This window comes from Noviherbaspirillum suwonense (assembly GCF_900182955.1).
Taxonomy (GTDB): domain Bacteria; phylum Pseudomonadota; class Gammaproteobacteria; order Burkholderiales; family Burkholderiaceae_D; genus Noviherbaspirillum_A; species Noviherbaspirillum_A suwonense.
Window position 1 is genome coordinate 230,687 of record NZ_FXUL01000002.1, and the last position, 55,120, is coordinate 285,806.

Consider the following 55,120-nt stretch of genomic DNA (forward strand, 5'->3'; position numbering starts at 1 on the left):
TCGGGCGCTACCGAAAAGGTGGCGGCCGCGGCCGGCCAGGAAAATGCGCCGCGCGGCAAGCTCGGGGTCGCGGTGCGGCCGCTGTCGCCCGAGGAGAGCCGCCAGGCAAACCTGAACGGCGGCCTGCTGGTCGAGGGCGCGGGCGGCGCGGCGGCCCGGTCGGGCATCGAGCCCGGCGACATCATCGTCGCGGTGAACGGCACCCGGATCACGTCGGCCGCCGACCTGCAGAAGCTGGTTGGCGAAGCGGGCAAGCAGCTTGCCGTGCTGGTCCAGCGCGGCGACGAGAAGATCTTCCTGCCGGTCAAGCTGGGCTGATCCGCCCTGCCCCGATGCGCCGTCGTCCCGCTTCCGGGGCGTCGAGCGCATCGACCTCGCGCATGGTGTCCCGCGAACGCTGCGCCAGCGCGATGTATTCCTCGGTCTCGCGGGTTTTCTGCGCGACCTCCTCGTCGGTCAGTTCCCGCAGCACGCGGGCCGGCATGCCGACCACCATGCTGCGCGGCGGCACCTGCATGCCGGATCGCACGAAGCTCATGGCCGCCACCAGCGACTCCGCGCCGATCAGCGCGCCATCCATGACGACCGCATTCATCCCGACCAGCGCATTGCGGCCGATGCGGCAGCCGTGCAGGATCGCGCCGTGCCCGATATGGCCGTAGCGCTCGATGACCGCGTCGCTGTCTGCATAGCTGTGCATCACGCAGGCATCCTGCACATTCGCGCCCTCCTCCAGCTCGATGCGCCCGAAGTCGCCGCGCAGGCAGGCGGCCGGGCCGACATAGCAGTGCGGGCCGACGATCACGTCGCCGATCAGCACGGCGCTGGGATGCACGAAGGCGGTGGGATGGACGACGGGCGTGATGCCGTCGATTTCGTAGACCTTGACCATGGGATTTCCGCGGGAAAAATTTGCGGATATGGTAGCGGATCTGTCGCCGGATAGGAAAAGCGGTGCGTTGAACCCGGCCGGCCGGCCAGTTCCAACGCACCGCTTATCGATGCCCCGCTTCAGCCTGGCGCCGGCCTGAGTCCCGGCCGATCCGACGCTGAACAGGGGTTGGCGCGCGACCGGAGCACGACTGAAGCGCGCCTGACTACAGCGTGATCTACTACAGCGTGATCTTCTTGTGCTCGCCCAGATCGCGCGGCGCCTTGCCGGTCAGCGCGGACTTCGCCAGCGCGTAGAGCTGGGTCATCTTGCTGGAATGGGTGTCCCAGTATTCGGCGCTGCTGACATCCACCTTGATCAGCGCGAGGTGCGGATCGTCCTTGCCGCCGTCGAACCATGCCGACACCAGCGGGCTCCACAGCTCGTCGATCTTGGCGCGGTCGCGCGTCAGTTCGGCGTGGCCGGCGACCGACACGTACAGGCTGTCGTCAGGATCGGAGAACGCGACGTTCACATTGGGATGCTCGTTCAGGTGGCGCACAAAATCGGTGACGTCCGACGTGAAGAACCACAGGTTGCCGTCATCGTCCAGCTGCTGGCTGGTCATCGGCCGCGACGACAGCTTGCCGTCCGGGTCCAGCGTCGTGAACATGCCGAACTTGACGTCCTTGATCTTTTCCTTCAGGTCTTTCAACTGGGTGCTGGCTTCCTGGCTCATGATGGCTCCTTATTGTTTAGCAAGCCATTACCTTAGTGGCAACAGGCCCGCGGCGTCGGTGCGCCAAGACACACTTCGGCCGGAAGCAGCCGCAATTGATAGCGGCTACAATGACCCGCGCCGGCCGCAGGCCACGACCTCAAGCACACCAATCCCAATCCCATACCCATACTCATATCAGGAGCAAGCATGAATTCACGCTGGATCGACATCGACACGAACAATGGCAACGCCTTTCGCGGCTACCTGTCCCTGCCGCCCAAGGGCACCGGCCCGGGCATCGTGCTGATACAGGAAATCTGGGGCGTCAACGGCCACATCCGCGCGGTCGCCGACCAGTACGCGCTTGACGGCTACGTGGTGCTGGCGCCGGACGTGTTCTGGCGGCAGAAGCCGGGCGTCGACCTGCAGTATGACGAGGCCGGCTCGACCCAGGCCTTCGCCTACCTGAAAAATCTCGACCTGCCGCTGGCGGTCCAGGACCTGACCCAGGCGGTCAACATGCTGCGCGGCATGCCGGAAGTCAGCGGCGGCGTCGCCTCGCTCGGATTCTGCATGGGCGGCCTGCTGTCCTACCTGTGCGCGGCCAATGCCGGCGTCGACGCCGCGGTCTGCTATTACGGCGGCGGCATCGACGGCCACCTGAACCAGGCGGACAAGGTGACCTGCCCCATCCTGTTCCATTTTGCCGAGAAGGACCACTTCATCAGCAAGTCCGCGATCGACGCGGTGCAGGCCGCATTCGGCAAGGCGCGCAATGCGGTGATCGAGACCTATCCGGATGTCGACCACGGCTTCAATTGCTGGGAGCGTCCGTCGTATAACCAGAAGGCCTCCGCGGTCGCGCACGGGATGTCGCTGTCCTTCCTGGGCAAAGTGCTCTAATCCAGGCTCCCAAAAGCAGAACGGGCTGTATCACGGTGTTGCCGTGATACAGCCCGTTCGCAATACCGGATCGGAAACAGCACTATCGCGTCGCGATCAGGCTTTCCGGCTCCAGCCGCCCGGCGTCGAAACACCAGGCGGGAGTACTACAGCGGCGCAGCGGCGTCAGTCTCGCCGGCGACATTGTCGCGCGGGCTGCCTTCCATTTTCTGCTGCGTCTGCAGCGCAATCATCTGCGCGCCGAGTTCGTTGAGGCGGGACGCGTCGAGCGCGGCCTTTACCTTGGGGAAGAGATGCTCCTCTTCTTCCTTGTGATGATGCTCCGCCTGCTCCTTGAGCACCTTGAATTTCGGCTCGAAGGTCTGCTCATCAGGATTCAGCGCCAGCAGGTCTGCCATCAGCCGCTTCAGCGACAAATGTTCCTCGAGCGACTCCAGAAGGATGTCCTCGGTCCGGGCTGCCCGGACTGCCGGGTAGAAAACCACTTCCTCGGCGCTGATGTGCATGGTCAGCTGGTCGGCGACCTCCGCATACAGGCGTTGGCGCGCTTCGGGGCCGGCATCCATCACGCCGGCCAGCATGGTCTCCATGGAGCGGTGCTGGCTGACCAGAAAATCGATTGCATTCATCCAGAACCATCCTTATCTTGTTTCAACTGGGAAACAACTCATCGTCCAGGCCAAGCTGGCGGCGATCGCGTGCTTCTTCCAGCGCGTGACGGCCCCCGATACGCTTGCGCATGATTTCCGCGTGCTGCTGCGAGGTCATGGGCGGCAATTTCATCAGGTCTTCCAGACGTGCCGCGTTCTCTTCGTTGTTTCTCATTATTGTGTCCCTTGGAACTGCCGGGACCGGCAGCGAGCGCTGCCGCCCGGCGAGAAAATACTTACTTCTTGGTAATCATCGGTGTCAGCAGCGCACCGATCAGCAGCGCGACGCCTGCCGAGATGGCGATCGTCTTCCATGGGTTTTCATGGACGAAGTCATCGGCGGTGCTCGCCAGTTCCTTGCCGGTCTTCACGGCGCTGTCCTGCAGGTCGCGCGCGGACGACAGCGCGTTTTCGAGTACGCGCATGCCCTCGGAGCGCAGCGCAGCGGCTTTGTCGGACGAGGCCGAAGCCGCGGCATTGAACAAGTCCTGCGCATCCGATACCAGCGATTTAATTTCGCTGCTTGCTTTGTCGGCGTTGTAATCGACCATCTTCTAGCTCCTGTTTGTTGTGGTAAGGATGCCGCCCGTGACGAGGCAGCATATTTGCCTTTTATACACCAGACTCCCTGCAATCAACAGTACGCTGGCGAACATACAGCCGCTCCCACTATCTGCTCGCCCACCCACGCTTCTGTCCGAATGGTAACTTTTCCGTGCGCAACCATGCCAGAGTAGCCGGTGTGGCGCGGCGCGTCCAGCCGCTTTTCCCGGCCGTGCCGCCTGGCGCCTGCGCCAGGCATCCCCTGCCGCTCCCCTGCCTCAGGCATGCGCGATCACGTGCCGCGCTTCCATCAGCGCCGGCAGTCCGGCCGCGCCGTCGTCCAGGCAGGCCTGCGCCGCGCAAGCGACGCGGCGCTTGAGCAGCAGGTAGGCGTCGATGCGGTCCAGCCCGGGGTCCATCTTCTGCGACAGCAGGTACAGGGCCTCGTCCGACACCGCGCAGCGGTAGACCTGCCCGTGGAGCCGCAGCGTGAATACGGTCGGCATGCATTCCGGTTGCAACGCGTGATCTGCGGTTTTCATCCATCCTCCGTTCAAAGGCTGTCCGTGCTGTAGATGAGTTCTCGTACGATCGGATAGGTCTGCTGGGCCCAGCGTCGGCCGCTGAAAACGCCGTAATGGCCGACGCCCGCCTGCATGTGATGCGACTTCAGGAAGGCCGGGATGCCGGTGCAGAGGTCCTGCGCGGCCATGGTCTGGCCGAGCGCGCAGATGTCGTCGCGCTCGCCCTCGACCGTCAGCAGCGCGGTGCGCCGTATCGCGGCGGGCCGCACCGTCCTGCCTTCGAAGCTCAGCGTGCCGCAGGCCAGCGCCGGATGCTGGAACACGTCGCGTATGGTTTCCAGGTAAAACTCGGCCGGCAGGTCCAGCACCGCGAAGTATTCGGCGTAGAACGCGCGGGTGACCGCCGCCTTGTCGGACTCGCCGGTGGCCAGGTCGCGGTAAAGTCCGCGAAACGCGTCCATGTGCCGCTCCAGGTTCATGCTCATGAATGCGGTCAGCTGCAGGAACCCCGGGTAGACCCGCCGGCCGCCGCCAGGATGGCGGCGCGGCACCGCGCTGATCAGGTTGTTCTCGAACCAGGAAAACGGCTTGGACGTGGCGAGCCGGTTGACCGCGGTCGGGCTGATGCGCACGTCGACCGGCCCGGCCATCAGCGTCAGGCTGCGCGGCGCCGCCGGATGCCGGTCCTCGGCCATGATGGAAGCCGCGGCGAGCGCCGGCACGCAGGGCTGGCACACCGCCAGCATGTGCGCGCCCTCGCCGATCAGGGCCAGGAAATCGATCAGGTAGCGTGTGTAGTGCTCCAGCCCGAACGGGCCGGCGGACAGCGGCACGTCGCGGGCGTTGTGCCAGTCGGTGATATAGACGTCATGATCCGGGAGCATCGTGCGCACGGTGTCGCGCAGCAGCGTGGCGAAATGGCCCGACATCGGCGCGACCAGCAGCACGCGCGGCTGCGCCAGCTGGGCGGCGCCTTCTTTCCTGAAACGCAGCAGCGTGCAGAACGGCGCCACGTGCACCTGCTCTTCCTGCACCAAAACTTCCCGCGCCAACGCACCTTCGCCGAGCATGACGCTGGAAATCCCGAAATCGGGGCGGCGATGCGTGACCTCGGCGCTGGCGAATACCATGCAGGCGGCGCTGAGCCGGCGGGCGGCGGGCAGCTCGGCCAGCCACGGCTGCCGCATGGTATTCAGCGTCGCCTCGGTGTACAGGCGCATGTGAGCCATGAGGTCAGCGTGCGCCTGGTAGGCTTCATACTTCATTCGGGCTCCGATGGTGATGCAATCCGTACAGTCTTTCTAGCAAGGACTGCGCCATCGGGCGACGGCCTCGGTATCAATCTTGCATGCGCGCTGCTGATCGATGACCGATCGCCATGCCGGATCGGCATGGCCAACCGCCCGAGGACGACCGCATGCAACTGACCACGCTTACCATCAGCAGCAAGAATTACTCGTCCTGGTCGATGCGCGGATGGCTGCTTGCGCGCCTGGCCGGGCTGCCGTTCGACGAGATCGTGATCTCGCCGGACGACCCGGCGATGCGCGCCGAGATCCTGCTGCTCGCGCCGTCGATCCTGGTGCCCTGCCTGCGGCATGAGGGCATCGAGGTCTGGGACACGCTGGCCATCGCCGAGTACCTGCACGAGATCCGTCCGGACGCCGGCCTGCTGCCGGCGGACCGCAAGGCGCGCGCCCACTGCCGCGCCATCAGCGGCGAGATGCACTCGGGCTTCTCGGCCCTGCGCTCGGCGCTGCCGATGAACCTGAAGGCCAGGTATGAAAACTTTCGCGTCTGGGCGCGGGCGCAGGCCGACATCGACCGCATCACGGTGATCTGGCGGGTCTGCATCAACACCTATGGCGGCCCCTTCCTGTTCGGCAGCCAGCCCTGCATGGCCGACGCGATGTTCGCGCCGGTCGTCACCCGTTTCATCACCTACGGCGTCGAAGTCGACCCGGTGTGCGCCGGCTACTGCGACGCCATCATGTCGCTGGAGCCGGTGCAGGAATGGGTCGCCGAGGCCTTGCTGGAGCCGGACGGCATCGACGAGCTGGAAGCCGAGTTCTGACGGCGCTCAGACGTATTCGGGCTGGAGGCGGGTGTCGCCGGCCGGCACCGTGCTGGTGCTGGAAGTCGAGGACGATGACGTCGTCGACGTCGACGTAGACAGCGCGCTTCCCAGGTTCATGGACGCCGGCGCAACCGTCGTCGGGGATGGGGAAGCAAAGGTGGTCGGGCTCGATCCGGACCCCGGCGCTGCCGCAAGCACCGACGAGGCCTGGATGCCAGGCGCCTGCATCCCCGTTGCCTCGAAGGCATTCTGCAGCCGCTCGAGGTCGGTACCCAGCCGTTCCTGCTCGTACCTGCGGACGTTTTTCCGGGCGTCGACGAATACGCGCCTGTAATTGTCCACGAACACTTTCTGGACGACAGTCTCGTCCAGTACGTCCCTCAGCGCTTCATATTTTTCATAGGTGGCGTTCCAGACCCCGGCGCTGGCCGGCGCCAGCGTGTCGGAGCCGAACAGGAAGCGGTCCGGGAAGTCCTGGATCAGGCTTTTCCACTCGTTCAACCCAACGGTGTCGCCGACCACCTTGTCAGCCACCACCGTCCATGAAATGTCGACATGCAGCCTGGGATTTGCCGTCAGCAGCGCACGCAGGCTCCGCACATGGCCGTCCGGGGCATTGACGAAGCGGCCGAGGCCGCCCGCGTGCGCCCAGACGATCGTGGTCTTGCTGACATGCTCGTGCGAGAACAGTTTGCTCAAGCCGTCGAGATATTTCGCGGCCTTGCCTGGCGTGGGCGCATAGTGGTCGATATCGCAATGGACGACTGCCGGCATCCCGATCTCGCCGCAGGTATACAGCAGCTGGATCAGCGGATTGATGTTCTTCTTCAAGTGCGCCCAGCCCTCGCCCATCAGCGCATCGACCACTTCCTTGTGGATGGTGATTTCCCCCACGCCGGTGAAGACGCCCCTGTTGCGCTCCAGCTTGTGCAGCAGCCTGTTGCTGCAGTCGTCGGCGCCTATGTGCAGCCCGGTAATCATTGGGTCGAACCTGCTCTTTTGCGACTCGGTGAGCTGCTTGTAGCGTTCGGCGAGCATGTCGTCGACCTCGGTGTCCGCGTAGAGAGTCTGCAGCTTGCAGACCTTGCTGACGTCATCCCTTGTGATGTAATTCTTTTCAAGCAGATCGCGCGGCAGGTAGTAGGAAGGCGCACAGCCGCAAATGCCGACCCCGTCGACCAGCTTGGGTTCGGTGCGGCCCTTCAGGCTCGTGGGAATCGACATCAGCGTGGTGTAACCGATGCCGAGCTCGTCCATGTGCTGCATGTACCGGTCCAGTTTGTAGCCGTCCTGCCGGTAATTGCCCGGATGCATATGGGCGTCGTTGAAGTTGACCGGCTTGTTCTTGTGCAGCGCCAGGAAGCTGCCGGTATCCCTCGTTTTCGCCGCGGCGGCGCCGAAGTGGACCGAATAGAGCGTCGGCGACGGTGATCGTGATTTCTGGCCGGAACGGTCGCGGTCGGCGATGGGGCGCGGCTGCGTGGGAAGATGAGCCTGGCCCTGTGGAACAGGCGTTCGTAACGCAGTCGCTTCGCTCTTCAAATCAAACGCCATGGTTCTTCCTTTAAAGGATAAATGAAGCCGGCAATCGCGCGCTGCCAGATCGCACGACCCAAAAAAAGCGCGAAATGAGTACCGGCGACCCAGCATCGGTTGCAGATCAGGTTTGATATGGATTGAATGTCGTGACAGGACGGCCGGCAGCGGCAGCCCATCGATGCGGCAGGGGGAAATCTGGAACGATGTGCGGGATAGGTAAGGCGGGACGCGCTTAAGGCCGGCCGAGGCAGGCGGCCAGCCCGGTTTCTCAGGCCGGTTTCTCGGGCCCGTTGTTTAGTCCGGTTGTTTAGTCCGGTTGCTGCAGCGTCGCAACGAACGCAGCCATGTCGTCGCGCGCAGCCTGGAGCTGCTGCTGCAGTTGCGCAAGCTGTTCCGCGGTGCAAGGCCGGCGCTGCTCAAGGCCGGCGGTTTCGATGTCGCGCAGCAGCTGCACCAGCCCGGTGGCGCCGACGGCGCCGACCGTGCCCTTGAGCGAATGCGCCTCGTAGCCCATGTCGGCAAACGCGCCGGCCGCCGACGCCCGTACGATGTCATCGAAACGCGCGATGGTTTCCTGGTGAAAGACCTGCGCCAGGTCGAGGAAGATGACGGCGTCGCGATCGACTGCATCGAACAGAAGTCCGGGCTGGCAGCAGCGATAGACGGGCGGCGGCGTCATCGGCGATCAGGCGTAGGCGTCGAGCCCGGCGCCCGCGAGCAGGAAGGACAGGCCGACCACCAGCACCAGCTCGCCCTCGGCGGACCTGGCCGTGCCGGTGATGCCCGGCACCGACAGCGCGGTCAGCGGCTTGATGACCAGGTCGGCAGTCCCGTCCACCGCGCTTACGGCCAGCACATACGGGCTGGGCGCGGCGACCACGATGCCGACTCTTTCCTCTCCCGGCTCGTAACCCAGCGACGCCGCCAGCGAACGCACCGGCAGCGTCAGTCCCTGGTCGCGCAGCACCGGCGCGCCGCCGACATGCATGAAGGTCTCGGGCAACTCGACCACGCGTTCGACCAGCGCCAGCGGCATGCCCAGCGCAGCGCCGGCGGCGGTGACCAGCATCGTCGGCACGATGGACAGCTCGATCGGCAGCCGGATCGAAAACCGGGTGCCCGTGCCCAGCGTGGAGTCGATGCTGATCGCGCCGCGATGCTTCTCGACGGCAGTCTTGACGACGTCCATGCCGACGCCGCGGCCAGACACGCTGGAAGCGACTTCCTTGGTCGAGAATCCCGGCAGGAAGACCAGCTGGTAAGCCTCGGTCGGCGTCAGGTTGGCGGATTCGGCGATCAGGCCGTTGGTCACCGCCTTGGAGCGCAGCCGCTGCGGGTCCATGCCGCGGCCGTCGTCGGAAATCACGATCATCACGCTGTTGGCTTCCTGCCAGGCCTTGAGCAGGATCCGGGCGCGCGCCGGCTTGCCGGCTGCCAGCCGCTCGTCGCTGTTCTCGATGCCATGGTCGAGCGAATTGCGCAGCATGTGCACCAGCGGGTCGTACAGGCTGTCGACCACGACGCGGTCGACCTCGGTCTCCGCGCCTTCGATCACCAGCTCGACTTCCTTGCCGAGATCCCGGGCAAGTTCGCGCACCAGGCGCGGGAATTTCTGGAACAGCCGGCCCACCGGCTGCATCCGCGTGGCCAGGGTCGCCCGCTGCAGTTCGGTGGCATAGCGCGATGCGCGTCCCAGCGTTTCCGACAGCGTCGCCATCAGCGTCGCGGCGCCGCCGTCGAACTTGAACTGCTGCAGCTTCTCCAGCAGCACGGCGGCCTGGTTGGCCGCCTGCACCGATTCGCCCGCCACTTCCAGCAGCGCGTCGAGCTTCACTGCGTCGACCCGGATGCTTTCCTCCGGCGCACGCGCCTCGGTCGACGAGCCGCGGCGTTCCGCGCCGTCCCACGCCTGGGCCGGCTGGGCCGAAACGGGCGATATGGCCTGCGGCCCGGTCTGGGACGCGGCCGGCGGCGCCGGTTCGGCCGTGGCGGCAGCCGGGGCTGGCGCGGCCTGCATGCCGGCCGGGACGACCGCATTGTAGAAGGCGATCCAGTCCACTTCAGCGTCATCGACGCCGGCCTGCGGCGCAGCGCCGGCATCAGCGGCAGCGACCGCGGCAGGCGCAGCCGGCGCAATCGGCGCGGCCAGGGTCTGGCGGCCTTCGATCGCATCCGTCAGGATACGGTCCAGTTCGGGCGGCATCGGCGCCAGGCTTTCGGGCGAGGCGCCGTTATGCAGCTGGTTGAGCAGGTCGGCGACAAAGCCGCTGGCCTGCAGCGCCGCCTCGATCGCCAGCGGCGTCACGGCGGTCTTGCCGGTGCGCAGCGCGTCGAACAGGTTCTCGGTCAGGTGGCAGGCCGACACCATGCCGGGCAGGTTCATGAAGCCGGCGCCGCCCTTGATCGTATGGAAGGACCGGAACACCGCGTTGAGCGCGTCCGGGTCGTCCGGGTGCCGCTCCAGCTGCAGCAGCCTTTCCTCGACGTCGACCGCCAGTTCCAGCGCCTCGACCACGAAGTCCTTGAGCATGTCGTCCATCAGAATCCCAGATCGGCCAGTAAGTCGTCAACGTCGGTCTGCGCCATCGCGGAGGCCGGCACGGCCGGGCCGGCCAGCAGGTCCACGACCTTGTCCTTTTCCCGCAGCTTGTGCTGCTGCGGCGCGGTGTCCACCAGAAGCTGCGCGAGTTCGCGCTCCAGCTTCTGCGTGATATTGACCACTTTCTTGATGATCTGTCCCGTGATGTCCTGGAAATCCTGGGCCATCATGATCTGCATCAGCCGCGCCTTCTCGGCTTCGCCGGTTTCGACCACCGTAGCGGCGAAGTCGCGCGAGTCGTGCGCCAGCGCCTTGAACTGCTCGACATCCAGCTTGCCGTCGAACAGCGCATTCCAGCGGCTGTCGACATCCCTGGCCCTGGCGATCAGCTTGTCCTGCACCGGCATCGCCTCGTCGATCGAATTGAGCACCTTGTTGGCGGCCTGTTCGGTCAGCGTCGCAATGTATTCCAGCCGGTCGGTCGCATCGGTGACTTCGGTGGCGATGTCCGACAGGCTGCGGTCGTAGCCGAGTTCGCGCAGCGAGTCGTGCAGCTGGCGAACGATATGACCGAGACGGTCGAACAGCTGGGATTGGGGTTCCTGGCCATCCTGCCCGGCGTCCGCGGCGGCGGGAGCAGCCGCAGTGGCGGCGGGCGCGGCGGCGACAGGCGCCGCCGGCGCGGCTACGGCCGCATGCTGCGCTGCGACTTCATCAAACAGCGCGTCCAGGTCTTCGGTCAGATCGTTCATTTGCGTGGTTTTCCTTGGCTATCCATCGGTGCATCCCGTCGAGGCGGCTGCGCTGCGCGCCCGGTTGCCTGTTTCAGCATCGACGGGCGCGACCGGCGCAGGTCCGACCCATGGGGCCGGTTCTCTACGGTTTACGGCATGATGGCAAAAATATTGAGGCGATGCCTGCAAGAAATAATTATAAGCATTATTTCCTGCAGTAAATGTCTCAAATGCGCCGCAAAGGAAGGTTTATTGCAATCCCGGACGCCGCGGGCGCCGGTTCAGGCGGCCCGCAGCGACCGCGACGACCGCGCATTGAACAGCACGGCGACGACGATGACGGCGATCACGGCCAGCTGCGCAAGCATGGTCTGCATCGACGGATGGATACCCAGCAGGTCCAGGCTCGGGCCGGCGATCGGCGTGATGCCCAGCACGCCGGCTTCCTGCAGCGCCGCCACGCCCTTGCCGACCATGACTACCGCCAGCACCGCCACCAGCGCCGAGCTGATCGCGAAGAAGCGCCCGACCGGCAGCCTGGTCGACGTGCGCAGCATGATCCAGCCGACCGCCGCCAGCAGCACCACGCCCAGGCCGAGGCCGGCCAGCAGGTAGGCGCCGGTGCCCTCGGTCCAGAGCGCCGCATAGAACAGCACGGTCTCGAAGACCTCGCGATAGACCGTGACGAAGGCCAGCACGAACAGCATGATGGCCGATTGCCGGCCAAGGGCCGCGGACAGCTTGTCGCGGATATACGCCTGCCAGCGGCCGGCCATGCTCTTCTGGTGCATCCAGATGCCGACGCTCAGCAGGATGGCCGCCGCGAACAGCGACGAATAGCCCTCCGTCAGCTCCCGGCTGGCGCCGCTGATCTCGACCATGTAGGTGGCGGCGAACCAGGTCAGGCCGCCGGCGGCCAGCGCGGAAATCCAGCCTGCATGCACCACCGGCAGCACGTCCTGCCGGCCGGCCTTTTTCAGGAACGCAACCATCGCGATCACCACCAGCAGCGCTTCGGCGCCTTCCCGCAGCAGGATGGTCAGCGCCCCGACGAATACGCCCATCGGGTCGTTGCCGGCCTGGCTGAGCGCATCCTGCGCGCGCACCAGCGACGCCTGCAGCGACTGTTCGACGGCCCGCGCCTGCGCGACGTCGCCGGCGGCGACGGCGGCCCGGTACAGTCCCATGTCCTTCTCGACCGCCTTGAACAGCGCGCCGTCGCGCACCGCCAGCGCCGGTTCGACCGGCTCGAAGCCGTCCAGGTAGGCCGACAGCGCCAGCCGCGACGCATTCGCGCGGTCGCCCTTGTCGAGCGCCGCCAGGCTTTCGCGCAGCCGCGCCGACGACAGCGCGAGGCCGCCGCCGTTCGACTGGGCCAGCGACGCCGGGTTGCTGCGCAGGTAGGCCAGCACCTCGGCTGCCTGCTGCGGCGGGATCGATGCGGAAAGCGTGGCTTCGGACGCCTGCGTCATCGCCGCCAGCGATGGCAGCGCGGCGCGCACCGCCGCGTCGGATTTCCATAGCGCGGCGCCGGCCTGGCGTTCCTGCTCCCCGAACGCCAGCGTCGATACGAAGAATGCCAGCGCCCAGCGGTCGTCCTCGCTCAGCGCGGGGAATGCCGGCATCGACGTGCCGGACACGCCGCGGGTGATGGTCTGGTGCAGGGAGAACAGGCTGCGTTCGCGCGCCCGCTCGCGGTTCGAGAAAGCCACCGGCGGCGGCGTTAGCTGGGACGCCAGCGGACCGTCGCCCCGGCCCTCGGCGCCATGGCATGACGCGCATTGCGCCTGGTAGAGCGCAAGGCCGCGCTCCAGGCTGGGCGCGCCGGACGGCGCAACCGGCACCGGATAGGCCGCCAGCAAGGCCGCGGCCAGGCGCCGCGCCTGGCCACCGACGTCGGCAGCCGCGGCCTTCGCGGCGATCGCGGCCTGCAGGCTGGCCGCCTGCGCCAGCAACGCGGTCCGTTCCGGCTTGTCCGGCAGGCCCGCCAGCTGCGTGGCGGCCGTCTGCGCAAACTCCTGCATTTCGGCGTATTCGCCGGCGGCGACGACCTTGCCATTGTCCACCGCGCCTGCATAGTCGACGGCCAGGTAGTCGAGCAGTTGCCAGATTTGCCTGGCGCTGTCTTCGGTGGTGGAGCCGGCCGCCTGCGCGACGCTGCCGCATAACGCGGCCGCGAGGAACAAGGCGGCAATAAGGAACCGGCGCAATGATGTCATGGAATGGTCCAGGTAGGGCCGGCCTGCGCGACGAATCCGGTACGGAGAAGAATGCGCTGCAGTTCCGGCGGCTCGCATCCGGGCATGGCCTTAATGCGAATGAGAATAGTTATCATTGTAGGCGATAGCCTTTCGCCGGGCAATACAAAAACTGTTCGGATGCCGAATGACGCCGGCGTGGTTTCTGACCTTCCTCAAGGCAGGCGGCGCACGGGCGCTATTTCATCAAGCAGCGACGAACCCGTCACGATCCCGTTCATGGAGGCTGCATGCACCGTTCCACTTCCCGCGCCGCGCTGCTCTCGAGTGCGCTGGCTGCGCTGCTCAGCTGTTGTCCCGTCATCGCATCCGCCGCCGAGCAGGCAGCAAGGCCCGTTCCCGCCGCCGGCGGAAAGGCGATCGAGCGCGGACGCTACCTGGTCCGCATTGCCGGCTGCAACGACTGCCATACGCCGGCTTACGCGGAACGCGGCGGCGCCGTTCCCGAGAAGGAATGGCTGACCGGCAGCCCGGTCGGTTTCCGCGGTCCGTGGGGCACGACCTATGCGGCCAACCTGCGGCTGACGATGGCGGCGTTGAGCGAGGACGACTGGGTCAGGGCCGCGCACGGCAAGCAGTACCGGCCGCCCATGCCCTGGTTCGCGCTGCGCGACATGCAGGCCGCCGACCTGCGGGCCATTTACCGCTTCATCCGCCACCTCGGCCCGGCGGGCGAACCGGCGCCGGCATTCGTCGGGCCGGGCGGGACGCCGGGCGGACCGGTGGTGCAGTTTCCCGGCTGACGCTGGCAGCGGCCGGCAGGCTTGTCAAGCGGCCGCGGCGGCGACATTTGCCTGTCTACCGCCCAGGCGCGCAAGCCTGTTTATTACCGTTAATTTAATAGCGTCAGTTTTTACCTTTTTAGTTTTAATTTCGAGTTGTCGATTAATTAATTATGCAATAAGATTTATCCAATTTGCCTTACCTTCCCTGGAAATGCCGCGACTGCCCGTCCTGTCTGAGTTTTTCGCTCGGCCGTCTGTTTGAACAACCGGCAGGAAAAACAAAAACAGCCAGGTTTTTGTTACAAAGCAGCGCGTCTGCCAAGCCAGGCAGGCATTACCGGAAAGACCATGGGCCCACCGATGACTGCAGCACCCGAGGAGCCGTACCGCAAGGCGATGGCAGAGAACCTCGCGTTCGCGCTTCTGAACGGGAGCGACGAAGTGCAGTTCGTTTCCCCCCGGGCGCTGCCGTACTTCAACCGGCGGGACATCGCGACGCGGCCGTTTGCGCTGGCGTCGGTCGCGCTGGCCCCGCAGGCCGAACTCCTGGCGACGCTGATCCGCGCCCGGCGCACCGGGCTGATCGCCCATTCCCAGGCGCTGCAGCTGCGGCGCGGCGACATCGCCGACGAGATCCGGGTAAGCGCCCAGGCGATCAGCGACGCCGACCTCGATCCGGGCGCGGTGATCCTTATTTTCGAACCGCTGGAAGCCGGCGACGTTGGCGGATGCGTCGCCGCCGACCCGCTGTCCAGCCAGAGCATCATTTCCGACCTGTATGCCGAACTGATGCTGTCGCGGGACGAGTTCCACAGGCTGACGATCGAGCACGAGGAAACCGTCAGCAATATGGCGACGCTGAACGAGGAGCTTTATTCGATCAACGAGGAGCTGCGCAGTGCGTCGACCGAACTGGAGGCGAACCGGGACACGCTGGAAGCCGGCAATGCGGCGCTGACCGAAATGGTCAACCGGGTCACGAAGTCGAACAACGACCTGGAGAATTTCGTCGGCGCGACCGAGCTGGCGCTGATCTTCGTCGACGCGAACCTGCGCATCAGCCGCTACACCAGCCCGGCCACGACGGTCTTCAAGTTGTTGCCGAAGGACGTTGGCCGGCCGCTGCTCGACATTGCGCACAAGCTGGAATACCGCAGCCTCGGCCCGGACCTGGAAGCCGCGCTGCAGCAGCACAAGGTCGACCGCGAAGTCCGCAGCAATTCCGGCAAATGGTACAGCCTGCGCATCGTCCCCTACCTGTCGCCCGACAACCAGGCGACCGGCGCCGTGATCACGCTGATCGACATCTCGATGCGCAAGGAAGCCGAGGAAAACCTGCGCACCGGCGAACAGCGCTGGCGGATGGCGCTGGAAGCGGCCGGCGACGGCATCTGGGACTGGAACGTCGTGTCGAACAAGTCGCTGCTGTCGCCGGCCTGGCGCCGCATCCTGGGTTACGACAGCGATGAACTCAGCAGCGGCACGCCGGGCGAATGGGAGGCGCTGATCCACCCGGAAGACCAGCCGGGCGTGCTGGAAAACATCCGCGCCTGCGCCAAGGGCGAGCCGGGCTGGTTCTCCCATGAATACCGGATCAGGTGCAAGGACGGCCACTGGAAATGGGTGCTGAGCCGCGGCGCGGTGGTCGAGCGCGACCATCGCGGCCAGGCGACGCGGGTCATCGGCACGCTGAGCGACATCTCGCAGAAAAAGGTGGCGGAACACGAGATCTGGTACCGGGCGAATTACGACCACCTGACCGCGCTGCCCAACCGCAGCTTCTTCCTCGACCGGCTCGAATACGAGGTCGTGCAGGCCAGGCGCGCGGGTACGCCGTTTGCGCTGATGTTCATCGACCTCGACCGTTTCAAGGAAGTCAACGACCTGCACGGCCATAGCGCCGGCGACCTGCTGCTGCGCATCGTCGCCGACGAGCTGCGGGGATCGGTGCGCGAGTCCGACACGGTGGCGCGGCTGGGAGGCGACGAATTCACCGTCATCCTGCCGGCGCTCGCCAACCCGCTGCAGCTCGAACTGATCGCCGCGCAGATCCTGCGCAAGCTGTCGGACCCGATCCAGCTCGCGGGCAACGTCGTGCATATCTCGGCCAGCATCGGCGTCACCTGCTTCCCGCGCGACGCCGACAACAGCGGCGACCTGGTCCGCAATGCCGACCAGGCGATGTACGTGGCGAAGAACGCCGGGCGCAACTGCTGCCGCTTCTTTTCGCAGGACATGCAGGACAAGGCGATCGCGCGGATCAGCATCACCAACGACCTGCATGACGCGATCGACGGCCAGCTGAAGCTGTATTTCCAGCCCATCATCGACATGGTTACCGGCGAGATCGTCAAGGCCGAGGCGCTGCTGCGCTGGAGCCATCCGACGCGCGGGCTGATACAGCCGGACAAGTTCATCCACCTGGCCGAGGAAGCCGGCCTGATCGGCCGCATCGGCGACTGGGTGTTCACCCAGGCCGCCGCAGCCGCGCTGCGCCTGGGCAATGTGCTGGGCATGCCATTCCAGGTCAGCATCAACAAGTCGCCGCTGGAACTGTCGTCGCCGGACAGCCTGCCCGAACTGGACTGGCTGGCCTTCCTCGAACGCCTGGGGCTGGACACCAGCAGCATCGTCATCGAGATCACCGAGGGACTGCTGCTGCAGGCCACGCCGACGGTCAACGAGCGCATCTCCCTGCTCCGGCGCGCCGGCATCCAGTTCGCGCTGGACGATTTCGGCACCGGCTATTCGTCGATGTCCTACCTGACCAACTACAACGTCGACTTCCTGAAGATCGACCAGTCCTTCGTCAACTGCGGCCGGGACAACACGGCCGGCAAGGCGATCGCCGAAACCATGATCATCCTGGCCCACAAGCTGGGACTGAAGGTCGTCGCCGAGGGCGTCGAACTGGCCGAGCAGCATGACTGGCTGCGCGCGGCCGGCTGCGACTTCAGCCAGGGCTTCCTGTACGCGTATCCGCTCGAGCTGGATGCGTTCGAGGACCTGCTGCGGCAACGCAGGCTGCGCACCCTGGCAGCCGTCGTGCAGCCGAAATCGATCGGGCGCCATGCCTAAGTCCCTAACGCCGTCTTGAGCGGCGGCGCCGGCCGTGGCGCTTCGCCCCGCCTTCATCCGCCCCATCCCGCCGATCGTCCACGCCCTGGACCAATCCCGTTTCACAAGCGCCACCCAAATCCGTGGGCGTAAAAAGCGCAGCGCATTACACCACCGGCCAATCAACCACCATCGCCTGTTCGCGACGAATGGCGTAATGCGCTTGCGCTTGTTGCACCCTACAAGTTGCGGTGACGAATCGGAAGCATCGATCTCGCCCGGTTCACCGCGAACTGGAAATGGCATTACTCCTTCCGGCTGCCCCTGATGGCAATACAAGCCCACGTGCCGAATTGCCGCCCTTGATCTCTCCCGCACGATCGTTGTGCGTACCATCCTAAAAACCGCCTGATTGATCGCAATCGTCCCCGGCTACCGCATTTCTTTACGCCGCTGCAAGTCTGTTGCTAGGATCGACCTGGCGATCAGACCTAAAACAAGATTTCGCAGAGCGAAACATACGTTCCATCACCGTGAACTCAGGAGACATCAATGCAGCGTCAACCCCGATCGAATTATTCCCGCCTGCCAGGGCTGTTTGCGCTGGCAGGACTTGCCGTCCTGTCCGCCTGCGGCGGCGGCAACGGCAACGATGACAATGGCGGCGGCCAGGCAGCGCCGGCCGTCGCCGCCACGACCGCCGGCCAGGTGCAGGCCGTGGACCGGCTCGGCATGCGCAGCTACTTCGGCATCCCGTTCGCCGCGCCGCCGGTCGGCAATATGCGCTGGCTGCCGCCGGCGGCGGCGCAGCCGTGGACCGCGCCGCTGGCGAAAACCCAGTCGAATGCGCCCTGCCTGCAGACCAGCAGCAGCGCCTTCCGCCTGCCCAACGGCCAGGAAGACTGCCTCTACCTCGACGTCCATGCGCCGGCAAGCGGCGCAGGCCCCTTCCCCGTCATGGTCTGGATCCACGGCGGCGCCTTCAACACAGGCGGCACGGTGACCTATGCCGATCCGTCGCCGCTGGTCGGCAAGGGCGTCATTGTCGTCAATATCGCTTACCGGATGGGCGCAATGGGCTTCCTGGGCCATCCGTCGCTGCGCGCCGCCGACGGCAGCGTCGGCAACTACGGCATCATGGACCAGCAGGCGGCGCTGCGCTGGGTGCAGGACAATATCGCGTCCTTCGGCGGCAACCGGGCCAATGTCACCATCTTCGGCGAATCCGCCGGCGGCTTCAGCGTGATGACGCACCTGGCGTCGCCGCTGTCGAAAGGACTGTTCAGCAAGGCCATCGTCGAGAGCGGCGGCTATGGCTTCGACCGGCAGCTGACGCAGGCGCAGCTCGAGACGCAGAGCACCGCGGTCGTCAACAGCGCGCTGGCCGCGGCAGGCGTGGCCTGCGCCACGGTGGACGCGGCCTGCCTGCGCGGGCTGCCGGCGGACGTGGTCAACAACCAGCTGGCTGCCGCCTTCACGGCCGCGAATTCGAGCCCGGTGCCATCGGTCGACGGCAAGGTGCTGCCGAAGACGATCAAGAACACCTTCATTGCCGGCGAGAACAACAAGGTGCCGCTGGTGAACGGCTCGAACCGCGACGAATGGTCGCTGTTCGTCGCCTCCCGCGAACTGCTGGCCGGGCCGCTGACCGCGGCGCAGTACCCGTCCTACCTGCAGACCTCGCTTGGCCTGCCGCCGACGCTTGCCGCGTTCTACCCGCTGGCAGACTACGGCACGAACCCGGCGCAGCAGCCCAGCCTCGGCGCAACCGCGGCCGGCACCGACCTGCTGTTCTCCTGCCCGGGCCTCAATGCATCGAAGCGGGTGCTGGCGCAGGGTTCGCCGATCTACATGTACGAGTTCCGCGACCGCACCGCGATCCCGTCCATCGGGCGCAACACGGTCAGCTTCAACCAGGGCGCGGGCCACTCGTACGAACTGCAGTACCTGTTCAACCTGCGTGACCTGGAAACGGCCGAGCACCGCGACCTGCAGACCGCGATGTCCCGCTACTGGACCAACTTCGCGCGCACCGGCAACCCGAACGAGGGCGATCAGGTTGCCGTCAGCTGGCCGGCATTCAGCGGTCCGTCGAAGGTCCTGGGCCTGGATGTCGGCTCCGCCGGCGGCATCAGGGAGCTGAACACCTTCGAGGCCGACCACAAGTGCAACACGGCCTGGGCGGCGCTGACGTTCTGATCCCCTGACCGGGGTCGCCACGATGCGGGATGGCATGCGCGAACGGCATGCCATCCCGCAGCCGTATCCGGCCCATCCCCGGGAATTCCGGCGTCTTTCCGGTAAGGAGCCGAATCCCGTCAATGCGCCGCGGCCGATGTTGGCCGACACTAGAACATATTCGCCCTGACTCGCTTGCCGACGCCGGCCCCGGCCGAAGTCCGCATGCCTGCAGTCGACCAACTCTCCAAGGAAAACAATATGGACACGAACGAATCCACGCCCGGCCCCAGCCAGTTCAACTACCCGGAGTCGATGAAGGTGTATGGCATGATCATCGACGACCGCATTTCCAGCCCTCTGGTGCGGGTCGGCCTGCGCGCGTTGCACGAGGTGGACGCCGACCTGCTGGTCTTCCTGTGCCTGGCGACCGACGACATCCGCGACCGCACCGACTGGGACGAACTGGTGCCGGAGATCCGCTTCCGCAATGGCCGCAGCGACTACGAGGTCAGGCTGGTCAGCAAGCACGAGGAACTGATGGACGCGTCGCTGAACATGCGCATCATCAGGCTGCCCGAGTACACCGTCATCTGAGCCCGCCCGGCGCCGGCCGGCATCAGCCGGCGAACGGGTTGGCGAAGGCGAACAGCATGGCGACGCCGACCCCGATCAGGAAGTTGGCGTCGATCAGGCCCGCCAGCAGGAACATCTTCACCTGCAGCGTATTGATCAGCTCGGGCTGGCGCGCGGACGCTTCCAGGTAGCGGCCTCCCATCAGCGCGATGCCGATGCAGGCGCCGACTGCCCCGAGGCCGATGATGATGCCGCAGGCTAGCGCGACATAGGCAACGTTGGTCATGGCGTTTTCCCCTTTCCTTTCCGCATTCAGGCCCGGAGCGCGGCGCGTGGCCGCATGCCCGACGACGCGCGCAGTCCGGCATATTCGAGGCCGGCGAATGCCAGCACGGCCAGCGCCTGCATGCCCAGGAACGCGGCCGCCAGCGGCGCCGCCGCGCCTTGCGCCAGCACCCCTTCCACGATCAGCAGCAGGCAGCCCGCGGCCCAGGCCGCGTTGCCGGCGATGATGACGCGCAGCAGGCTGACCCAGATGCGGTCCGTGTATGCCAGCACCAGCAGAAGGTTCGCATAGCCGAGCAGGAACATGCCGGTATAGAGCAGCAGCCGGCTGTCGAGGCCCAGGCGCTCGGACAGCATGCGGTTGAGCAGCAGGTGCAGCAGCGCGACCGCGCCGCTGGCGACGGCGTCGGCGAGCAGCGCGTTCCTGAGCAGGCGGGATGGGTGGACGGTTTTCATGGCGATCCTCCGGTTGGGTGACGATGCGCCCATGGTCGCGGATGGATCCCGGCGCGTCGATTACGCCGCAGGTAATAGGCGGACCTCTGTCGAGCAGGCAGACGCCGCGCCTTGCTAGTGCGCCGTCTTTTCGCCGTCGTTCTTGCCGGTCGGCGCCAGGTGTTCGGCGGCGGCATTGAGCTCGGCGCCGAACAGCAGGATGAACGTCGAGATGAACACATAGAGCAGCAGCGCGACGGCGGTGCCCACGTTGCCGTAGAGCCGGTCGTATTCGGCGATATTGCGGACATAGAAGTCGAACGAAAAGGACGCGGCGGCCCAGGCGAGCACGGCCACGCAGGCGCCCGGCGTCACGAACCGGAAGCGCTGCTCCACGTCCGGCGCGGCCCAGTAGATCACGACCACGGTCAGGGTCAGCAGCAGGAAGATGGCCGGCCAGCGCAGCCACCATGACCAGAGGATCGCGAAAACGGGCCGCAGGCCCATGTACTGCGCCAGCACCTGCATCGCCTGCGGCCGCACCAGCAGCAGCGTCACCGCCGCCGACATGCAGAGGCCCACGACGAGCGTCGCGAGGATGGAGCCGGCATAGCGTTTCCAGAGCGGCCGCCGTTCCTGCACACCGTACACCACGTTCAGCGCCTTCATCAGCGAGCGCATCGCCGAAGACGACGCCCAGATCGAGAACGCGACGCCGAACGACAGCATGCCTTCGCGCCGCTGCTGCAGCTGGTCCATGATCAGGTTGACCTGCTGCGCGGTCTGCGCCAGGAAGAAGACCTCGGTGCGCCGGCGCAGCCAGTCGAAGAGGTCGGACAGGTCGAGGAACCCGAGCAGGGCCATCAGGAAAATGATGAAGGGGAAAAAGGAGAACAAGACCTGGTAGGTCACTGCCCTCACGTGCGTCAGCAGGTCATGCCGGACGAACTGGGACACTGCGCATTTCAGGACCTTGCCAGGCGTTGTCGTATGGAGGCCGGGTAAATGCATGGGAATGGTCGGGCTTTGTCTGCGGGTCGGCTGCGGCACAGGGGCTGCAGTGAAGGATGCGGTGCTGACTACTATAGTGCAGCGACACGCCCGAAAAACGCCGTTGCGCCGGCAACCGTGTCGGCGCGCATCGGCCGCGTCAACAAACCATTCGTTTCCCGGCGTCTTCAGCCCATCGCACGGAACTTCCGCCGTTTGCTGCATCAGTACAGTATTCAGCGGAATACAGAAGAGGAATCAGCATGGATGAGAATAATCCGAACCGCTCCAGGCGCATGGTGCTTGGCGGCATGGCCGGCGGCCTGCTTGCCGGCGCAGTCGCGCCCGCGGTCGCGCAGTCCCCGGGCAATGGCATGGCTACGGCCGCCGCGGCGCCATTGACCAACCCGGTCAATGCCTACCCGCGTCCGCCATTCCCGTCCCAGCAGCAGCCGTGGCCGGGCCTGGCGAGCAGGATGAATCCGCGGCCCGACCATGGCGAGACCAGCTACAAGGGCTCGGGCCGGCTGCGCGGACGCAAGGCGCTGATCACCGGCGGCGACTCCGGCATCGGCCGGGCCGCCGCGATCGCCTATGCGCGCGAAGGCGCCGATGTCGCCATCAACTACCTGCCGGCGGAAGAGGAAGATGCACGGGAAGTGGCGGCGCTGATCCGGGCCGAGGGACGCAAGGCGGTGACCATACCCGGCGACATCAAGGACGAAGCGTTCTGCAAGCGCCTGGTCGAGGAGTCGGCGCGCCTGCTGGGCGGGCTCGACATCCTGGTCAACAATGCCGCGCGCCAGGTCTCGCAGGATTCCATTCTCGACATCACGACCGAGCAGTTCGACGAGACCTTCAAGACCAACGTGTATGCGATGTTCTGGATCACGAAGGCGGCCATACCGCTGATGAAACCCGGCGCCACCATCATCAACACCTCGTCGGTCAACGCCTACGACCCGAGCGAGAACATCATCGACTATGCATCGACCAAGGGCGCGATCATGATTTTCACCAAGGGACTGGCAAAGCAGCTCGCGGCCAAGGGCATCCGCGTCAATGCGGTCGCGCCCGGACCGTTCTGGACGCCGCTGCAGGTGACCGGCGGCCAGCCGCCGGAAAAGCTGCCGTCCTTCGGCAAGGACACGCCGATGGGCCGTCCCGGCCAGCCCGCGGAACTGGCCGGCGTCTACGTGCTGCTGGCGTCGGCGGAGTCGAGCTTTGCGACGGGCCAGGTCTATGGCGCGGTGGGCGGGAATGGCGGACCCTGAACCGCCCATGCCTTGATATGCTTGAGGCGACCGGCCATATCCTGCGCCGGAAGAATGCGGCGCAGGATATTCCGTGACTGATAGGGCAACCGGATAAATCGATGGCAGCCATCATGAACCGTCTCCTTTCCTCGCTGGCGCTGGCAATGCTGCTCGCCGCCTGCGCGCAGGCGCCGCTGCACAGGCAGGACGCCGGCGCCGCCGAACTGGCCGCCGACACCGAGGGCTGCGCCGCCCTCGCAAGGACGCGCTTTCCAACCGGCGACCCCAGCATGTCCGACGCGGTCAGCCTGGAGATGGAACAGGCGATGCGCCGCCAGACCTTCGTCGGCAAGTGCCTGAACGGTAAGGGCTGGCGCTAGCCTCGCCCGGCTCAACGCGCTTTCGCCGCGCGGCTCCCACCTTCTCCCCCGGCCAGGATTTCCGGCCCGCCATCCACCCCTTCCAGACCGCAAAAACCCCACCGGCAAGAGGGTATGGCCCGCGCCGCCGCCGCGCTACTATTTCAGTTCGCGGCGGGCAGGCATGGCATGCGCGAGGCATACGGGCCGCAGCGCCAGGACCGCACTCCGGGACCCTGCCCAATCCAGCACGGCATTACGCGATGCACGGGTATCACCCCGTGGAAGGTCGTCCGCGGGGCAATGCGCAGCAACCACCAAGGAGAACATCATGAGCGACACCAGTACCTATCAAGGCAGCTGCTTTTGCGGTGCAGTCACGTTCACGGTCGAGGGCGAACCGGTTGGCATGGGTTATTGTCATTGCGAATCCTGCCGGAGCTGGTCGGCGGGGCCGGTCAACGCATTCACGCTCTGGCAGCCCGGCGCGCTGCACATTACCAGCGGCACCGACAACATCGGCAGCTATGCGAAGACGCCCAAAAGCGTACGCAAGTGGTGCCGTACATGCGGCGGCCATTTGTTCACCGATCATCCGGGGATGGGGCTGACCGACATCTATGCCGCCAGCATTCCAACCTTTCCGTACAAGCCCGGCATCCATGTCCACTATGCCGAAACCAGGCTGCCGATGCGCGACGGCCTGCCCAAGATGAAGGACCTTCCGGCCGAGATGGGCGGCTCGGGCGTCACGATGGAGGAATGAGCCGGCTCGACGGTCCCATTCGGCAAGCGGACCGGATCGGCCCGCTTGATTTCCCGGCCTGAAGCCCCTGGCGGGCAAGGCCCCGCCGCTGCCGCCCTTACTGCCGCAGCAGCCGGGCGATGTCGGCGGCGGCGTCCTTCAGCATCGGCAGGATGTCGCCGACATGCTTCTCTGTCATCCGGGCCTGGGTGGTCGCGACGGTGACCGCCGCGATCGGCGTGCCGGTCAGGCTCCTGATCGGCAGGCCCACTGCGCTCACTCCCGGCACCGCCCGGTTCGCGATCCAGGCATAACCCTTGTCCCGCGCGCGGTCGACATGCTTGCGCAGCTCCGGCTCGTCGAGGTCGCCGTAGATGCTGAGCCGCGCGCCGACCGCATCGAAGATGCGCGCCACTTCCGGCTCCGGCAGGCAGCTCAGCAGCGCCAGCCCGCCGGCATTCACGCCAAGCGGCTGGCGGCTGCCGACCGGCACCGCCGGCGTCTGGATCGGATAGGTGCCCTGCACCCGGTTCAGGCAGACCGCATCGTTACCGCTGCGAACGAACAGGAAACTGGTGTCGCCGGTGCGCTCCGCGAGCTTGTGCAGCACCGGGCTGCAGATGTCGCCGAGGTTGAACTGGTGGGTAGACGCCAGCCCGAGTTCGAACACCAGCGAACCCAGCGTGTACTGCCGCGTCACGGGGTCGCGCACCAGCATGCCCTCGCCCATCAGCGCCTTGAGCAGCCGGTGCGCGGTCGGCCGCTCGAGCTGCAGCGCCTGCGCCAGGTCCACCAGGCGCAGGCCGCCGGGCGCGCGCTCGGCGATCAGCTTCAGTGCACGGATGGCCCGCGTGATGGTTTGCGCGCCGGCTGGCGGCTTGGTCATATTCATCCAGTAATTCCAAATAGTGAAACTAAAAACATTCCATTTGACAGCGCTTCGCCCGGAAAAATAGCATGGTCTTCAATCAACGGTCCAGGTTGGCCTGCGAAAGACGCCAGACCGGGCACGAAAGTTCCATATAGTGGACATATCCGATACGCAAAGGCGATCGGCGCGCAAGCGATGCGCGTCGCGCCGCACAGGAGAACAGCATGAACGAACAGGCGCAAGGGGCAGCCAGCCCTGGCCCCACCAGCCGCGACCGGCTGCCGTATGAACCGATCACCCAGCGCCGCCCATTCGTGCTGCCGGACAATGCGCGGGTGGCGGTCTGGACCATCGTCAACATCGAGAACTGGCTTCCCGAAAACCCGATGCCGCGCACGGTGCTGCCGCCGCCGATGGGCCAGCCGCTGCTGCCGGACGTGCCGAACTGGTGCTGGCACGAGTATGGAATGCGGGTCGGCTTCTGGCGCTTCCTCGACGCGCTCAAGTCCCGCAACCTCCGGGCGACGCTGGCGCTGAACGGCACCACCTGCGAGCAGTACGCGCCGGCCTGCCGCGCCGCGCTGGAGGCGGGCTGGGAATTCATGGGGCATGGCCATGTGCAGAAGCCGATGCACCGGGTCGAGGACCAGGCGGCGGCGATCAGGCAGACGATGGATGCGATCCGCGACTTCACCGGCAAGCCGCCGCGCGGCTGGGAAAGCCCGGGCCTGACCGAGACCGCCGAGACACTGGACCTGCTGGCCGAGGCCGGCATCGAGTATGTCGCCGACTGGGTGATGGACGACCAGCCGGTGCCGCTGCGCACACGCAGCGGCAGCATGGTGTCGGTGCCGTACACGGTGGAGATCAACGATGTCGTCATGTCGGCGATACAGCAGCAGCCGTCCGACGAGATCCTCCGCCGCGGGCGCGATCAGTTCGACCAGCTCTACAAGGAAGGCGCCAGCATCCCGCGCGTGATGGCGATCTCGATCCATCCCTACCTGACGGGCGTGCCGCACCGGATCAAGTACCTGGAGGCGCTGTACGACTACATCCTGTCGCATCCGGGCGTGGTGATGTGCACCGGCGAGGAAATCCTCGACCTGTACAACGCGCAGAATCCTGCCGCCGAACGGGCGTCGCATGGCTGACGCCGTCAACCTGCGGCAGCCGGCGGCGGGCCGGCGCGTGCTGCTGGTCTCCACCGGCGGCACCATCACGATGACCGCGGCGGCCAGCGGCGGCATCGCGCCGACGCTGACCGGCGAGGACCTGGTGCGGGCCGTGCCCGAACTGGCGGGCGCTGCCACGGTCGACGTGCATTCGTATTCGACCAAGCCGGGCGCGTCGCTGACGCTGGAAGACCTGGTGCGCATCGCCGAACTGATCGACCTGCGCCTGGCCGATGGCTATGCCGGCGCGGTCGTCGTGCAGGGCACCGACACGATAGAGGAAACCGCGTTCGTGCTCGACATGCTGGTGGCGTCGGAGCGGCCCGTCGTGGTCACCGGCGCGATGCGCGGAGCTGCTGCGCCGGGCGCGGACGGGCCGGCCAACCTGCTGGCCGCGGCCACCGTCGCCGCCAGTCCGCTGGCGGGCGGCCTGGGCACCGTCGTCGTGCTCAATGACGAGGTGCATGCGGCGCGTCACGTGCAGAAGTCGCATACGTCGGCGCCGTCCGCGTTTGCCTCGCCGGGCAGCGGCCCGGTCGGCCATGTCATCGAAGGCCGGCTGCACCTGTATGCGCGGCTGCCGCGGCTGGCCGCGCTGCCGCGCCCGGCGATCGGCGCAATCGAAGGCGCACCGGTTGCGCTGATCAGGGTCGCGCTCGGCGACGACGGGCGGCTGCTCGGCGCGCTGCCGGGGCTGGGCTACCGCGGCGCAGTTATCGAAGGCATGGGCGCGGGCCACCTGCCGGCCGGGCTGGCCGAACTGCTTGGCACGCTGGCCGGGGCAATGCCGGTCGTGCTGGCGACCCGCGTCGCCGCCGGCCCGGTGTTCCAGGGCACCTATGGATTTCCCGGCTCGGAAATGGACCTGATCGCGCGCGGCGCGATCCCCGGCGGCTATTACGCGGGCGGCAAGGCCTGCCTGCTGTTGCGGCTGCTGCTGGCTGCCGGCCTGGTTGGCGAGCCGTTGAAGGCGGCCTACATCGCGCGCTGCAACGGCATGTTGTTCGACGCCGGCTGAGCCGGCCGGCGGAATGCATGCGGTCCCTTGTCCGCCCGCAGCGATGTTTATACATGCATGGATGAACGCATAAGCACACGCACCGATTCACGCAGCGACCTATCGTGCCGGCATGCCGGCATTCACCGAATAATGGAGGATGAATAGAATGAACAAGAACAAGGCGGCATTCTGGATGTTTGTCGTGCTGCTGCTGTCCTACGTGGTCAATGCAATGGACCGCCAGCTGTTCTCGGTCCTTGCGCCCGATGTCCGCAAGGCGCTGGGGCTGACCCTGCCGCAGGTCGGGCTGGCGGCCACCGTCTTCACGCTGGGCATGGGCCTGGCGGGCATTCCGACCGGCTACCTGCTGACCCGCATGTCCCGCCGCGGCGTCGCGATACTCGGCCTGATCATCTTCTCGGTTGCGACCTACCTGACCGCCTACGCGACCGGCATGCCCGACCTGCTGCTCTACCGCTTCGTCTCCGGGCTGGGCGAAGCGATGCAGCTGACCGCGCTGCTGGCGATCGGCACCACCTATTTCATGAACCACCGCGCAGTGGCTGCCAGCTCGCTGAACTTCACCTTCGGCATCGGCGCGGTGATCGGGCCGAACCTGGGTGCAGCGATACTCGGCGCGACCCACTGGCAGATGCCCTTCGTCGTGTTCGGCCTGTCCGGCATCATCGCGCTGGCGCTGATCCTGCTGTTCGTGAAGCCCTGGTTCAGCGAAGTGCAGGCGGTGCAGCAGGCGGCAAGCCTGCAGTCCGAGGAAGGGCTGGCCGATTCGATCTGGGCCAGGCAGCCGATGATCCTGGCGGTCGCCACGATGTTCGCCGGACTGGCCATCTATGGCTACCTGGGCCTGTATCCAACCTACCTGCGGGACGCGCTGGGCTTCACGCCCAAACAGGCGGGCCTGGCGGTGAGCTTCTATGGCTTCGGCGCGCTGCTGTCGCTGTTCGGCGGCTGGCTCGGCGACAAGTACGACTACCGCCGGCTGCTGTTCATCGCGCTGGTGATCTCGGCGGTCTCCGGCGGGCTGCTGTTCACCGGCCTGGAAAAGTCGCTGATGCTGCACATCGTGTTTTCCTTCGTGTTCGGCGGCGCCATCAGCGGCATGGTCTACGCCAACCTGTCGGCCGGCATCATCAAGTCCGTGCGCCGCGCCAGCGCCGCCTATGCGTCCGGCCTGTTCGTCGCCAGCCTGTATATCCCGGCCGCCTTCGCCGGCTACCTGCTGGGCACGCTGAAGGAAAACTTCGGCTGGTCGACCGCGGGCATCGTCCAGGTCGCCGGCTGCTCGATCATCGCGGCGATACTGACGCTGCTTGCCGCCGCCGGCCAGCAGCGCCAGGCGCTGGCCCGGGCATAGGGCGGCGCCGGCCGGGCCGATGGACGGCCCGACCCTTACTTCTTGATTACAGCGGGACGTCGTCGACGTTGTAGCGGAACAGCCAGTCGTAGCGTTCCCGCACCTTGTCCTCGGCCCACTCGCGGTCGACGTAGGCCGCGGCGCCTTCGGCCGACGCAAGCGCGGGATTATGGAAGCGCTTGCCGTTCTCGGTCGAGCGCAGCACGATGCGGGTCGTGCGCTCGATACGGGCCTGCTCGTACTTCGCCAGCGCGGTGACGATATCGCCGCGGTACTGCTCGATGCAGCGGCCCAGGAGATAGCCGTCCTCCACCGCCATGACCGCGCCCTGCGCAAGAAAGGGCAAGGTCGGATGGCAGGCGTCGCCCAGCAGCGTCACGCGCCCGAACGACCACCGTTCCAGCGGCGGGCGCGCCATCAGCGCCCACTTGTACGGCACGTCGATCTGGCTGATCAGCTGGTGGATGTCGTCATGCCATCCGGCGAAGTCGGCATGGCACTCGTCCAGCGTGCCTTTCTGCGTCCACGACTCCACCTGCCAGTCGTCGCGTTCGACGATGCCGACGAAATTCATCAGCGCGCCGCCGTGCAGCGGATAGTGGATCACGTGCGCGCCCGGCCCGACCCAGTTGGTGCCCACCGGGCGGCGCATCGCATCTGGCAGCCGGGCCATCGGGATCACGCCGCGCCAGGCCATGCAGCCGGAAAACGCCGGCCGGTCCGCGCCGAACAGCTGGCCGCGGATGCGGGAATGCACGCCGTCCGCCGCGATCAGCGCCTCGCCATGCAAGGTGCGCCCGTCGCCCAGCGCCAGGCGGACGCCCTCCCCGGTTTCCTCGAACGACACGCAGTGCGCGCCCAGCATGATCGCGTCGGCCTTGATGGCGCGGACCGCGTCGGCGAGGACCCTGTGCAGGTCGGGACGGTAGATCATGAAGTACGGATAGCCGTAGTCGGCCACCGAGCTCGCGCCGAGGTCGAACAGTTTCCACGTGCGGCCGCTGTTCCACAGCCGGATCTCCTTGCCTTCGGGTTCGCTGGCGAGCGCCTGCAGCGCGTCGCCCAGCCCCAGCCGGTACAGCGCGCGCAGGCCGTTCGGGCTGAGCTGCAGCCCGGCGCCCACCTCCTGCAACGCCGCTGCCTGTTCGCAGACCTGGACGTCGTAGCCCCTCTGCAGCAGGGAAAGCGCCGCGGTCAGCCCGCCGATGCCGGCGCCGGCGATGAGTATCGGTAGCTTCCTGTTCATTTCAACCTTGTTCCTTGACACTGGATCGGCCGCCTGCATGCCGCAGGCCGCCGACCGCATGGGATTGGCCGCCCGGCTATTCGAGGCGGATATGCTTTTCCTTGATGATCCGGTTCCACTTCGCGCTTTCCGATCGGACTTTCTCGGCCAGCTGTTCAGGCGTCGATGGCGTCGGGGTGAAGCTTGCCAGCTTCATCTGCGCCAGCACCGCCGGCTCCTTCAGCGCCGCGGTCGCCAGCCGGTTCAGCGCGGCGATCACCTCGGGCGGCGTGCCGCGCGGCGCGAACAGGCCGAACCAGGTGGCTGCGTCGAAATCGGCGAGGCCGCTTTCCTGCATGGTCGGCACGTCCGGCAGTTCCGGCAGCCGCTGCCTGCTCGTCACGGCCAGCGGGCGCAGCCGGCCGGCCTTGATCATCGGCAGCGGCGCGGTCGGCGTGTCGACCATCATGTCGACGTCGCCGGCCAGCAGCCCCGTCATGGCGGGCGCCGCGCCCTTGTACGGCACGTGCTGTATCGACAGCTTCGTTGCGTTCAGGAACAGCTCGGTCGTCAGGTGCGGCGAGCTGCCTTCGCCGGGCGACGCGAAGTTGAGCTTGCCCGGCTCCGCCCTAGCTTTCGCGACCAGGTCGCCGAGCTTGTTGTAGGGCGACTGCGCATTGACGAACAGCAGGTACGGCTGGCTGGCGATCAGCGAAATCGGCGCGAAGGAGGTGATGCCGTCATAGGACAGCTTCGCGTACAGGTGCGGCGCCATCGCATTGGACGTCAGCCCGCCCCACAGCAGCGTGTAGCCGTCGGCCGGCGCGCGCGCCACCCTGGCCGCGCCTATCGTGGTGCCGGCCCCGGCAACGTTCTCTACGACGAAGGCGCCGCCCGACTGTTTCTGGAACGCCTGCGCCAGCAGCCGCGCGCTGGCGTCGGTCGCGCCGCCCGGCGCATACGGCACGACGATGGTCACCGTGCGCTCCGGGTAGTCCGCGGCGCGAGCGGCTGTGCTGCCGAATGCCTGCACCGTCAGCATTGTCAGGGCCGACAGCAGCACCGGGGCGGCGGCGCGCATCGAGCGGGTAAGAGTCATCGCAAGTCTCCTTATTGTTGGTATGGCCTGGTCCAAGCGCATTTAACCGCATTCCGATCAAGAATATAATCGCCATTATTTTCTGAATTAAGAAGCAGCGCGCATGAATGTAACCCAGCGGCAGATGCAGGCCTTCCTCGACATCGCGCGCCTCAGCAGCTTCACCCGCGCGGCCGAGCGGCTGCACATCACGCAGTCGGGCCTGAGCGCGATGATGCGCGACCTGGAGGAGCAGCTGAAGTGCAGGCTGTTCGACCGGACTACGCGCTCCGTCAGCCTGACCGCGGAAGGCTTGCAGCTGGTGCCGGTGGCGAGCCGCATCGTGGCCGAGCTGGCGTCGGTGTCGGACGCGATCAGCCAGATCACCAGCACCGCGCAGCGGACGCTGACCGTGGGCGCGACGCCCATCATTGCCGACGGCGTCATGCCCTCGGCGGCCGCCGCGTTCCGGCGCGCACATCCGCAGATCAACCTGCGGATCCGGGACCTGAGCCGGCAGGCGATCCAGGAAGGCGTGGCCAACGGCGCGCTCGACGCCGGCTACGGCGCGTTTTTCAAGGAATCGTCGGGCATCGCGCGTACGCCGCTGGCCGAATTCGCGATGTGCGCGGTGTCGCCGCTCGACAGTAAGGAGAAAGCGCCACGGGCCAGGCCCGGCCCCGGCCAGACCGACTGGTCGGCGCTGCGGGACCAGCCACTGATCGGGCTGCCGCCGGACAACCCGGTGCAGGAGCTGATCGAGGAGCAGTTACGCCGGATCGGGCGCGGCGACGAGGACAGGCCGGTCTACGAGAACTTCCAGACCCTGCTGGCGATGGTGGAAGCCGGCCTGGGCGTCGCGGTGCTGCCGTCCTTCATCGCCCCGGCCTGCCGGCGCTACCGGGTGCGGATCGCGCTGTTATCGGCGCCAGCGGTGTCGCTGAATTTTTATGAAATCACGCGCAAGGGCCGGCCGCCGCCGGAAGCGCTTTCCACGCTGGCCGATTCGATGCGCGCCGAGTTCGACGCGCATGCGGGGCAATGACCCGGCCGGTCAGCCGCCGCGCCGCCCCGGCCACATCCGCTGGAACACCTGGTCCCGGTTGACCAGCAGGTGCTTCAGCGCGGCGGCCACGTGCAGCGCCACCAGCACCAGCAGGGTCACCGCCACCACGCCGTGGATGGTGCCGAACAAAGTCTGCACCGGCTTGCTTTCCCAGGCCCACTGCGGCAGCGGAATGCCGAAGAACTTGACGCCATACTTCCCGAACGAGGACGCCAGGTAGCCCGACAGCGGCTGCAGCAGCATGCACAGGTAGAGCAGCCGGTGGCTCCAGGCGGCGGCCCGCGCCTGCCAGCCCGGCAGGCCGGCCGGCAGCGGCGGCGGCTTGTGGGTCGCGCGCCAGGCAAGGCGCACCAGCACGAGCAGCAGCACCAGCACGCCGAAGGACTTGTGCAGGTTGACGTAGAAGCCGCGCGCCGGCGTGTTGCGCGGGATGTCTTCCAGCGAGAAGCCCAGCCACAGCATGCCGATGATCAGGACTGCCAGCAGCCAGTGCAGCGCCATGGCCTGCCAGGTATAGCGGGCAGGCGCGCCGGCGCGCGCCGCGGCCTGCCTGTTCTCGACGATCGCGCTCATTGGATCACCACGCCCCACGGCAGCTCGCCGACCGTGATTTCCTTGGCCACCGCGTTGGCCGAGGTATCGATCACCGAGACCGAGTTCGAGCGGCCGTTGGCGACATACAGCTTCTTGCCGTCGGGCGTGATCGCCATGTTCCACGGACGCTTGCCGACCGGGATGGTGGCAACCACCGCGTTGCTGGCCGTATCGATCGCCGACACCGTGCCGTCCTTGCCATTCGAGACGTAGACCCGGCTGCCGTCAGGCGCCATCGTCACGCCGTTGGAGAAGTTGCCGGCCTTGATTTCCTTCAGCACCTTGCGGCCCGGCACGTCGATCGCGTAGACCATGCTGGCGATCTCGCAGGCGACATAGGCGACCTTGCCGTCGGGGCGGAATGCGATGCCGCGCGGCCGCATGCCGACCTTGACCGACGCCACTTCCTTGCGCGCCGCCACGTCGATCAGGTCCACGGTGTCGGCATCCTCGGCGCTGACCATCACCAGCTTGCCGTCCGGGCTGAACACCGCGTGCTCCGGGTTCTTGCCGCTGGTGGAGACGGAAAACTCCTTGTGATTGGTGGCCGTGCTGATGAAGCTGACCGCGTTCGACACTTCGCTCGCCGCGGCGATCCATTCGCCGGACGCGGAAGCGGACACGCCTTCGGGCGACTCGCCGAGCGGCACGGTGCCGGAAGCCTTGCGGCTCTGCAGGTCCAGCATCAGCAGCGCATTGGCCGGCTGGTCGCTGACATACAGCGTGTTGCGCGCCGCAGCCGCGCCGCGCGGCTTGGCGCCGGCCTTCATCTCGGCGACGACGCTGTCGGTCGCAATGTCGATCACCGAGATCGTGCCGGATTTCTCATTGGACACATAAGCGAACGGGGCCGCCATGACGATGCACGGAAACAGCAGCGCGACGGACACGACGCGGCGAGACCATTTTCTGTTGTTCATGTTTATCTCCTCGTTATGATTTGTGCTACAGCATAGCAGCGGCGCGGGCGGCAGGCATGACCGCTGCGCGCCGGCCTCAGACGAGCTGGTATTCGACCGGCAGCAGCGGCTGCGGCAGCCGGGTCTCGCCCAGCGTCTCGCGCAGGCTGATCTCGATGGCCCGGCAGATGGTTTCCAGCGGCAGGTCGTTGGGCGCCAGGCCGAACGGCTCCTCGATCTCGTCGCCAAGCGCATCGAGCGCAAAGAAGGTGTAGGCGACGATGGCCACCACGAACGGCGTCATGAAGCCCAGCGTATCGACCAGCCCGAACGGCAGCAGGAAGCAATAGAAGTAGGCGGTCCGGTGCAGCAGCAGGGTATAGGAAAACGGGATGGGCGTGCCCTTGATCCGCTCGCAGGCCGAGCAGGCCGCGACGAGCGCGGACACATTGGCGTCCACCGCCACCGCGAGGCAGCCGTCGATCCGGCCGTCTGCGATGCACCGGGCGAGGTCCTGCCCCATCCGGTCCATCAGGAAGTTCGGCTTGTGGACCGCGCCGGCGAATCGGCGCCACTCCTCCGGCGCCAGCAGCGACTCGACATCGGCATTGCTGTCGGAATCGCGCAGATGGTGGCGCAGCGCATGCGCATGCGCCATCGCCCGGTAGATCATGCGGACGCGGATGTCGTCCAGCCCGGCCGGTGCATGCGATGCGGCGGATGGCCTCGCGGCAATCAGGCTCAGGCACTGGCGGGCCAGGTTGCGGCTATGGAATACGACTTCGCCCCATAGCCGCCGGCCTTCCCAGTAGCGGTCGTACGCGGAGTTGTTGCGAAAGCCGAGGAAGATCGCGAGCGGCAACCCTATCAGCGTAAACGGGATGGTGGTCAGCGTGATCTTGTGGTGGAGGATGGAGCCGTGGGTTAGCGTGACCGCAATCGCAAGCAGCGTGGTCACCACCAGGCTCTTCCAGATCCGGCTCAGCACCGAACCCCGCATGATCAGGAACAGTTTAAGTCCCGATGGGCGTTCGCGAATGATCACCGCGCGCTCCCGGGGCGTAGCAGCTGCGCACGGCATTCGTGCAGGCGCTTAGGAAAGTCGCACATCGATGGAGTCCTCCTGGTTGTTCGCGGTTGTAGACGGTGAGACACATTGTTCCACCTTATCAGGCTATCGATGCCGGATCGGCGCAATGCCGGCATTTCCGTAAAACCTGCCAGCCCGCTTCCCTGCCGCGCCGGCATGGCGATGGATCCCGCGCGTCCGCCCAGGCATTCACCATGTTGCATGCGGGATACATCGCGACGACTGCTTTCGCCCGAAAGTTGCCAGCTGGCATTGCCAGCCTCGGGCATTTCTCTTAGGCTGATGACTTTCCGAAATGCATCTTCCGCGATGCCGCTGCCTCGGCGCCTCCAGTAATCTCCGCACCCTATTACATGCCTATTCCAACACAGGAACGCAGCCTTCTGCCTTTCGTCACCCTGCAGGGCGCCATCTGCACCCTCTCCGGTTTTATCGGTTATTTCCTGATGCGCGAGCGCGGCCACCAGGCCATGTTCGAGTTCACGTCCATCATGCTGACCTTCGCCATGCTGGCCGCTACCCTGGCCTACGGCTTCGGCGCCAGGCTCGGCCTCGGCGGCAAGATGCTGATGAAGCTGGGATTCTTCGTGCCCGGCGTGGTGCTGCTGTCGGGTAACCAGTCGGTCTGGGCGATGTCCTTCGCCTTCGGCAGCTTCCTCGGGCTGACCTGGGGCGCGCGCCACTGGCTGGAGATGCAGCTGCTGAGCGACGGCCAGCGCGACGCCTACGCATCCCATGCCGGCGCGCTGGCAGTGGCCGGCGGCATCGCCGCGACGCTGTTCTCCACCCTGCTGCTGACGCAGACCGTCAACAGCGCCCGGCTGCTGTATGCGCTGTATGGCGCCGCCTGCCTGCTGGCCGCCTGGCGCCTCGGGCGCGGCATGCCGGACGCGCCGCTGCAGCCGCTCAAGGCGCCGCTTGCGCTGGTGCGGCGGCCCGATTTCCTGGCCTGCCTGCCGCTGTTCTTCCTCGAATCCGGGCTGTTCGGCCTGGGCCAGGCCATCACCTCGATCGGCGCTTCCCGCGCGATGGGATCGGCAGCCGCGCTCGGCACCGTCGCCACGGTCGCCGGCCTGGCCGGCGGCGTCGGCCTCTACCTGTCCGCGCGCCGGCGCGACGTCGACAACCGCGCTTCCTGGCTGGGCGGCTCCTGCCTGGCCATGGCGATCGCGTTCCTGTTCCTGGCCGGCAGCGCCTGGATACCCGGCCTGTTCGTGGTTCACCTGATCGCCAAGGCCGCGGCCGGCCCCTTTCTCGGCGCCAGCGAACACGTGCTGAACCAGAGGGCGCTCGACATTGCCGGCGACCTCGGCGACCGCATCGTCGTTCGCGAGGTCACGCTGTGGGCGCTGCGCATGGCGTCGCTGCTGGGTTTCTGGGCGCTGTCGACCGCGATGCCGCCTGCCGTCATGCTGGCCGCCGGCGCGCTGCTGATGGCCGCGGCCGTGGGACTGGAATACCTGGTCGCCCAAGCCTGGTTCGGCGAAGGCGCGCGCCAGCCGGCCTAGTTCGTCAGGCGCGGCCTGCGGTCGAAGTCCGGGCTGCGCAGACCTTGCCGGTATTGCGCAGCCTCGACTGCGGGCCGCGCGAAGCCGGCTATGCTGCAGGGTCCGAACGTTGCTGCCCCTGCCGAAAGGACTTCCGATGCGCGCATTCCCGGCCTCCCTGGCGCTGAAACTGACGCTGACACCGTTGCTGATCCTCGGGCTGCTGTGCGGCGCCCAGACCGCCGCCGCCCGCGACGAACCGTATGGCGCTTCCAGGCCCAGCGCCGACGGCATCGGCAAGACCTATATGGGCCGTGAAATATCGCAGGTGATGGGCTATCCCGGCGCCGACTGGCTGGAGCGCGGCAGCCGGGAAAAGGAGGAAAGGCCGGACCTGCTGCTGGCGGCGCTGGAACTGAAGCCCGGCATGGCGGTGGCCGATGTCGGCGCCGGCACCGGCTATTACTCGTGGCAGATTGCAACCCGCATCGGCGAGACGGGCCGGGTCTACGCGGTCGACGTGCAGCCGCAGATGATAGACCTGCTCAAGGAGCGCATGCGGCAGCGCGGTGTGCGCAACGTGCAGCCGGTGCTGGGCGCCGCGACCGACACCGGCCTGGCGCCGGCTTCCATCGACCTGGCGCTGATGGTCGATGTCTACCACGAGCTCGACCATCCGCGCGAGATCCTCGACAGCGTGCTGCGGGCATTGCGCCCCGGCGGCAGGCTGGCGCTGGTCGAGTACCGCGCCGAGGACGACAGCGTGCCGATCAAGCGCCTGCACAAGATGAGCGTCGCGCAGATCCGCCGCGAAGTCGGCGCGCAGGGCCTGCTGTGGCAGCAGACGGTGGAAACCCTGCCGTGGCAGCACATCGTCATTTTCCGCAAGCCGTGAAGGATGGCGGCGGCACCGATGCAGCTATATGTAGGCACCAGCGGCTATCTGTACCGGCACTGGAATAACGGCGTCTTCTACCCGCGCGGCGTGAAGGACAGGCTGGCTTATGCAATGGCCCGGATGACGGCGATGGAAATCAATTCCAGCTTTTACCGGATACCGCCGCCGGACACGGTGGCGCAGTGGGCCGGCAGCGTGCCGGCTGGCCGACGCCTGGTGCTGAAAGCGCCGCAGTCGGTGTCGCACCGGCGTCGGCTCAAGCTGCACAGCGAAGGCGGCGTGAGACAGGGCGCGGACCTGCTGGCGTATTTCATCGAAGGCGTGCTGCGCATCGAAGCCGACAGGCGCGGCCCGGTGCTGCTGCAGCTGCCGGGGCAGATGCAAGTCGACCTGGCGCGGCTGGAAGCGGTGCTGGAGCTGTTCGATGCGCACCGCGTCAGGCTCGCCCTCGAGATACGGCATCCTTCCTGGTTCGTCGCGCCGACGCTGGGCCTGCTGGAAAGGTACGGCGCCGCACTCGTGGCGTCCGACTGGCCCGAGTTCAGCACGCCGCTCGTTGCCACCTGCGATTTCCTTTATCTGCGCCGGCATGGGCCCGGCGCGCTGTATGCCAGCAGCTACGACGATGCCGCGCTGTCGGCCGACCTGGCGCTGCTGGGCTCGCAGGCGGCGAAGGAAGCCTATGTGTTCTTCAACAATGACATACACGGGTATGCGCCGTGGAATGCGATGCGGATGATGCAGTTGATGGACGCGTAAGGTTGCGGCCTCGTCTGCAAGACCGTTTCCTCGCGCGGCAGCGTGGCGTTCAGTTCGGCCGCAAGCCTGCCGCCTCTCCCAGCTGTTCCCTCAGCATCGCCAGCATCGCCTCGGCCGCCGGCGACAGCGCGCTGTCCCGGCGGGTCACCAGGCCGATGGAGCGGCGTATCGCCGGCTCGACCAGGGGCCGGCGGGCGATGCCGACGCTGCCGATCACGTCCGCCGCCATGGCCGGCAGCGCGGCCACGCCCAGTTCCTCGACCACCATCGCGCCTATCGTCGCCAGGTGGTCAACCTCGTAGGCGGGATGGAAGGCAAACCCGTTCTGCAGCGCCGCCGCTTCGACGTACTGGCGCACGCTGGTGTGACGGGACATCGAGATGTGCGGCGAGGACAGCGTGTCGGTGAAACGCACCGGGCCGCGCGCGCGTCCCAGCGGGTGCGCGCGCGCGGCCAGCAGCACGAAGGAGTCGGTCGTCAGCGGCGCGTAGTCGAGGTCGGTGTAGGCCGGGTTGGCGGCGGTGAGCGCAAAATCGACCCGGCCTTCCCGCACCAGTTCGAACGCCGGCTCGGACAGCGTGTCGACCAGCGACAGCCTGACATCCGGGTACCTCGCGCCGAATGCGCGGAACAGCCGCGGCACGATGCGCGCGGCCAGCGAGGGCATCGCGGCCAGCGCCACCTGGCCGCGCCGCACCGCCGCCACGTCGTGGACGGCGATCACGGTGCGCTCCAGCTCGGACAGCAGTTGCCCGGCATGCGAGGCCAGCACCGCGCCCGCCGCGGTCAGCGCGACCGCGCGCGTGGTGCGGTCGAACAGCCGGCTGCCCATCGTCGCTTCCAGCCTGACCACCAGCGTCGACAGCGCGGACTGCGACAGGTGCATTTCCTTCGCGGCCTTGCTGAAGCTGAGCGAGGTGGCCACCGCCAGGAAGGCGCGCAGGTCACGGGTTGAAAGATTTATCTCCATGGTCGATAAGTCTATAGAAAATATGCGATTCACAGAAATAACATGCCAGCGCACACTGCATTTTTTTTAACCCTGACGCCGACACCATGGACGCATCGAACACCGCCGCAGCACCCAATCCAGCACAGGCCGCCGGCCTGCCCACGCCATCGCGCGCCTGCGCGCTCATCGCCGGCGGCGGCACCATGGGCGCCGACGTGGCGCTGGTGCTGGCCCGCGCCGGCTGCCGCACCCTGGTGCTGGAGCCGTCGGAAGCCCGGCGCCAGGCGCTCGGCGCCTATCTCGACGCCGGCCTGCAGAACCTCGGCGCGGCGCACCGGCGCGACCGCGTATCGGCCTGCGCGTCCATGGACGACGTCGACTGGCAGGCGGTGGACCTGGTCATCGAATGCATCCCGGAAAAGCTCGCGCCCAAGCAGGCGCTGTTTGCCGAACTCGAAAAGCGCGCGCGGCCCGACGCGGTCCTGACCAGCAACAGTTCCAGCTTCCCGATCTCGGCGATTGCCGAGGGCCTGGCCAGCGCCGCGCGCATGTTCAACCTGCATTTCTTCATGCCGGCGCACCTGGTGCCGCTGGTCGAGGTGGTGCTGGGCGAACGCTCGTCGCCGCCGCTGGCGGAATCGCTGTCGGCCTTCATGCGCGGCTGCGGCATGGTGCCGGTGCTGGTGCGCCGCGACCTGCCCGGTTTCCTGGCGAACCGGCTGCAGCATGCGATGGCCCGCGAGGCATTCGCGATGATCGACGCCGGCATCGCCACCGCCGAGGACGTCGATGCGGCCGTGCGCTTCGGCTTCGGCTTCCGCTTCCTCGCGGCCGGCCCGGTGCTGCAGCGCGACCATGCGGGCATCGATGTGCACTGCCCGGCCGCGGCCACCATGTACCCGTCGCTGGCGACCAACACCGTGCCGGCGAAGGCGCTGACGGAACGGCTGGAAAGCGGCCGCTTCGGCATGAAGACCGGCGAGGGCTTCTACAAGTGGACGCCGGAAACCATCGCCGCCGAGCGCAAGCGCTATGACGACATGCTGATGGCCGGCCTGCGGCTGCTGGCCCCGGAACTGCCGAAGATCGCCGACGAGTAAGCGCGCATCGCTGTCCCTACCCCCCTAGCAAAACTGGAGCCCCATGCCACGCATCGCATTGATACATGCCCTCAGCCACTCGGTGGACCCGATCAACCAGGCAATGGCCAGCGACTGGCCGGAAGCCACGCGCATGAACCTGCTCGACGACTCGCTGTCGGCCGACCTGGCCGCATCGGGCCGCGGGCTGGACGAGACGATGAACAGGCGCTTCCGCGACCTGGCCGACTACGCGGTCGGCACCGGCGCCGACGCCATCCTGTTCACCTGCTCCGCCTTCGGTCCCTGCATCGAGGCGGTGGCCCGCCATTACGCGCCGATGCCGGTGCTCAAGCCTAACGAAGCGATGGTGGCCGATGCCGCCGGCGCGCCCGGCCCGATCGGGCTGATCGCCACGTTCGGCCCGACGCTGACCTCGATGCCGCCCGAGTTTCCTGCCTCGGCGACGCTGCAATGCGCGCTGGCCGAAGGCGCGCTCGACGCGCTCAACCGCGGCGACGCCGAGACGCACGACCGCCTGATCGCCGAGCAGGCCGGGCGCCTGCAGGCCGCGGGCTGCAAGACCATCGCGCTGGCGCAGTTCAGCATGGCGCGGGCGCGCGGCCTGTGCGAGGAAGCGACCGGGCTGCGGGTGCTGACCACGGTCGGCAGCGCGGTCGCTGAACTGAAGCGGCGGCTGGCGGCCGCGGGCGGCTGAACCCGCCGCGGATTGCATCGCCCACGGCATCGCCGATAGCCACACCGACAACAACCATTACAACAGGCAAGGAGACAGAACCATGTTCAGGAAAGCCCTTTTCGCATCGCTGCTGCTGGTGCAGGCGCTGGGCGCGGCAGCCAGCGACTATCCGTCGAAACCGATCAAGTTCATCGTGCCCTATCCGCCCGGCGGCCCGACCGACGCGATGGCCAGACTGATCCAGACGCCGCTGCAGGCCAAGCTCAAGACCCCGGTCATCATCGAGAACCGCGGCGGCGCGGGCGGCAATATCGGCACCGACTTCGTCGCCAAGTCGCCCGCGGACGGCTACACCATCGTGCTCGCGGCAAGCGGCCCGATGGCGGTCAACAGCACGCTGTACCGTTCGATGCCCTTCGACCCGATGAAGGACCTGGCGCCGGTGATCCAGATCTCGGCCTTCCCGCTGGTGCTGGAAGTGCATCCGTCGGTCAAGGCCAACAACCTCAAGGAATTCCTGGCGCTGGCAAAGGCCAACCCGTCAGAGCTTGGCTTCGCTTCCGCGGGCAACGGCACGCCGCAGCACCTGGCCGGCGAACTGTTCAACACCACGACCGGCCTGAAGCTGCAGCACATCCCGTACAAGGGCGCCGGCCCAGCGCTGATCGACGTGCTGGGCGGCCATGTAAAGGTCATGTTCGACATCCTTGGCAGTTCAGTCCAGTACATCAAGTCCGACAAGCTACGCCCGCTGGCCGTGACCACCGCGAAACGCAGCCCGGCGCTGCCCGACGTGCCCACGATGGCGGAGGCCGGCCTGCCGGGCTATGACATTTCGGGCTGGCATGGCATTGCCGCGCCCGCGGCCACGCCCAAGCCCGTCATCACCCAACTGAACAAGGCGATCAACGAGATCTTTGCCGATCCCGAATTCAAAAAGCGCTGGGAAGAGCTGGGCACGCCGATCGTCGGCGGCACGCCCGAGGCTTTCGGCGCGCTGGTGAAGTCCGACACGGTGAAGCTGGGCAAGCTGGTGAAGGACGCGGGCGTCACGGTCGACTGACGGCCAGCTGAAGATGGTCCCGGGTCGGCCGCACAGCCGCCCCGATGCAGCACCCGGATGCCGGAGGCCGCCCGCGCACCCTTGCCGGCGGCCTGCGGCGTCAGATTCACTGCGCTATGTCAAAGTTTTTATCGCAGTGGCGCGCACGATCTAGCCCAACATTACGTCGCCGGCTTCCGGCGCAGCGCCATCCTCCGCTGCGTGCGGCCCGACTGCGCCGGCGCGGGCATGCCGCGGCACACCGGACTTTCCGCAAGTCCCATTTCCCGGCGCACGCCCGATGGTTCGTCTTTCTCCCCTACTGCGCAGGAGGTGTTCCATGTTCCCGAAACTGTTGGCAGAATTTATCGGCACGCTCTGGCTAGTGCTGGGCGGCTGTGGCAGCGCCGTGATCGCCGCGGCATTTCCCCAGCTGGGCATCGGCCTGCTCGGCGTCTCGCTTGCATTCGGCCTCACCGTGCTGACCGCGGCCTATGCGCTCGGCCCGGTGTCCGGCGGCCATTTCAATCCGGCAGTGTCGGTGGGCCTGTGGGCTGGCGGGCGCTTCCCGGTCGCCAACCTGCTGCCCTACATCCTGGCGCAGGTGGCCGGCGCCATCGTCGGCGCGGCCCTGCTCTACCTGATCGCCAGCGGCAAGGCCGGCTTCAGCCTTGCCGATGGCCTCGCGTCGAACGGCTACGGCGAGCATTCGCCGGGCAAGTACAACATGGTCTCGGGGCTGGTGTCCGAAGTGGTGATGACCTTCATGTTCCTGATCGTGATCCTGGGCGCCACCCACAAGCGCGCGCCGGTCGGCTTCGCCGGCGTGGCGATCGGCCTGGCGCTGACGCTGATCCACCTGATCAGCATCCCGGTGACCAACACCTCGGTGAATCCGGCGCGCAGCACCGGCCCGGCCATCATGGTCGGCGGCTGGGCCTTGCAGCAGCTCTGGCTGTTCTGGCTGGCGCCGATGCTGGGCGCGGCGCTCGCGGGCTTTACCTACAAGGCCCTGCTCGAATCGGAGTCCGCCGAATCGCCGCCGATCACGGGACGCATGGAGATCGCGGGTTAGCAGTCGCGGGTCCGCCGCCGCGCATGCGGCGGCGACGCTTACAGCGGATGATGCGGCAATGCGGGCGCCGCGGCGTTCCTGTCCAGCTTGAACACGCTCACCGAGCGTTCCAGCGCGGCGGCCATGTCCTGCAGCGAGTGCGCGGCGGCGGCGGCTTCCTCGACCAGCGCGGCATTCTGCTGCGTCACCTGGTCCATCGAACTCAGCGCCTGGTTCATTTCCTGGATGCCGGCGCTCTGCTCGCAGGATGCGGCCATGATGTCCGCCATGATGCCGGCGACTTTCCGGACGCTGTCGACCACTTCGTCCATGGTGCCGCCCGCCTGCCCGACCAGTTCGCTGCCGGTCCTGACCTTGTTCACGGAATCGTCGATCAGCAGCTTGATCTCCTTTGCCGCGCCGGCGGAACGCTGCGCCAGCGAGCGCACTTCCGCGGCCACGACCGCGAAGCCGCGGCCCTGTTCGCCTGCCCTTGCCGCTTCTACCGCGGCATTGAGCGCCAGGATGTTGGTCTGGAACGCGATGCCGTCGATGACGGTAATGATGTCGACGATCTTCCGCGAAGAGTCGTTGATCGCGTTCATCGTCGCCACCACCTGCGACACGACTTCGCCGCCCCTGGCCGCGACCGCCGATGCGGACACGGCCAGCTGGTTCGCCTGCGTCGCATTGTCCGCGTTCTGCTTGACCGTCCCCGTCAGCTCTTCCATCGACGACGCAGTCTCTTCCAGCGCGCCGGCCTGGTGTTCGGTGCGCGTCGACAGGTCCTGGTTGCCCACCGCAATCTGCGACGACGCGGCGGCCACCTGCTCGGTGCCCTGGCGTATCGATGTGACGACGCCTGCAAGGCCGGCGCTGATGCCGTTCATGGCAATCATCAGCCGGCCGATTTCATCGTGGCTCGGCGGCGTCAGCGTGACCGTCAGGTCGCCTTCCGCCAGCCTTTCGGCGGCCGCCCTTGCCGCGCCCAGCGGCGTCGACACCACGCGCCTGACCATCAGCAGGAACGCGGCAGCGAAGCCGAGCAGCGCAAGCCCGCCGGTCAGCAGCAGCACGTTGCGCATGCTGGTGACCTCGCGCCTGACTTCGTCCACGAAAGCGACGCCGGCAATGGTCCAGTTCCAGTCCTTGTTGGTTTCGTACACCAGCATCTGCTCGGGCTGCAGCACGCCCTCGGCATTGACCGGCTGCACGCGCAGGCTGCCAGCCTTGGCCTGCAGGATGTCCCGGATGAATTCGCGGCCATCGGCGTCGCGCATGCCCAGCGCCTGCTCGCCCTCGCTGCGCGGGTGGACCACGAAGCTGCCGAAGCCGTCGCCTTCCTTGGCGTTCAGCACGAAGAAATAGCCCGACTCGCCCACCTTCATCGACTTGATGCGATCTTTCAGCGCAGCCACGTCGGACGAGATGTCGACGCCGACATACAGGATGCCGATCACCCGGTTGGCCGCGTCCTTCACCGGCACATAGTCGGTCGCATGCGGCTTGCCGAACAGGACCGCCAGGCCGCGATACGATTTCCCCTGCATCAGGCTGGCATAGGCCGGGTGCGACTGGCCCAGCTTCGTGCCGACAGCACGGGCGCCATCGGCCTTCTTCACCGAAGTCGCCACGCGCAGGAAGTCGTCGCCGTGCTTGATGAAGACGGTCGCATTTCCGCCGGTCATCCGGGAGAACCGGTCCACCGCATCGAAATTCAGGTTCAGGTCGGCGTCGCCGTTCTTGAGGATGGGGACGACCGTGCCGCCGGTGTCGACCGTGCGCTGCGCATCGACGGCAAAACTGCCGGGCAGCAGGCTGGCGAACACGTGGGAAAACTTTTCCACCGCGCCCAGCTGGGTCTTATTGAAGGTCTCGATCATGCTCCCGATGTCATGCGTCTGCGTGCCGACCAGCTCGGTCGCGCGTTTTTCCAGCGCATTGGACATCGTGTAGGAGACGAACAGGATCAGTCCCAGAAAAAGGCAGCCGACCAGCGGAAACGTAAACAGGGTGAGTTTGGCTCCGACGGTCCGACGGGCTTGGTTATTGCGGAATATCTTCATGTCCAGTGGGAAAAGTTGAGCTTGCTCCGGGAACCGCAATCGCTGCGGTTCACAAAGTTTCATCATAGCAACTAATCAGCGGTGAGGGACAGGAAAAGTTTACTTTAAGTAAGATTTAACTGCCGGTTAGCAACACTGGCATGGCGGTAACCTTGCCAGGTGGATAACAATTGGGAGGTCGTATAAAGGAATGAAAATAACGCCTGGTCTATCGGCCGCAGGCGTCCTCGTTCCGGCGCTGCATCGTTATCCGGCGCATTCGCTGCTGCCTGAAAGGAACTTCATCCGCCGACCCGTGGTCATTCCTTTAACTTCGAGGAGACGAGATGAGCGATGAATTCCGGGTAGGCGACAAGGTGTCATGGCATTCGCCCCAGGGCATCGTGCATGGCACCATCAAGAAGAAACTCACCTCGCACACCAGCATCAAGGGCCACGAAGTCGCGGCTTCGCCGGACAATCCGGAGTACCTGGTCGTCAGCGACAAGACCGGCGCCGAGGCTGCGCACAAGGCGACTGCGCTGAAGAAGTCCTGACGGGCGAACCCGGCGCACGGCTTTGCCTGGACGCCGGCTGAAACCCCGCGCCGCTTGCGCCGCGTTCAGGCGGGGTGCTGGTAGCGGTACTCCTGCGTGCGCCCGCCGTACCCGTAGGATGCCGCCTTCACATCCTCGACATGGATATAGCTTTCCTCGTGCAGGTCGCCGAGCATCTTCGCCATGCCGTCGAACGCTTCCTTGATGTAGAGCGCCTTCTCGTCCTTGGTATTGGTCTCGTCGGTGATCTTTATATCTAAATAAAAACTGTTCCTGCGCTGCTCCTTCAATGACACGCCGCCGATGATCCAGTCGGCCGGATCGATGTAATCGATCGCAATCGCGGTCACCTCGCGCTTCTTCCTCAGGATGCGGGTCGTCAAATCGAGCAGCAGTTCGGAAATACGCCTGGTCAGTTCAGGGGACTTGGCGGCGCTTACTTTTACATTAAGGATGGGCATGAACATCTCCTATTAGTTAGCTATGCAACTACATGGAAAAAAAATTTTACGTCAGGCTATTGCGCGTGCTTCTCACCTTTTCCACTGTCTCCTTGAAATGCTGCGCGCCCAAATCTTTTTTCAAACGCTGCGTGACCACGGCGCTGGCCGCATTGAGCGCATCCTTCAATTCCTGCGCCGCGGCCGTCGGATAAATCGCATATTCCCTGCCGTCGGCCAGCGTCGGACGGCGTTCGACCATTTCCATCGTCTGCAGCCCATCGAGCGTGCGCGTGGCAGTCGGCCGGGAGATGGCCAGTTCCCTGGCCAGTTCATTCTGCAGCAGCCCCGGCTTCTCCAGGATGACCCGCAGCATGAATGCCTGCGGCGGCGTCATGCCGAACGGCTTGAACGCCTTGGTCCATTCGCGCTCAAGGACGCGGGCAAGCGCGCTGGTGTTGAAGTAGAGGCAGTGATCGAACATGGGATGAATATAGGTGATTATAGTTAGCGTTGCAACTAGTTTTGGATAATTTTGAAGATAGGTTGGCAGCAGCTTCCGTGCCATTTCGCCGGCTAGCCGATGACGAGCATGCGCTCGATCACGACCCCAAGTGAATCGCTTTAAAATCGGCAATCCGAACGAACAGGAGATTCGATGCCGCTAAGCGATAAGCAGGCCGGCGTTGCCAAGGGCATGGGCGCCGGTGTCATGGTTACGCTCGCGGGCATGGCCGGCATGGTGGCGCTGTTTGGCCGGACATTTGGCGGCCCGGACCGGGCTGGCCTTTGTGCGGTGGCTCTGCTCGCGCCGGCGCTTGCTTTGGCGTTCTCGATCGCGCGGCTTGCACGGCATCGCTTCTTCAACGCGGAAGACATCGACGGCAGCGCGTCGAGCGCCGGTTCCGATACCGCGAGGCAGCTGCAATCCCTGCTGCAGAATACGCTCGAACAGGCAGTGCTTGCCGCATTGGCCTATGCGGGCTGGTGCGCGCTTGCGCCGGACTTTCTCATGCCCGCGCTGCCGGCGGCGGCACTGCTTTTCCTGCTCGGAAGAATTCTGTTCTTTGCCGGTTATGCGCACGGCGCACAGTCCCGCGCATTCGGCTTTGCGCTGACCTTCTATCCAACGCTCGCATTGGTCTTTGGGGATGCCGGTTTCGTGATCGTGAACGCCGCAGGGCTGCTTCGCCAGTTTGCCGCAGGCGGATGAATCAGTCCTTATCTGCGCATTGCCTGAGTTGCCGGGCTATGCAGCGGGAAATTCCCGGTTGTGTTTTGCTGCCACCCGGTTTCCAGAACGCCTCCGACAAAACCGACTTGTGATATCGTCCGTCGGTAAAAACAAGCGGGGAATTTCTCTCCGATGACAACCATACGGAGACCGGCTTGAAATTCCTTTATTCGACTTTATTGCTTGCCCTGCTTGCGGGCGGCGCACATGCAAGCGACCGGCTGCCTACCGTTGCGCCGGAAAGCTATACCCCGGAACAGAAGAAGGCGGCCGACGATTTCATGGCTGCGCGCAAGGGTCCGGTCTTTGGTCCGTTCGAGCCCCTGATGCACAGCCCGCAGGTGATGACGCTGGCCCGTTCCACCGGCGACTACCTGCGCTTCAACTCGGCATTGGGGAATATGCTCAGCGAGCTGGTGATCCTGGTCACAGCGCGCGAATGGTCGCAGGACTTCGAGTGGAATTTTCATTATCCGATCGCGCTCAAGGCCGGCATCAAGGCCAGCGTTGCCGATGCGATCCGCGATGGCCGCCGCCCGACCGGCATGACCGAGGACGAGGAAATCGTCTACGATTTCTCGACCGAGCTGCACAAGAACAAGCGCGTGTCCGATGCCACGTTTGCCCGCGCGGACAAGCGCTTTGGCAAGAAGGGCGTGGTCGACCTGACCGGCATCAACGCGTATTACACGCTGCTTGCGATGCAGCTGAACGTCGCGCAGTACGTGTCGCCGCAATATGCGACGAAGATGCCGCGCTTTCCGGAATAGGTTTGGGTAGGTCTTTTCTAAAAAAAGGAGAAATAACTTGTTTAGTCACATCATGGTTGGATCGGACGATATCGAGCGCTCGAAGCGCTTCTACGACGCGGTGCTCGGCACGCTGGGCGCGGGCGAGCCGGCGCGCAACCAGACGAATTCCGGGCACACCCGGCTGTTTTACCGTCATGACGGCAGCACCTTCGGCATCACGGAGCCCATTAACGGCGAGGAAGCCAGCTATGCGAACGGCGGCACGATCGGCTTCAAGTGCAACTCGCCCGAACAGGTGAAGACTTTCCATGACGTCGCGGTTGCCAACGGCGGCACGTCGGTCGAAGACCCGCCTGGCCTGCGCGAAGGCAGCATGGGGCCGATGCACCTGGCCTATGTGCGCGACCCCGACGGCCACAAGCTCTGCGCAATCTATCGCGGCAAATAACACCGGCGATCAAACCGGCGCGCAGCAGGCGAATGCCTGGCAAGCGCATGAGGCCCGAATGTATTCCGGGCCTTTTTCATGTCCGCGGCGCTGAAAGTCCGCGATGGTTTATTCCGGCGCAAAGGATGGTGCGGAGGCGGCACAACGTTACTTTTTCGAGTAAGCCCGATGTAAGGATTGCTGACTACTGTTTTCGGTGCAGGTCCAGAAAACCATAACGAGCCCGGCTTCATCAGGGCAATCACCGGAGACAATAATGACGCAGCAGACACCTTACCCGTTCACTCGCAGGACGGCCCTCAAGTCCATCGTCGCAGCCACCGCGCTTGCGGTCGGCCTGTTCGGCTGCGGCGGCAGTGACAATGACACGCCGCTCGAGAGCCGCTCTTACGCATCATGGACAGCCTCGATGCTGGACGCCACGCAGGCGCGCGCAGGCGCGGCGACGCCGGTCGCGCAGGTCTTCAGCGACCAGTCGATACGCCACGTGCTGCGGCTTTCGCTGGGCGGAGACAGCATCCGGGTCAAGGTGTCCAACCTGTTTGGCAAGGCGCCGATCACGTTCTCGGGCGTGCAGGTCGCCAGGAGCACCGGCGCTTCCAGCATCGACGTGAGCAGCAGCCGCACTGTCACGTTCAGTGGCCAGCCTTCCGTCACGTTGGCCGCCGGCGCGGAGCTGCTCAGCGACCCGATTGCGCTGCCGGTCACGCCGCAGACCAACCTCGCCGTCACGATGTATTTCGCGAGCTCGACCACCGTGGCGACAGTGCATGCGGTCGGCCGCCAGACGTCCTACATCGGCGCCGGCAACCAGCTGGCCGCGGCGTCGATCCCGGCTGCCACGACCGACCAGCGCCAGGCCTACTACGGCCTGACCTCTGTCGAGGCGGCGAGCACCGAGCAGGCCAGGGTCGTCGTCACCTTCGGCGATTCGATCACCGATGGAACCAACTCGACGGTCGACGCGGCCAAGCGTTATCCCAACCAGCTCGACGACAGGCTGAAGGCGGCCGGCCAGGCACGCACGGGCGTGGTCAATGCCGGGATATCCGGCAACCGCTGGATCAATGACATCACCGGTCCCAACGGCAACGGCCGCTTCGAACGCGACGTGCTCAACGTGCCAGGCGTCACCCATACCGTGATACTGCTGGGCGTCAACGATCTCCGCAATTCCTTCCGCTTCCCGGCGGAGGCAGTGACGACCGACCAGCTGATCGCGTCGATGACCAACGCCGTCAGCAGGTCCAAGGCAAAGGGCCTGAAGGTATTGCTGGGCACGATACTGCCTTGCAAGGGCGAGGCATTCTGCCCGGCATCGGTCGATGCGCAGAGGGAGGTAGTGAACGCGTGGATCAGGAATAACCGGGAAGTCGACGGCATCGTCGACTTCGACCGCGCCATCCAGAATCCAGCCGACCCCAGCGCCATCAACCCGGCGTATGACAGCGGCGACCATCTGCATCCGAACGATGCCGGCTATGGCGTGATGGCAGCGACCATCGACCTGGCCAAGCTGCAGTAAACCCTGGCCCGAACGCAGCAAATCCCTTGCCCCTGCCGCACATGTTGCGGCAGGGGCTTTTTGCCTGGCGGATCGGGAACGGCGGCCCGCCCTGGCTGCCAGCGCGCTCCGCACCCCTGCCCGGCCTATTCCCAAAAATTTTCCTTGCCCCGAATTTACTTTAGGTCTAAAGTATTTATTAAAAGCGCGCCGCGGCATGGCGCAACGATCCTGTAGAGACCGGAACGGATAACGGGGACAGAAATGGCAGTGACAGCGTACGTCGACACCTTTGCAGCTGACAATCTTCCGCCGGCCGACATGTGGCCGGAGATGCGCTTCGACCTGCCCGAGCTGCAGTACCCGGAGCGGCTGAACTGCGCGGTGGAACTGCTGGACCGGATGGTTGCATCGGGCCATGCGGACCGACCCGCCATCCTTGGCGCGCATGGCGCCTGGACCTACGCGCAGCTGCTGGACAGGGTGAACCGCATTGCCCGCGTGCTGCGCGAGGACATGCAGCTCGTCACCGGCAACCGCGTGCTGCTGCGCGGCCCGAACAACGCGATGATGGCGGCCAGCGTGCTGGCGATCTGGAAGGCAGGCTGCATCGCGGTGCCGACCATGCCCCTGCTGCGCGCATCCGAACTGGTGGCGATACTCGACAAGGCGCAGGTCAATGCCGCGCTGTGCGCGTTCCCGCTGAAGGAAGAGATGGTGCTGGCGGGCAGCCAGTCCGCGTCGCTCGGCCCGGTCGTCTATTTCAACGACGACGCGCCCGGCTCGCTGGAAGAGCTGATGGCGTCCAAGCCCGCCGGCTTCGAGGCGGTCGACACGCATGCCGAAGACGTCTGCCTGCTCGGCTTCACGTCCGGCACCACCGGCAAGCCGAAAGGCACGATGCATTTTCATCGGGACGTGATTGCAGTCTGCGACTGCTTCCCGCGCTCGACCCTGAAGAGCCAGGCCGACGACATCTTCATCGGCACCCCGCCGCTGGCTTTCACCTTCGGCCTCGGCGGCCTGCTCCTGTTTCCGCTGCGCGCGGGCGCATCGACGGTGCTGCTGGAAAAGCTGTCGCCCGACCTGCTGCTGCAGGCAATACAGAATTACCGGGCGACGATCTGCTTCACCGCGCCGACCTTCTACCGGCAGATGGCGCCGCTGGCAGGCCGGTACGACCTGTCCAGCCTGCGCAAGACGGTGTCCGCGGGCGAGGCGCTGTCGGTCGCGACACGGGAAAGCTGGCAGCAGGCGACCGGCATCCAGATGATAGACGGCATAGGCGCGACCGAGATGCTGCACATCTTCATTTCCGCGGCGGACGGCGACGTGCGCCCGGGCGCGACCGGCAAGCCGGTGCCGGGCTACCAGGCTTGCGTTCTGGACGACCAGGGCGAGCCGCTGCCGCCCGGCACGGTCGGACGGCTCGCGATCAAGGGGCCGACCGGCTGCCGCTACCTTGCAGACGAGCGCCAGCATGACTACGTGCACCAGGGCTGGAACCTGACCGGCGACGCCTATGAGATGGATGCCGACGGCTATTTCTGGTACCGCGCACGCACCGACGACATGATCATCTCCGCCGGCTACAACATTGCCGCGCCCGAGGTCGAGGATGCATTGCAGCGTCATCCGGCGGTCGCCGAATGCGCAGTCGTCGGCGAGCCGGACGAGGAACGCGGCCAGATCGTCAAGGCCTTCGTGGTGCCACGGCCGGAGGCCGAGCCGGGCGATGCGCTGGCGAAGGCGCTGCAGGACTTCGTCAAGCAGGCCATCGCGCCGTACAAGTATCCGCGCTCGATTGTATTCGTCATGTCGCTGCCGCGCACGCAGACCGGCAAGGTGCAGCGTTACAAGCTGCGCCTCGGCAAATGGTGAACATGCTGTGACTACCTGCTGCTGCGTGATGAACACCGCGACCGCAGGCCAGGTCGACTTTTAAGGAACGATGATGAACATAGTCTGTATCGGCGGCGGCCCCGCCGGCCTGTATTTCGCGCTGCTGATGAAGAAGCAGGACCCGGCCAATGAAATCACGGTGATCGAGCGCAACCGGCCGTACGACACCTTCGGCTGGGGCGTGGTGTTTTCCGACCAGACGCTGGGCAACCTCGTCAATGCGGACGAGCCGACGGCAAAGGAGATCCTGCAGTCGTTCAACCACTGGGATGACATCGACGTCCATTTCAAGGGGCGCACGGTGACCTCGGGCGGCCACGGCTTCTGCGGCATCGGGCGCAAGCGCCTGCTCAACATCCTGCAGCATCGCTGCGAGGCGCTGGGCGTGAAGCTGGTGTTCGAGACCGACGTCGCCGACGACCAGGACATCGCAAGGGCCTATGGCGCCGACCTGGTCATTGCCTGCGACGGCCTGAACAGCCGCATCCGCACGCGCTATGCGGCGACCTACCGGCCCGACATCGAGACCCGCAAGTGCCGCTTCGTCTGGCTGGGCACCAAGAAACTGTTCCCGGCTTTCACGTTCGCGTTCGAGGAAACCGAGCACGGCTGGTTCCAGGCGCATGCATACCAGTACGACGGCGACACCTCCACCTTCATCGTCGAGACGCCCGAGGAAGTCTGGCTGAAGGCCGGCCTCGACAGGATGAGCCAGGAAGAAGCGATCGCCTTCTGCGAGAAGCTGTTCGCCGTGCAGCTCGACGGCAACCGGCTGATCAGCAATGCGTCGCACCTGCGCGGCTCGGCGATATGGACCCGCTTCCCGCGCATCATCTGCGACAACTGGGTGCAGTGGAACGAGATCGACGGCAGGCGCATCCCGGTGGTGCTGATGGGCGACGCCGCGCACTCCGCGCATTTCTCGATCGGCTCCGGCACCAAGCTCGCGCTGGAAGACGCGATCGAACTGGCGCGCTGCTTCGAGAAGCACGGGGCCGGCGGCATCGAGCAGGTCATTGCGGCCTACCAGGAAGTGCGCTCGGTCGAAGTGCTGAAGATCCAGAGCGCCGCGCGCAACTCGATGGAATGGTTCGAGAATGTCGACCGCTACACGCAGATGGAAGCCGAGCAGTTCGCCTACTCGATGCTGACCCGCAGCCAGCGCCTGTCGCATGAGAACCTGCGCGTGCGCGACGCCGGCTACGTCGAAGGCTACGAGCGCTGGATTGCGCAGCATGCGTCCGACGCCGCCGCGCTGCCGGCCAAGGCGCGCCACAGCATTCCGCCGATGCTGACCCCGTACAGGCTGCGCGGCACGGTCCTGAAGAACCGCATCGTCGTCTCGCCGATGGCGCAGTATTCGGCGGTCGACGGCGTGGCCGGCGACTACCACCTGGTCCACCTCGGCAGCCGCGCGATGGGCGGCGCCGGCCTGGTGTTCGCGGAGATGACCTGCGTCTCGGCGGACGCCCGCATCACGCCGGGCTGTCCCGGCATGTATGCGCCGGAGCACACCGCCGCATGGAAGCGCATCGTCGACTTCGTGCATGCGAACACGGACGCGAAGATCGCGATCCAGCTCGGCCATGCCGGCCCGAAAGGCTCGACCCGCTGCGCATGGGACGGCATCGACCTGCCGCTCGACGACGGCAACTGGCCGCTGGTCGCGGCGTCGCCGCAGCAGTACATCGAGGGCGTGTCGCAGCTGGCGCGCGAGGCGACCGCGGAGGACATGGACCGGATCGAACGGGATTTCGTGCGCGCCACGGTCGAGGCGGCCAAGGCCGGCTTCGACTGGCTGGAGCTGCACTGCGCGCATGGCTACCTGCTGTCGACCTTCATCTCGCCGCTGACGAACAGGCGCACCGACGACTACGGCGGCTCGCTGGAAAACCGCTGCCGCTATCCGCTGCGCGTCTTCCGGGCGATGCGCGCCGTGTGGCCGCAGGACAAGCCGATCAGCGTGCGGATCTCGGCGCACGACTGGGTCGAGGGCGGCATCACGCCGGATGACGCGGTGGCGATTGCGCGGCTGTTCAAGGCGGCGGGCGCGGACATGATCGACTGTTCCTCCGGCCAGGTCAGCAAGCAGGAAAAGCCCGTCTACGGCCGCATGTTCCAGACGCCGTTCGCCGACCGGGTCCGCAACGAGGCACGCATACCGACCATCGCGGTCGGCTCGATCTTCGAGGCCGACCATGCGAACAGCATCATCGCCGCCGGCCGCGCCGACCTGTGCGCCGTGGCGCGCCCCCACCTCGCCAACCCGGCGTGGACGCTAAACGAGGCCGCGCGCATCGGGTATCGCGACATGGAATGGCCGAAGCAGTACACCGCCGGCAAGAGCCAGCTGGAACGCAACCTGGAGCGCGAGAAGCAGATGGCCGCCGCCAGCGGCGGCCTGACGCCGGCGCAGATCGCCGCCAGGCTGCTGGAGGGATGAACATGCTGCATAGCGAAGCACTGGCGGGCAAGCATGCATTCGTCACCGGCGGCGGCCGCGGCATTGGCGCGTCGGTCGCGCGGGCGCTGCTGCTGCACGGCGCGCGGGTGACCGTGAGCGGGCGCAATGCCGACGCGCTGGAAAGGACCGCGGCCGAGCTGGCCGGGCTGGGCGAGATCGGCCATGTCATCGTCGATGTCGGGTCGGCCTCATCGGTGGCGGGCGCATTCGGCAATGCGCGCTCGCGCTTCGGCGCGGTCGACATGCTGGTCAACAATGCCGGGCAGGCGCAGTCCGCGCCGTTTGCCGCAACCGACGAAGCGCTGTGGCAGCAGATGCTGGCGGTCAACCTGACCGGCGCCTTCCATTGCACGCAGGCCGCGCTGCCGGACATGCTGGCATCCGGCTGGGGCCGCATCGTCAACGTGGTCAGCACCGCCGGCCTGACCGGCTACAAGTACGTATCGGCCTACTGCGCGGCCAAGCACGGCGTCATCGGCCTCACGCGTTCGCTGGCGCTGGAGCTTGCGACGAAAGGCATCACGGTCAATGCGGTCTGCCCCGGCTATACCGAGACCGACATCGTCAGGGAAGCGATTGCCAACATCGTCGCCAAGACCGGCCGCAGCGAAGCCGCGGCCCTCGCCGACCTGACCGCCGGCAATCCGCAGAAGCGGCTGGTGCAGCCCGAGGAAGTGGCGAACGCGGTCGCCTGGCTATGCCTGCCCGGCTCGGACGCGATGAACGGGCAGGCGCTGGCGGTCGCAGGCGGAGAGATACTATGAGCACCCCGAAGAATGCACGCAAGCCGGCGGCGAAGACGGCGCGCGCCGCGCCCGTCGAACCGGCGCAGGTCATCGACCTGGAAAGCCGGCTGACGCATGACCATCACCAGCCATTGAAGCTGTGGCTGCGCATGCTGTCATGCACCGTGCGCATCGAGACCGAGATACGGTCCCGCCTGCGCAATGAGTTCGGCATCACCCTGCCCCGCTTCGACCTGATGGCGCAGCTGGAGCGGCATCCCGAGGGGCTGCGCATGGGCGAGCTGTCCAAGCGCATGATGGTCACCGGCGGCAATGTCACCGGCATCGCCGAGCAGCTGGTCCAGGAAAAACTGGTCGAGCGCGTGTCCGACATGAACGACCGGCGCGCCTACAGCGTGAAGCTGACCGCCGCGGGCCGCAGCGCATTCGAGCGGATGGCGGCGGCGCACGAGGAATGGATCACCGAGCTGATGGGCGGCGTGTCGTCGCAGGGCCAGCGCAAGCTGATCGAACTGCTGTCGCAGGTGAAGCGGCACCTGAACGAGCCGCCCACGGAAAGCGGCGAGTGATGGCCGCACTGCGTGGCCGCAGGATGCGCGGCCGGCGTCCCGCCGAATGAATTCGTACGCCCCTACCCGATATCAACGAACACAAGGATGCACACCATGCGTTACCTACCCGGAGAGCCGGCGCAAGGCTTCAACAACCAGAGCCGCATC

Annotated in this window: 56 protein-coding genes (2 of these 56 cut by a window edge); 31 read left to right on the forward strand and 25 right to left on the reverse strand. The window is 66.1% G+C overall.

From position 1 onward, the window contains the following. A protein-coding gene (locus QOL82_RS04235; protein WP_283440998.1) for a DegQ family serine endoprotease crosses the window boundary here: on the forward strand, nt 1–318 show its 3' portion. The gene continues 1,167 nt to the left of window position 1, outside the view; only the last 318 of its 1,485 coding nucleotides appear in the window; its start codon lies off the left edge, out of view; the stop codon is at nt 316–318. Here the strand turns inward: QOL82_RS04235 and QOL82_RS04240 are convergent. Both QOL82_RS04240 and QOL82_RS04245 read right to left on the reverse strand, forming a co-directional pair. Next, complete coding sequence (locus QOL82_RS04240) at nt 305–892, reverse strand: acyltransferase (protein ID WP_283440999.1); 588 nt, start codon at nt 890–892, stop codon at nt 305–307. The two genes, QOL82_RS04235 and QOL82_RS04240, sit on opposite strands and share 14 nt — an antisense overlap. Nucleotides 893–1,112: 220 nt before the next feature. Then, nucleotides 1,113–1,610: a pyridoxamine 5'-phosphate oxidase family protein gene (locus tag QOL82_RS04245; RefSeq protein ID WP_283441000.1), complete on the reverse strand. Its 498-nt coding sequence runs from the start codon at nt 1,608–1,610 to the stop codon at nt 1,113–1,115. A gap of 189 nt (nt 1,611–1,799) precedes the next feature. Between QOL82_RS04245 and QOL82_RS04250 the strand changes: the two genes are divergently transcribed. Beyond that, nucleotides 1,800–2,495, forward strand: coding sequence for a dienelactone hydrolase family protein (locus QOL82_RS04250; protein ID WP_283441001.1), 696 nt, complete (start codon nt 1,800–1,802; stop codon nt 2,493–2,495). A 146-nt stretch (nt 2,496–2,641) separates the two neighbouring features. On the opposite strand, the gene QOL82_RS04255 is transcribed toward QOL82_RS04250, so the two are convergent. The 5 genes from QOL82_RS04255 to QOL82_RS04275 all read right to left on the reverse strand — a co-directional run bounded on the left by QOL82_RS04255 (nt 2,642) and on the right by QOL82_RS04275 (nt 5,477). Next, complete coding sequence (locus QOL82_RS04255) at nt 2,642–3,124, reverse strand: hemerythrin domain-containing protein (protein WP_283441002.1); 483 nt, start codon at nt 3,122–3,124, stop codon at nt 2,642–2,644. Between the two features lie 22 nt (nt 3,125–3,146). Next, the gene (locus QOL82_RS04260) at nt 3,147–3,320 is read right to left on the reverse strand and encodes a hypothetical protein (protein WP_283441003.1); all 174 of its coding nucleotides are present in this window, start codon (nt 3,318–3,320) and stop codon (nt 3,147–3,149) included. A gap of 61 nt (nt 3,321–3,381) precedes the next feature. After that, the gene (locus QOL82_RS04265; RefSeq protein WP_283441004.1) at nt 3,382–3,696 is read right to left on the reverse strand and encodes an ElaB/YgaM/YqjD family protein; all 315 of its coding nucleotides are present in this window, start codon (nt 3,694–3,696) and stop codon (nt 3,382–3,384) included. Between the two features lie 270 nt (nt 3,697–3,966). Further along, nucleotides 3,967–4,230: a hypothetical protein gene (locus QOL82_RS04270; protein WP_283441005.1), complete on the reverse strand. Its 264-nt coding sequence runs from the start codon at nt 4,228–4,230 to the stop codon at nt 3,967–3,969. Nucleotides 4,231–4,241: 11 nt separating this feature from the next. After that, entirely contained in the window at nt 4,242–5,477 is a 1,236-nt protein-coding gene (locus QOL82_RS04275; protein ID WP_283441006.1) for a polyhydroxyalkanoate depolymerase, read from the reverse strand. A 152-nt stretch (nt 5,478–5,629) separates the two neighbouring features. Here QOL82_RS04275 and QOL82_RS04280 point away from each other — a divergent pair, with 152 nt between their 5' ends. After that, a complete protein-coding gene (locus tag QOL82_RS04280) occupies nt 5,630–6,286 on the forward strand; it encodes a glutathione S-transferase family protein (protein ID WP_283441007.1) in 657 nt (218 codons plus the stop codon). Nucleotides 6,287–6,292: 6 nt separating this feature from the next. Here QOL82_RS04280 and QOL82_RS04285 read toward each other — a convergent pair whose 3' ends face one another. From QOL82_RS04285 to QOL82_RS04305, 5 genes are all read right to left on the reverse strand, one after another. Next, nucleotides 6,293–7,843 carry an amidohydrolase family protein gene (locus QOL82_RS04285; RefSeq protein ID WP_283441008.1) on the reverse strand — a complete coding sequence of 517 codons (1,551 nt, stop codon included), beginning with the start codon at nt 7,841–7,843 and terminating at the stop codon, nt 6,293–6,295. 292 nt (nt 7,844–8,135) lie between these two features. After that, nucleotides 8,136–8,507 (reverse strand): Hpt domain-containing protein, encoded by a 372-nt coding sequence (locus tag QOL82_RS04290; protein ID WP_283441009.1) that lies wholly within the window; start codon nt 8,505–8,507, stop codon nt 8,136–8,138. Between the two features lie 6 nt (nt 8,508–8,513). Further along, nucleotides 8,514–10,367 (reverse strand): chemotaxis protein CheA, encoded by a 1,854-nt coding sequence (locus tag QOL82_RS04295; RefSeq protein ID WP_283441010.1) that lies wholly within the window; start codon nt 10,365–10,367, stop codon nt 8,514–8,516. Beyond that, nucleotides 10,367–11,119, reverse strand: a complete 753-nt coding sequence (locus QOL82_RS04300; protein WP_283441011.1) for a protein phosphatase CheZ — start codon at nt 11,117–11,119, stop codon at nt 10,367–10,369. Before QOL82_RS04300 ends, QOL82_RS04295 begins: the two co-directional genes overlap by 1 nt. A 263-nt stretch (nt 11,120–11,382) precedes the next feature. Then, nucleotides 11,383–13,320, reverse strand: coding sequence for a cytochrome c/FTR1 family iron permease (locus QOL82_RS04305; protein WP_283441012.1), 1,938 nt, complete (start codon nt 13,318–13,320; stop codon nt 11,383–11,385). A gap of 269 nt (nt 13,321–13,589) precedes the next feature. Between QOL82_RS04305 and QOL82_RS04310 the strand changes: the two genes are divergently transcribed. From QOL82_RS04310 to QOL82_RS04325, 4 genes are all read left to right on the forward strand, one after another. After that, entirely contained in the window at nt 13,590–14,102 is a 513-nt protein-coding gene (locus tag QOL82_RS04310; RefSeq protein ID WP_283441013.1) for a cytochrome C, read from the forward strand. Nucleotides 14,103–14,432: 330 nt separating this feature from the next. Next, nucleotides 14,433–17,162, forward strand: coding sequence for an EAL domain-containing protein (locus QOL82_RS04315; RefSeq protein WP_283441014.1), 2,730 nt, complete (start codon nt 14,433–14,435; stop codon nt 17,160–17,162). A 531-nt stretch (nt 17,163–17,693) separates the two neighbouring features. Next, the gene (locus QOL82_RS04320; protein WP_283441015.1) at nt 17,694–19,340 is read left to right on the forward strand and encodes a carboxylesterase/lipase family protein; all 1,647 of its coding nucleotides are present in this window, start codon (nt 17,694–17,696) and stop codon (nt 19,338–19,340) included. A 240-nt stretch (nt 19,341–19,580) separates the two neighbouring features. Then, a complete protein-coding gene (locus tag QOL82_RS04325) occupies nt 19,581–19,916 on the forward strand; it encodes a hypothetical protein (protein ID WP_283441016.1) in 336 nt (111 codons plus the stop codon). 22 nt (nt 19,917–19,938) lie between these two features. On the opposite strand, the gene atpE is transcribed toward QOL82_RS04325, so the two are convergent. The 3 genes from atpE to QOL82_RS04340 all read right to left on the reverse strand — a co-directional run bounded on the left by atpE (nt 19,939) and on the right by QOL82_RS04340 (nt 21,572). Beyond that, on the reverse strand, nt 19,939–20,181 hold the full coding sequence (gene atpE / locus QOL82_RS04330; RefSeq protein WP_283441017.1) for a F0F1 ATP synthase subunit C: 243 nt from the start codon (nt 20,179–20,181) through the stop codon (nt 19,939–19,941). A gap of 26 nt (nt 20,182–20,207) precedes the next feature. After that, nucleotides 20,208–20,636, reverse strand: coding sequence for a hypothetical protein (locus tag QOL82_RS04335; RefSeq protein ID WP_283441018.1), 429 nt, complete (start codon nt 20,634–20,636; stop codon nt 20,208–20,210). Between the two features lie 114 nt (nt 20,637–20,750). Next, on the reverse strand, nt 20,751–21,572 hold the full coding sequence (locus tag QOL82_RS04340; RefSeq protein ID WP_283441019.1) for a YihY/virulence factor BrkB family protein: 822 nt from the start codon (nt 21,570–21,572) through the stop codon (nt 20,751–20,753). 296 nt (nt 21,573–21,868) lie between these two features. Between QOL82_RS04340 and QOL82_RS04345 the strand changes: the two genes are divergently transcribed. The 3 genes from QOL82_RS04345 (at nt 21,869) to QOL82_RS04355 (ending at nt 23,986) form a co-directional block, all read left to right on the forward strand. Further along, the gene (locus QOL82_RS04345; RefSeq protein WP_283441020.1) at nt 21,869–22,879 is read left to right on the forward strand and encodes an SDR family oxidoreductase; all 1,011 of its coding nucleotides are present in this window, start codon (nt 21,869–21,871) and stop codon (nt 22,877–22,879) included. A 113-nt stretch (nt 22,880–22,992) separates the two neighbouring features. Beyond that, on the forward strand, nt 22,993–23,241 hold the full coding sequence (locus QOL82_RS04350; protein ID WP_283441021.1) for a hypothetical protein: 249 nt from the start codon (nt 22,993–22,995) through the stop codon (nt 23,239–23,241). Between the two features lie 310 nt (nt 23,242–23,551). Further along, the gene (locus QOL82_RS04355) at nt 23,552–23,986 is read left to right on the forward strand and encodes a GFA family protein (protein ID WP_283441022.1); all 435 of its coding nucleotides are present in this window, start codon (nt 23,552–23,554) and stop codon (nt 23,984–23,986) included. Between the two features lie 97 nt (nt 23,987–24,083). Here QOL82_RS04355 and QOL82_RS04360 read toward each other — a convergent pair whose 3' ends face one another. Then, nucleotides 24,084–24,857, reverse strand: coding sequence for an IclR family transcriptional regulator (locus QOL82_RS04360; protein ID WP_283441023.1), 774 nt, complete (start codon nt 24,855–24,857; stop codon nt 24,084–24,086). 203 nt (nt 24,858–25,060) lie between these two features. Here QOL82_RS04360 and QOL82_RS04365 point away from each other — a divergent pair, with 203 nt between their 5' ends. From QOL82_RS04365 to QOL82_RS04375, 3 genes are all read left to right on the forward strand, one after another. Then, a complete protein-coding gene (locus QOL82_RS04365; protein WP_283441024.1) occupies nt 25,061–25,990 on the forward strand; it encodes a polysaccharide deacetylase family protein in 930 nt (309 codons plus the stop codon). Beyond that, nucleotides 25,983–27,029, forward strand: coding sequence for an asparaginase (locus tag QOL82_RS04370; RefSeq protein ID WP_283441025.1), 1,047 nt, complete (start codon nt 25,983–25,985; stop codon nt 27,027–27,029). Before QOL82_RS04365 ends, QOL82_RS04370 begins: the two co-directional genes overlap by 8 nt. A 148-nt stretch (nt 27,030–27,177) precedes the next feature. Next, a complete protein-coding gene (locus QOL82_RS04375) occupies nt 27,178–28,386 on the forward strand; it encodes an MFS transporter (RefSeq protein ID WP_283441026.1) in 1,209 nt (402 codons plus the stop codon). Nucleotides 28,387–28,432: 46 nt separating this feature from the next. Here the strand turns inward: QOL82_RS04375 and QOL82_RS04380 are convergent, their stop codons facing one another. Together QOL82_RS04380 and QOL82_RS04385 are read right to left on the reverse strand one after the other, a co-directional pair. Continuing rightward, nucleotides 28,433–29,632, reverse strand: coding sequence for an FAD-dependent monooxygenase (locus tag QOL82_RS04380; protein ID WP_283441027.1), 1,200 nt, complete (start codon nt 29,630–29,632; stop codon nt 28,433–28,435). Between the two features lie 76 nt (nt 29,633–29,708). After that, nucleotides 29,709–30,710 carry a Bug family tripartite tricarboxylate transporter substrate binding protein gene (locus QOL82_RS04385; protein WP_283441028.1) on the reverse strand — a complete coding sequence of 334 codons (1,002 nt, stop codon included), beginning with the start codon at nt 30,708–30,710 and terminating at the stop codon, nt 29,709–29,711. 103 nt (nt 30,711–30,813) lie between these two features. Here QOL82_RS04385 and QOL82_RS04390 point away from each other — a divergent pair, with 103 nt between their 5' ends. After that, nucleotides 30,814–31,734: a LysR family transcriptional regulator gene (locus QOL82_RS04390; RefSeq protein ID WP_283441029.1), complete on the forward strand. Its 921-nt coding sequence runs from the start codon at nt 30,814–30,816 to the stop codon at nt 31,732–31,734. Between the two features lie 9 nt (nt 31,735–31,743). Here the strand turns inward: QOL82_RS04390 and QOL82_RS04395 are convergent, their stop codons facing one another. From QOL82_RS04395 to QOL82_RS04405, 3 genes are all read right to left on the reverse strand, one after another. After that, a complete protein-coding gene (locus QOL82_RS04395; RefSeq protein WP_283441030.1) occupies nt 31,744–32,328 on the reverse strand; it encodes a cytochrome b in 585 nt (194 codons plus the stop codon). After that, nucleotides 32,325–33,269 (reverse strand): beta-propeller fold lactonase family protein, encoded by a 945-nt coding sequence (locus tag QOL82_RS04400; protein ID WP_283441031.1) that lies wholly within the window; start codon nt 33,267–33,269, stop codon nt 32,325–32,327. The genes QOL82_RS04395 and QOL82_RS04400 overlap by 4 nt, the downstream gene beginning before the upstream one ends. Nucleotides 33,270–33,345: 76 nt before the next feature. Beyond that, nucleotides 33,346–34,293, reverse strand: coding sequence for a bestrophin family protein (locus QOL82_RS04405; protein WP_283441032.1), 948 nt, complete (start codon nt 34,291–34,293; stop codon nt 33,346–33,348). 398 nt (nt 34,294–34,691) lie between these two features. Here QOL82_RS04405 and QOL82_RS04410 point away from each other — a divergent pair, with 398 nt between their 5' ends. The 3 genes from QOL82_RS04410 (at nt 34,692) to QOL82_RS04420 (ending at nt 37,482) form a co-directional block, all read left to right on the forward strand. Beyond that, the gene (locus QOL82_RS04410) at nt 34,692–35,846 is read left to right on the forward strand and encodes a hypothetical protein (protein ID WP_283441033.1); all 1,155 of its coding nucleotides are present in this window, start codon (nt 34,692–34,694) and stop codon (nt 35,844–35,846) included. 136 nt (nt 35,847–35,982) lie between these two features. Further along, nucleotides 35,983–36,720 carry a class I SAM-dependent methyltransferase gene (locus QOL82_RS04415; protein ID WP_283441034.1) on the forward strand — a complete coding sequence of 246 codons (738 nt, stop codon included), beginning with the start codon at nt 35,983–35,985 and terminating at the stop codon, nt 36,718–36,720. An 18-nt stretch (nt 36,721–36,738) separates the two neighbouring features. Beyond that, the gene (locus QOL82_RS04420) at nt 36,739–37,482 is read left to right on the forward strand and encodes a DUF72 domain-containing protein (protein WP_283441035.1); all 744 of its coding nucleotides are present in this window, start codon (nt 36,739–36,741) and stop codon (nt 37,480–37,482) included. 49 nt (nt 37,483–37,531) lie between these two features. Here QOL82_RS04420 and QOL82_RS04425 read toward each other — a convergent pair whose 3' ends face one another. Next, nucleotides 37,532–38,452, reverse strand: coding sequence for a LysR family transcriptional regulator (locus QOL82_RS04425; RefSeq protein WP_283441036.1), 921 nt, complete (start codon nt 38,450–38,452; stop codon nt 37,532–37,534). An 86-nt stretch (nt 38,453–38,538) separates the two neighbouring features. Here QOL82_RS04425 and QOL82_RS04430 point away from each other — a divergent pair, with 86 nt between their 5' ends. The 4 genes from QOL82_RS04430 to aqpZ all read left to right on the forward strand — a co-directional run bounded on the left by QOL82_RS04430 (nt 38,539) and on the right by aqpZ (nt 42,330). Continuing rightward, complete coding sequence (locus QOL82_RS04430) at nt 38,539–39,534, forward strand: 3-hydroxyacyl-CoA dehydrogenase family protein (RefSeq protein ID WP_283441037.1); 996 nt, start codon at nt 38,539–38,541, stop codon at nt 39,532–39,534. A gap of 43 nt (nt 39,535–39,577) precedes the next feature. After that, nucleotides 39,578–40,231: an aspartate/glutamate racemase family protein gene (locus tag QOL82_RS04435; RefSeq protein WP_283441038.1), complete on the forward strand. Its 654-nt coding sequence runs from the start codon at nt 39,578–39,580 to the stop codon at nt 40,229–40,231. 82 nt (nt 40,232–40,313) lie between these two features. Next, nucleotides 40,314–41,276: a Bug family tripartite tricarboxylate transporter substrate binding protein gene (locus QOL82_RS04440; protein WP_283441039.1), complete on the forward strand. Its 963-nt coding sequence runs from the start codon at nt 40,314–40,316 to the stop codon at nt 41,274–41,276. 319 nt (nt 41,277–41,595) lie between these two features. Further along, nucleotides 41,596–42,330 carry an aquaporin Z gene (aqpZ, locus tag QOL82_RS04445; RefSeq protein ID WP_283441040.1) on the forward strand — a complete coding sequence of 245 codons (735 nt, stop codon included), beginning with the start codon at nt 41,596–41,598 and terminating at the stop codon, nt 42,328–42,330. 38 nt (nt 42,331–42,368) lie between these two features. Here aqpZ and QOL82_RS04450 read toward each other — a convergent pair whose 3' ends face one another. Then, the gene (locus tag QOL82_RS04450) at nt 42,369–44,375 is read right to left on the reverse strand and encodes a methyl-accepting chemotaxis protein (RefSeq protein WP_283441041.1); all 2,007 of its coding nucleotides are present in this window, start codon (nt 44,373–44,375) and stop codon (nt 42,369–42,371) included. A gap of 326 nt (nt 44,376–44,701) precedes the next feature. Here QOL82_RS04450 and QOL82_RS04455 point away from each other — a divergent pair, with 326 nt between their 5' ends. Continuing rightward, nucleotides 44,702–44,911: a hypervirulence associated TUDOR domain-containing protein gene (locus tag QOL82_RS04455; protein WP_283441042.1), complete on the forward strand. Its 210-nt coding sequence runs from the start codon at nt 44,702–44,704 to the stop codon at nt 44,909–44,911. A gap of 65 nt (nt 44,912–44,976) precedes the next feature. Here the strand turns inward: QOL82_RS04455 and QOL82_RS04460 are convergent, their stop codons facing one another. Next, entirely contained in the window at nt 44,977–45,372 is a 396-nt protein-coding gene (locus QOL82_RS04460) for a tautomerase family protein (protein ID WP_283441043.1), read from the reverse strand. A gap of 46 nt (nt 45,373–45,418) precedes the next feature. Continuing rightward, complete coding sequence (locus tag QOL82_RS04465; protein WP_283441044.1) at nt 45,419–45,835, reverse strand: MarR family winged helix-turn-helix transcriptional regulator; 417 nt, start codon at nt 45,833–45,835, stop codon at nt 45,419–45,421. Between the two features lie 213 nt (nt 45,836–46,048). Here QOL82_RS04465 and QOL82_RS04470 point away from each other — a divergent pair, with 213 nt between their 5' ends. The 9 genes from QOL82_RS04470 to QOL82_RS04510 form a co-directional block, all read left to right on the forward strand. Further along, complete coding sequence (locus tag QOL82_RS04470) at nt 46,049–46,564, forward strand: MAPEG family protein (RefSeq protein ID WP_283441045.1); 516 nt, start codon at nt 46,049–46,051, stop codon at nt 46,562–46,564. A 176-nt stretch (nt 46,565–46,740) separates the two neighbouring features. Then, nucleotides 46,741–47,355 (forward strand): carboxymuconolactone decarboxylase family protein, encoded by a 615-nt coding sequence (locus tag QOL82_RS04475; RefSeq protein WP_283441046.1) that lies wholly within the window; start codon nt 46,741–46,743, stop codon nt 47,353–47,355. A gap of 37 nt (nt 47,356–47,392) precedes the next feature. Beyond that, complete coding sequence (locus QOL82_RS04480; protein ID WP_283441047.1) at nt 47,393–47,785, forward strand: VOC family protein; 393 nt, start codon at nt 47,393–47,395, stop codon at nt 47,783–47,785. Nucleotides 47,786–48,041: 256 nt separating this feature from the next. Continuing rightward, a complete protein-coding gene (locus tag QOL82_RS04485; protein WP_283441048.1) occupies nt 48,042–49,310 on the forward strand; it encodes an SGNH/GDSL hydrolase family protein in 1,269 nt (422 codons plus the stop codon). A gap of 243 nt (nt 49,311–49,553) precedes the next feature. Next, nucleotides 49,554–51,170, forward strand: a complete 1,617-nt coding sequence (locus tag QOL82_RS04490; protein WP_283441049.1) for an AMP-binding protein — start codon at nt 49,554–49,556, stop codon at nt 51,168–51,170. 73 nt (nt 51,171–51,243) lie between these two features. Beyond that, entirely contained in the window at nt 51,244–53,634 is a 2,391-nt protein-coding gene (locus QOL82_RS04495) for a bifunctional salicylyl-CoA 5-hydroxylase/oxidoreductase (RefSeq protein WP_283441050.1), read from the forward strand. A gap of 2 nt (nt 53,635–53,636) precedes the next feature. Further along, nucleotides 53,637–54,419 (forward strand): SDR family NAD(P)-dependent oxidoreductase, encoded by a 783-nt coding sequence (locus QOL82_RS04500; RefSeq protein WP_283441051.1) that lies wholly within the window; start codon nt 53,637–53,639, stop codon nt 54,417–54,419. Then, nucleotides 54,416–54,970, forward strand: a complete 555-nt coding sequence (locus tag QOL82_RS04505) for a MarR family winged helix-turn-helix transcriptional regulator (protein ID WP_283441052.1) — start codon at nt 54,416–54,418, stop codon at nt 54,968–54,970. Before QOL82_RS04500 ends, QOL82_RS04505 begins: the two co-directional genes overlap by 4 nt. A gap of 96 nt (nt 54,971–55,066) precedes the next feature. Then, on the forward strand, nt 55,067–55,120 hold the 5' portion of the coding sequence (locus QOL82_RS04510) for an enoyl-CoA hydratase family protein (RefSeq protein ID WP_283441053.1). 801 nt of this gene lie beyond the right edge of the window; 54 of the gene's 855 nt are visible here — the first part of the coding sequence; its start codon is at nt 55,067–55,069; its stop codon lies off the right edge, out of view.

Excerpts from the sequence above, each read along its gene's own strand:
- QOL82_RS04240 (WP_283440999.1), bottom strand. The coding sequence starts at position 892 with ATGGTCAAGGTCTACGAAATCGACGGCATCACGCCCGTCGTCCATCCC.
- QOL82_RS04465 (WP_283441044.1), bottom strand. The coding sequence starts at position 45,835 with ATGTTCGATCACTGCCTCTACTTCAACACCAGCGCGCTTGCCCGCGTC.
- QOL82_RS04355 (WP_283441022.1), top strand. The coding sequence starts at position 23,552 with ATGAGCGACACCAGTACCTATCAAGGCAGCTGCTTTTGCGGTGCAGTC.
- QOL82_RS04265 (WP_283441004.1), bottom strand. The coding sequence starts at position 3,696 with ATGGTCGATTACAACGCCGACAAAGCAAGCAGCGAAATTAAATCGCTG.
- QOL82_RS04460 (WP_283441043.1), bottom strand. The coding sequence starts at position 45,372 with ATGCCCATCCTTAATGTAAAAGTAAGCGCCGCCAAGTCCCCTGAACTG.
- QOL82_RS04415 (WP_283441034.1), top strand. The coding sequence starts at position 35,983 with ATGCGCGCATTCCCGGCCTCCCTGGCGCTGAAACTGACGCTGACACCG.
- QOL82_RS04295 (WP_283441010.1), bottom strand. The coding sequence starts at position 10,367 with ATGGACGACATGCTCAAGGACTTCGTGGTCGAGGCGCTGGAACTGGCG.
- QOL82_RS04485 (WP_283441048.1), top strand. The coding sequence starts at position 48,042 with ATGACGCAGCAGACACCTTACCCGTTCACTCGCAGGACGGCCCTCAAG.
- QOL82_RS04435 (WP_283441038.1), top strand. The coding sequence starts at position 39,578 with ATGCCACGCATCGCATTGATACATGCCCTCAGCCACTCGGTGGACCCG.
- QOL82_RS04410 (WP_283441033.1), top strand. The coding sequence starts at position 34,692 with ATGCCTATTCCAACACAGGAACGCAGCCTTCTGCCTTTCGTCACCCTG.
- QOL82_RS04250 (WP_283441001.1), top strand. The coding sequence starts at position 1,800 with ATGAATTCACGCTGGATCGACATCGACACGAACAATGGCAACGCCTTT.
- QOL82_RS04350 (WP_283441021.1), top strand. The coding sequence starts at position 22,993 with ATGAACCGTCTCCTTTCCTCGCTGGCGCTGGCAATGCTGCTCGCCGCC.
- QOL82_RS04325 (WP_283441016.1), top strand. The coding sequence starts at position 19,581 with ATGGACACGAACGAATCCACGCCCGGCCCCAGCCAGTTCAACTACCCG.
- QOL82_RS04370 (WP_283441025.1), top strand. The coding sequence starts at position 25,983 with ATGGCTGACGCCGTCAACCTGCGGCAGCCGGCGGCGGGCCGGCGCGTG.
- QOL82_RS04365 (WP_283441024.1), top strand. The coding sequence starts at position 25,061 with ATGAACGAACAGGCGCAAGGGGCAGCCAGCCCTGGCCCCACCAGCCGC.
- QOL82_RS04450 (WP_283441041.1), bottom strand. The coding sequence starts at position 44,375 with ATGAAGATATTCCGCAATAACCAAGCCCGTCGGACCGTCGGAGCCAAA.
- QOL82_RS04375 (WP_283441026.1), top strand. The coding sequence starts at position 27,178 with ATGAACAAGAACAAGGCGGCATTCTGGATGTTTGTCGTGCTGCTGCTG.
- QOL82_RS04400 (WP_283441031.1), bottom strand. The coding sequence starts at position 33,269 with ATGAACAACAGAAAATGGTCTCGCCGCGTCGTGTCCGTCGCGCTGCTG.
- QOL82_RS04505 (WP_283441052.1), top strand. The coding sequence starts at position 54,416 with ATGAGCACCCCGAAGAATGCACGCAAGCCGGCGGCGAAGACGGCGCGC.
- atpE (WP_283441017.1), bottom strand. The coding sequence starts at position 20,181 with ATGACCAACGTTGCCTATGTCGCGCTAGCCTGCGGCATCATCATCGGC.
- QOL82_RS04360 (WP_283441023.1), bottom strand. The coding sequence starts at position 24,857 with ATGAATATGACCAAGCCGCCAGCCGGCGCGCAAACCATCACGCGGGCC.
- QOL82_RS04490 (WP_283441049.1), top strand. The coding sequence starts at position 49,554 with ATGGCAGTGACAGCGTACGTCGACACCTTTGCAGCTGACAATCTTCCG.
- QOL82_RS04335 (WP_283441018.1), bottom strand. The coding sequence starts at position 20,636 with ATGAAAACCGTCCACCCATCCCGCCTGCTCAGGAACGCGCTGCTCGCC.
- QOL82_RS04305 (WP_283441012.1), bottom strand. The coding sequence starts at position 13,320 with ATGACATCATTGCGCCGGTTCCTTATTGCCGCCTTGTTCCTCGCGGCC.
- QOL82_RS04420 (WP_283441035.1), top strand. The coding sequence starts at position 36,739 with ATGCAGCTATATGTAGGCACCAGCGGCTATCTGTACCGGCACTGGAAT.
- QOL82_RS04395 (WP_283441030.1), bottom strand. The coding sequence starts at position 32,328 with ATGAGCGCGATCGTCGAGAACAGGCAGGCCGCGGCGCGCGCCGGCGCG.
- QOL82_RS04500 (WP_283441051.1), top strand. The coding sequence starts at position 53,637 with ATGCTGCATAGCGAAGCACTGGCGGGCAAGCATGCATTCGTCACCGGC.
- QOL82_RS04345 (WP_283441020.1), top strand. The coding sequence starts at position 21,869 with ATGGATGAGAATAATCCGAACCGCTCCAGGCGCATGGTGCTTGGCGGC.
- aqpZ (WP_283441040.1), top strand. The coding sequence starts at position 41,596 with ATGTTCCCGAAACTGTTGGCAGAATTTATCGGCACGCTCTGGCTAGTG.
- QOL82_RS04300 (WP_283441011.1), bottom strand. The coding sequence starts at position 11,119 with ATGAACGATCTGACCGAAGACCTGGACGCGCTGTTTGATGAAGTCGCA.
- QOL82_RS04275 (WP_283441006.1), bottom strand. The coding sequence starts at position 5,477 with ATGAAGTATGAAGCCTACCAGGCGCACGCTGACCTCATGGCTCACATG.
- QOL82_RS04260 (WP_283441003.1), bottom strand. The coding sequence starts at position 3,320 with ATGAGAAACAACGAAGAGAACGCGGCACGTCTGGAAGACCTGATGAAA.
- QOL82_RS04320 (WP_283441015.1), top strand. The coding sequence starts at position 17,694 with ATGCAGCGTCAACCCCGATCGAATTATTCCCGCCTGCCAGGGCTGTTT.
- QOL82_RS04290 (WP_283441009.1), bottom strand. The coding sequence starts at position 8,507 with ATGACGCCGCCGCCCGTCTATCGCTGCTGCCAGCCCGGACTTCTGTTC.
- QOL82_RS04440 (WP_283441039.1), top strand. The coding sequence starts at position 40,314 with ATGTTCAGGAAAGCCCTTTTCGCATCGCTGCTGCTGGTGCAGGCGCTG.
- QOL82_RS04425 (WP_283441036.1), bottom strand. The coding sequence starts at position 38,452 with ATGGAGATAAATCTTTCAACCCGTGACCTGCGCGCCTTCCTGGCGGTG.
- QOL82_RS04385 (WP_283441028.1), bottom strand. The coding sequence starts at position 30,710 with ATGACTCTTACCCGCTCGATGCGCGCCGCCGCCCCGGTGCTGCTGTCG.
- QOL82_RS04255 (WP_283441002.1), bottom strand. The coding sequence starts at position 3,124 with ATGAATGCAATCGATTTTCTGGTCAGCCAGCACCGCTCCATGGAGACC.
- QOL82_RS04470 (WP_283441045.1), top strand. The coding sequence starts at position 46,049 with ATGGGCGCCGGTGTCATGGTTACGCTCGCGGGCATGGCCGGCATGGTG.
- QOL82_RS04270 (WP_283441005.1), bottom strand. The coding sequence starts at position 4,230 with ATGAAAACCGCAGATCACGCGTTGCAACCGGAATGCATGCCGACCGTA.
- QOL82_RS04315 (WP_283441014.1), top strand. The coding sequence starts at position 14,433 with ATGGGCCCACCGATGACTGCAGCACCCGAGGAGCCGTACCGCAAGGCG.
- QOL82_RS04310 (WP_283441013.1), top strand. The coding sequence starts at position 13,590 with ATGCACCGTTCCACTTCCCGCGCCGCGCTGCTCTCGAGTGCGCTGGCT.
- QOL82_RS04245 (WP_283441000.1), bottom strand. The coding sequence starts at position 1,610 with ATGAGCCAGGAAGCCAGCACCCAGTTGAAAGACCTGAAGGAAAAGATC.
- QOL82_RS04430 (WP_283441037.1), top strand. The coding sequence starts at position 38,539 with ATGGACGCATCGAACACCGCCGCAGCACCCAATCCAGCACAGGCCGCC.
- QOL82_RS04390 (WP_283441029.1), top strand. The coding sequence starts at position 30,814 with ATGAATGTAACCCAGCGGCAGATGCAGGCCTTCCTCGACATCGCGCGC.
- QOL82_RS04495 (WP_283441050.1), top strand. The coding sequence starts at position 51,244 with ATGAACATAGTCTGTATCGGCGGCGGCCCCGCCGGCCTGTATTTCGCG.
- QOL82_RS04285 (WP_283441008.1), bottom strand. The coding sequence starts at position 7,843 with ATGGCGTTTGATTTGAAGAGCGAAGCGACTGCGTTACGAACGCCTGTT.
- QOL82_RS04380 (WP_283441027.1), bottom strand. The coding sequence starts at position 29,632 with ATGAACAGGAAGCTACCGATACTCATCGCCGGCGCCGGCATCGGCGGG.
- QOL82_RS04455 (WP_283441042.1), top strand. The coding sequence starts at position 44,702 with ATGAGCGATGAATTCCGGGTAGGCGACAAGGTGTCATGGCATTCGCCC.
- QOL82_RS04280 (WP_283441007.1), top strand. The coding sequence starts at position 5,630 with ATGCAACTGACCACGCTTACCATCAGCAGCAAGAATTACTCGTCCTGG.